Annotated in this window: 57 protein-coding genes and 1 riboswitch; of the genes, 11 read left to right on the forward strand and 46 right to left on the reverse strand. The window is 73.0% G+C overall.

Annotated features, from left to right (window positions below):
- Positions 1-324: 324 nt before the first annotated feature.
- The 9 genes from ACERMF_RS09455 to polX all read right to left on the reverse strand — a co-directional run bounded on the left by ACERMF_RS09455 (position 325) and on the right by polX (position 10,191).
- Positions 325-786: a hypothetical protein gene (locus ACERMF_RS09455; protein ID WP_373668830.1), complete on the reverse strand. Its 462-nt coding sequence runs from the start codon at positions 784-786 to the stop codon at positions 325-327.
- A gap of 29 nt (positions 787-815) precedes the next feature.
- Positions 816-1,595 carry an ABC transporter ATP-binding protein gene (locus tag ACERMF_RS09460; RefSeq protein WP_373668831.1) on the reverse strand — a complete coding sequence of 260 codons (780 nt, stop codon included), beginning with the start codon at positions 1,593-1,595 and terminating at the stop codon, positions 816-818.
- Positions 1,596-1,606: 11 nt separating this feature from the next.
- Complete coding sequence (locus ACERMF_RS09465) at positions 1,607-2,383, reverse strand: ABC transporter ATP-binding protein (RefSeq protein ID WP_373668832.1); 777 nt, start codon at positions 2,381-2,383, stop codon at positions 1,607-1,609.
- The gene (locus ACERMF_RS09470) at positions 2,370-3,488 is read right to left on the reverse strand and encodes a branched-chain amino acid ABC transporter permease (RefSeq protein ID WP_373668833.1); all 1,119 of its coding nucleotides are present in this window, start codon (positions 3,486-3,488) and stop codon (positions 2,370-2,372) included. The genes ACERMF_RS09465 and ACERMF_RS09470 overlap by 14 nt, the downstream gene beginning before the upstream one ends.
- 2 nt (positions 3,489-3,490) lie before the next feature.
- Positions 3,491-4,582 carry a branched-chain amino acid ABC transporter permease gene (locus ACERMF_RS09475; protein WP_373668834.1) on the reverse strand — a complete coding sequence of 364 codons (1,092 nt, stop codon included), beginning with the start codon at positions 4,580-4,582 and terminating at the stop codon, positions 3,491-3,493.
- A 2-nt stretch (positions 4,583-4,584) separates the two neighbouring features.
- Complete coding sequence (locus tag ACERMF_RS09480) at positions 4,585-6,123, reverse strand: ABC transporter substrate-binding protein (protein WP_373668835.1); 1,539 nt, start codon at positions 6,121-6,123, stop codon at positions 4,585-4,587.
- A 50-nt stretch (positions 6,124-6,173) separates the two neighbouring features.
- Positions 6,174-7,640: a hypothetical protein gene (locus ACERMF_RS09485; RefSeq protein ID WP_373668836.1), complete on the reverse strand. Its 1,467-nt coding sequence runs from the start codon at positions 7,638-7,640 to the stop codon at positions 6,174-6,176.
- Positions 7,641-7,738: 98 nt separating this feature from the next.
- Positions 7,739-8,386, reverse strand: a complete 648-nt coding sequence (locus ACERMF_RS09490; protein ID WP_373668837.1) for a DNA-3-methyladenine glycosylase — start codon at positions 8,384-8,386, stop codon at positions 7,739-7,741.
- Complete coding sequence (polX, locus tag ACERMF_RS09495; protein WP_373668838.1) at positions 8,383-10,191, reverse strand: DNA polymerase/3'-5' exonuclease PolX; 1,809 nt, start codon at positions 10,189-10,191, stop codon at positions 8,383-8,385. The genes ACERMF_RS09490 and polX overlap by 4 nt, the downstream gene beginning before the upstream one ends.
- 151 nt (positions 10,192-10,342) lie before the next feature.
- On the opposite strand from polX, the gene ACERMF_RS09500 reads away from it, so the two are divergent.
- Together ACERMF_RS09500 and ACERMF_RS09505 are read left to right on the forward strand one after the other, a co-directional pair.
- Positions 10,343-10,954, forward strand: a complete 612-nt coding sequence (locus tag ACERMF_RS09500) for a hypothetical protein (protein ID WP_373668839.1) — start codon at positions 10,343-10,345, stop codon at positions 10,952-10,954.
- 54 nt (positions 10,955-11,008) lie between these two features.
- Positions 11,009-11,650 carry a hypothetical protein gene (locus ACERMF_RS09505; protein WP_373668840.1) on the forward strand — a complete coding sequence of 214 codons (642 nt, stop codon included), beginning with the start codon at positions 11,009-11,011 and terminating at the stop codon, positions 11,648-11,650.
- 64 nt (positions 11,651-11,714) lie between these two features.
- Here ACERMF_RS09505 and ACERMF_RS09510 read toward each other — a convergent pair whose 3' ends face one another.
- The 12 genes from ACERMF_RS09510 to arfB all read right to left on the reverse strand — a co-directional run bounded on the left by ACERMF_RS09510 (position 11,715) and on the right by arfB (position 22,502).
- Positions 11,715-11,849 (reverse strand): hypothetical protein, encoded by a 135-nt coding sequence (locus tag ACERMF_RS09510; RefSeq protein WP_373668841.1) that lies wholly within the window; start codon positions 11,847-11,849, stop codon positions 11,715-11,717.
- Complete coding sequence (argH, locus tag ACERMF_RS09515; RefSeq protein WP_373668842.1) at positions 11,846-13,345, reverse strand: argininosuccinate lyase; 1,500 nt, start codon at positions 13,343-13,345, stop codon at positions 11,846-11,848. Before argH ends, ACERMF_RS09510 begins: the two co-directional genes overlap by 4 nt.
- Positions 13,338-13,946 (reverse strand): hypothetical protein, encoded by a 609-nt coding sequence (locus ACERMF_RS09520; protein WP_373668843.1) that lies wholly within the window; start codon positions 13,944-13,946, stop codon positions 13,338-13,340. The genes argH and ACERMF_RS09520 overlap by 8 nt, the downstream gene beginning before the upstream one ends.
- Positions 13,943-14,563, reverse strand: coding sequence for a hypothetical protein (locus ACERMF_RS09525; RefSeq protein ID WP_373668844.1), 621 nt, complete (start codon positions 14,561-14,563; stop codon positions 13,943-13,945). The genes ACERMF_RS09520 and ACERMF_RS09525 overlap by 4 nt, the downstream gene beginning before the upstream one ends.
- Positions 14,564-14,827: 264 nt before the next feature.
- Entirely contained in the window at positions 14,828-16,084 is a 1,257-nt protein-coding gene (locus tag ACERMF_RS09530; RefSeq protein ID WP_373668845.1) for an argininosuccinate synthase, read from the reverse strand.
- Positions 16,085-16,104: 20 nt separating this feature from the next.
- On the reverse strand, positions 16,105-16,593 hold the full coding sequence (locus tag ACERMF_RS09535) for an arginine repressor (RefSeq protein WP_373668846.1): 489 nt from the start codon (positions 16,591-16,593) through the stop codon (positions 16,105-16,107).
- A 20-nt stretch (positions 16,594-16,613) separates the two neighbouring features.
- Complete coding sequence (gene argF / locus ACERMF_RS09540) at positions 16,614-17,558, reverse strand: ornithine carbamoyltransferase (RefSeq protein WP_373668847.1); 945 nt, start codon at positions 17,556-17,558, stop codon at positions 16,614-16,616.
- Positions 17,559-17,569: 11 nt separating this feature from the next.
- On the reverse strand, positions 17,570-18,781 hold the full coding sequence (locus ACERMF_RS09545; RefSeq protein WP_373669244.1) for an acetylornithine transaminase: 1,212 nt from the start codon (positions 18,779-18,781) through the stop codon (positions 17,570-17,572).
- A gap of 2 nt (positions 18,782-18,783) precedes the next feature.
- Entirely contained in the window at positions 18,784-19,728 is a 945-nt protein-coding gene (argB, locus tag ACERMF_RS09550; RefSeq protein WP_373668848.1) for an acetylglutamate kinase, read from the reverse strand.
- A 17-nt stretch (positions 19,729-19,745) separates the two neighbouring features.
- A complete protein-coding gene (argJ, locus tag ACERMF_RS09555; RefSeq protein WP_373668849.1) occupies positions 19,746-20,963 on the reverse strand; it encodes a bifunctional glutamate N-acetyltransferase/amino-acid acetyltransferase ArgJ in 1,218 nt (405 codons plus the stop codon).
- The gene (gene argC / locus ACERMF_RS09560) at positions 20,960-21,982 is read right to left on the reverse strand and encodes an N-acetyl-gamma-glutamyl-phosphate reductase (RefSeq protein WP_373668850.1); all 1,023 of its coding nucleotides are present in this window, start codon (positions 21,980-21,982) and stop codon (positions 20,960-20,962) included. Before argC ends, argJ begins: the two co-directional genes overlap by 4 nt.
- A 97-nt stretch (positions 21,983-22,079) precedes the next feature.
- A complete protein-coding gene (gene arfB, locus ACERMF_RS09565; protein ID WP_373668851.1) occupies positions 22,080-22,502 on the reverse strand; it encodes an alternative ribosome rescue aminoacyl-tRNA hydrolase ArfB in 423 nt (140 codons plus the stop codon).
- 85 nt (positions 22,503-22,587) lie between these two features.
- Between arfB and ACERMF_RS09570 the strand changes: the two genes are divergently transcribed.
- Positions 22,588-24,648 (forward strand): alpha/beta fold hydrolase, encoded by a 2,061-nt coding sequence (locus ACERMF_RS09570; protein ID WP_373668852.1) that lies wholly within the window; start codon positions 22,588-22,590, stop codon positions 24,646-24,648.
- 48 nt (positions 24,649-24,696) lie between these two features.
- Here the strand turns inward: ACERMF_RS09570 and ACERMF_RS09575 are convergent, their stop codons facing one another.
- The 9 genes from ACERMF_RS09575 to ACERMF_RS09615 form a co-directional block, all read right to left on the reverse strand.
- Positions 24,697-26,235 (reverse strand): LVIVD repeat-containing protein, encoded by a 1,539-nt coding sequence (locus ACERMF_RS09575; RefSeq protein ID WP_373668853.1) that lies wholly within the window; start codon positions 26,233-26,235, stop codon positions 24,697-24,699.
- A gap of 120 nt (positions 26,236-26,355) precedes the next feature.
- Complete coding sequence (gene pheT / locus ACERMF_RS09580; RefSeq protein WP_373668854.1) at positions 26,356-28,851, reverse strand: phenylalanine--tRNA ligase subunit beta; 2,496 nt, start codon at positions 28,849-28,851, stop codon at positions 26,356-26,358.
- A 54-nt stretch (positions 28,852-28,905) separates the two neighbouring features.
- Positions 28,906-29,949 carry a phenylalanine--tRNA ligase subunit alpha gene (pheS, locus tag ACERMF_RS09585; RefSeq protein ID WP_373668855.1) on the reverse strand — a complete coding sequence of 348 codons (1,044 nt, stop codon included), beginning with the start codon at positions 29,947-29,949 and terminating at the stop codon, positions 28,906-28,908.
- A 79-nt stretch (positions 29,950-30,028) separates the two neighbouring features.
- On the reverse strand, positions 30,029-31,039 hold the full coding sequence (locus ACERMF_RS09590; RefSeq protein ID WP_373668856.1) for an ATP-binding protein: 1,011 nt from the start codon (positions 31,037-31,039) through the stop codon (positions 30,029-30,031).
- Between the two features lie 24 nt (positions 31,040-31,063).
- The gene (locus tag ACERMF_RS09595) at positions 31,064-31,867 is read right to left on the reverse strand and encodes a TrmH family RNA methyltransferase (protein WP_373668857.1); all 804 of its coding nucleotides are present in this window, start codon (positions 31,865-31,867) and stop codon (positions 31,064-31,066) included.
- A gap of 102 nt (positions 31,868-31,969) precedes the next feature.
- On the reverse strand, positions 31,970-32,338 hold the full coding sequence (rplT, locus tag ACERMF_RS09600; RefSeq protein ID WP_373668858.1) for a 50S ribosomal protein L20: 369 nt from the start codon (positions 32,336-32,338) through the stop codon (positions 31,970-31,972).
- Between the two features lie 103 nt (positions 32,339-32,441).
- Positions 32,442-32,636, reverse strand: a complete 195-nt coding sequence (rpmI, locus tag ACERMF_RS09605) for a 50S ribosomal protein L35 (RefSeq protein WP_373668859.1) — start codon at positions 32,634-32,636, stop codon at positions 32,442-32,444.
- A 94-nt stretch (positions 32,637-32,730) separates the two neighbouring features.
- Positions 32,731-33,423 (reverse strand): translation initiation factor IF-3, encoded by a 693-nt coding sequence (gene infC / locus ACERMF_RS09610; protein ID WP_373668860.1) that lies wholly within the window; start codon positions 33,421-33,423, stop codon positions 32,731-32,733.
- 273 nt (positions 33,424-33,696) lie between these two features.
- The gene (locus ACERMF_RS09615; protein WP_373668861.1) at positions 33,697-34,134 is read right to left on the reverse strand and encodes a hypothetical protein; all 438 of its coding nucleotides are present in this window, start codon (positions 34,132-34,134) and stop codon (positions 33,697-33,699) included.
- 127 nt (positions 34,135-34,261) lie between these two features.
- Here ACERMF_RS09615 and ACERMF_RS09620 point away from each other — a divergent pair, with 127 nt between their 5' ends.
- The 3 genes from ACERMF_RS09620 to ACERMF_RS09630 are packed head-to-tail and all read left to right on the forward strand — an operon-like array spanning position 34,262 to position 35,920.
- Complete coding sequence (locus tag ACERMF_RS09620) at positions 34,262-34,525, forward strand: phosphoribosyl-ATP diphosphatase (protein WP_373668862.1); 264 nt, start codon at positions 34,262-34,264, stop codon at positions 34,523-34,525.
- A gap of 34 nt (positions 34,526-34,559) precedes the next feature.
- Positions 34,560-35,408 carry an ATP phosphoribosyltransferase gene (hisG, locus tag ACERMF_RS09625; RefSeq protein ID WP_373668863.1) on the forward strand — a complete coding sequence of 283 codons (849 nt, stop codon included), beginning with the start codon at positions 34,560-34,562 and terminating at the stop codon, positions 35,406-35,408.
- A gap of 2 nt (positions 35,409-35,410) precedes the next feature.
- Positions 35,411-35,920, forward strand: coding sequence for an NUDIX domain-containing protein (locus tag ACERMF_RS09630; protein ID WP_373668864.1), 510 nt, complete (start codon positions 35,411-35,413; stop codon positions 35,918-35,920).
- A gap of 15 nt (positions 35,921-35,935) precedes the next feature.
- On the opposite strand, the gene ACERMF_RS09635 is transcribed toward ACERMF_RS09630, so the two are convergent.
- From ACERMF_RS09635 to rpoZ, 14 genes are all read right to left on the reverse strand, one after another.
- The gene (locus tag ACERMF_RS09635) at positions 35,936-38,188 is read right to left on the reverse strand and encodes a UvrD-helicase domain-containing protein (protein WP_373668865.1); all 2,253 of its coding nucleotides are present in this window, start codon (positions 38,186-38,188) and stop codon (positions 35,936-35,938) included.
- The gene (gene ribH / locus ACERMF_RS09640; protein ID WP_373668866.1) at positions 38,185-38,670 is read right to left on the reverse strand and encodes a 6,7-dimethyl-8-ribityllumazine synthase; all 486 of its coding nucleotides are present in this window, start codon (positions 38,668-38,670) and stop codon (positions 38,185-38,187) included. Before ribH ends, ACERMF_RS09635 begins: the two co-directional genes overlap by 4 nt.
- Positions 38,667-40,010: a bifunctional 3,4-dihydroxy-2-butanone-4-phosphate synthase/GTP cyclohydrolase II gene (locus ACERMF_RS09645; RefSeq protein WP_373668867.1), complete on the reverse strand. Its 1,344-nt coding sequence runs from the start codon at positions 40,008-40,010 to the stop codon at positions 38,667-38,669. Before ACERMF_RS09645 ends, ribH begins: the two co-directional genes overlap by 4 nt.
- A complete protein-coding gene (locus tag ACERMF_RS09650; protein ID WP_373668868.1) occupies positions 40,007-40,660 on the reverse strand; it encodes a riboflavin synthase in 654 nt (217 codons plus the stop codon). Before ACERMF_RS09650 ends, ACERMF_RS09645 begins: the two co-directional genes overlap by 4 nt.
- Positions 40,660-41,754, reverse strand: coding sequence for a bifunctional diaminohydroxyphosphoribosylaminopyrimidine deaminase/5-amino-6-(5-phosphoribosylamino)uracil reductase RibD (ribD, locus tag ACERMF_RS09655; RefSeq protein WP_373668869.1), 1,095 nt, complete (start codon positions 41,752-41,754; stop codon positions 40,660-40,662). The genes ACERMF_RS09650 and ribD overlap by 1 nt, the downstream gene beginning before the upstream one ends.
- Positions 41,755-41,895: 141 nt before the next feature.
- Positions 41,896-42,029: riboswitch (FMN riboswitch) on the reverse strand.
- Between the two features lie 169 nt (positions 42,030-42,198).
- On the reverse strand, positions 42,199-43,167 hold the full coding sequence (locus ACERMF_RS09660; protein WP_373668870.1) for a response regulator: 969 nt from the start codon (positions 43,165-43,167) through the stop codon (positions 42,199-42,201).
- Positions 43,164-43,853: a ribulose-phosphate 3-epimerase gene (gene rpe, locus ACERMF_RS09665; protein WP_373668871.1), complete on the reverse strand. Its 690-nt coding sequence runs from the start codon at positions 43,851-43,853 to the stop codon at positions 43,164-43,166. Before rpe ends, ACERMF_RS09660 begins: the two co-directional genes overlap by 4 nt.
- Positions 43,854-43,935: 82 nt before the next feature.
- Positions 43,936-45,237, reverse strand: a complete 1,302-nt coding sequence (rsmB, locus tag ACERMF_RS09670; RefSeq protein WP_373668872.1) for a 16S rRNA (cytosine(967)-C(5))-methyltransferase RsmB — start codon at positions 45,235-45,237, stop codon at positions 43,936-43,938.
- Positions 45,234-46,169, reverse strand: coding sequence for a methionyl-tRNA formyltransferase (gene fmt, locus ACERMF_RS09675; protein ID WP_373668873.1), 936 nt, complete (start codon positions 46,167-46,169; stop codon positions 45,234-45,236). Before fmt ends, rsmB begins: the two co-directional genes overlap by 4 nt.
- A gap of 57 nt (positions 46,170-46,226) precedes the next feature.
- On the reverse strand, positions 46,227-46,799 hold the full coding sequence (gene def / locus ACERMF_RS09680; RefSeq protein WP_373668874.1) for a peptide deformylase: 573 nt from the start codon (positions 46,797-46,799) through the stop codon (positions 46,227-46,229).
- A gap of 55 nt (positions 46,800-46,854) precedes the next feature.
- A complete protein-coding gene (locus ACERMF_RS09685) occupies positions 46,855-48,777 on the reverse strand; it encodes a hypothetical protein (RefSeq protein ID WP_373669245.1) in 1,923 nt (640 codons plus the stop codon).
- Between the two features lie 50 nt (positions 48,778-48,827).
- The gene (metK, locus tag ACERMF_RS09690; protein WP_373668875.1) at positions 48,828-50,018 is read right to left on the reverse strand and encodes a methionine adenosyltransferase; all 1,191 of its coding nucleotides are present in this window, start codon (positions 50,016-50,018) and stop codon (positions 48,828-48,830) included.
- Positions 50,019-50,085: 67 nt separating this feature from the next.
- On the reverse strand, positions 50,086-51,309 hold the full coding sequence (gene coaBC, locus ACERMF_RS09695; protein ID WP_373668877.1) for a bifunctional phosphopantothenoylcysteine decarboxylase/phosphopantothenate--cysteine ligase CoaBC: 1,224 nt from the start codon (positions 51,307-51,309) through the stop codon (positions 50,086-50,088).
- A gap of 38 nt (positions 51,310-51,347) precedes the next feature.
- Complete coding sequence (gene rpoZ, locus ACERMF_RS09700; RefSeq protein ID WP_373669246.1) at positions 51,348-51,668, reverse strand: DNA-directed RNA polymerase subunit omega; 321 nt, start codon at positions 51,666-51,668, stop codon at positions 51,348-51,350.
- 166 nt (positions 51,669-51,834) lie between these two features.
- Between rpoZ and ACERMF_RS09705 the strand changes: the two genes are divergently transcribed.
- Both ACERMF_RS09705 and ACERMF_RS09710 read left to right on the forward strand, forming a co-directional pair.
- Positions 51,835-52,593 (forward strand): hypothetical protein, encoded by a 759-nt coding sequence (locus ACERMF_RS09705; RefSeq protein ID WP_373668878.1) that lies wholly within the window; start codon positions 51,835-51,837, stop codon positions 52,591-52,593.
- 8 nt (positions 52,594-52,601) lie between these two features.
- On the forward strand, positions 52,602-53,171 hold the full coding sequence (locus ACERMF_RS09710) for a LemA family protein (protein ID WP_373668879.1): 570 nt from the start codon (positions 52,602-52,604) through the stop codon (positions 53,169-53,171).
- Between the two features lie 58 nt (positions 53,172-53,229).
- Here ACERMF_RS09710 and gmk read toward each other — a convergent pair whose 3' ends face one another.
- A complete protein-coding gene (gmk, locus tag ACERMF_RS09715; RefSeq protein WP_373668880.1) occupies positions 53,230-53,799 on the reverse strand; it encodes a guanylate kinase in 570 nt (189 codons plus the stop codon).
- Positions 53,796-54,116, reverse strand: a complete 321-nt coding sequence (gene mihF, locus ACERMF_RS09720; RefSeq protein ID WP_373668881.1) for an integration host factor, actinobacterial type — start codon at positions 54,114-54,116, stop codon at positions 53,796-53,798. The genes gmk and mihF overlap by 4 nt, the downstream gene beginning before the upstream one ends.
- 142 nt (positions 54,117-54,258) lie before the next feature.
- Here mihF and ACERMF_RS09725 point away from each other — a divergent pair, with 142 nt between their 5' ends.
- Genes ACERMF_RS09725 through pyrE form a run of 3 tightly spaced genes read left to right on the forward strand, consistent with a single transcriptional unit; the run spans position 54,259 to position 56,836 of the window.
- On the forward strand, positions 54,259-54,876 hold the full coding sequence (locus ACERMF_RS09725; protein WP_373668882.1) for a hypothetical protein: 618 nt from the start codon (positions 54,259-54,261) through the stop codon (positions 54,874-54,876).
- Complete coding sequence (gene lhgO / locus ACERMF_RS09730; protein WP_373668883.1) at positions 54,873-56,108, forward strand: L-2-hydroxyglutarate oxidase; 1,236 nt, start codon at positions 54,873-54,875, stop codon at positions 56,106-56,108. The genes ACERMF_RS09725 and lhgO overlap by 4 nt, the downstream gene beginning before the upstream one ends.
- 50 nt (positions 56,109-56,158) lie before the next feature.
- A complete protein-coding gene (pyrE, locus tag ACERMF_RS09735; protein WP_373668884.1) occupies positions 56,159-56,836 on the forward strand; it encodes an orotate phosphoribosyltransferase in 678 nt (225 codons plus the stop codon).
- The last annotated feature ends 5 nt before the right edge of the window (positions 56,837-56,841 follow it).

The raw sequence follows: 56,841 nt of genomic DNA on the forward strand, positions 1-56,841 counted from the left end.
CGCTCCTCCGACGCGGTCGGTGCCTGATCGGCACCGGGGTCGGTGATCCTCGTAGCTCCCGGGCGGTCGCGGTCGATGCCCGCGGCGCGTCGGTGACGGCTCGAGGTGGAAGGAGCGTGGGCCCGTTTCGGGCCGGTCGTCTACGGTACCGGGCTCGCGCCCGGGTGTCCAACCGCGCCCTGGTGGGCTGCGGTGGCCGTTCCCGCTGACGGGTGGAACAGTATCCGGACGGCGCGGGGGCGCAAACCAGGCGTTGGTACCGCGCTGTGATCGCGCAGAAATCGGCCTCGAGTTGCGTTCCGCAGCACAGGCCCGCCGGTGGGCTCAGCCCACCAGGTTCGTCAGCGGCCGGCAGACGCGGCAGGCGACCAGACCGCGCTGCTGGGCGTCTGGCGTGCTCATGGCCTGCAGACCAGGTCGTGCCTCGACGAGGCGGCAGTGCGGGGCGTGGAACACCGCCCGCCCGGCGACGACCGCGGTGCCATCGGTGGGGACGGCGGTCGGCCCACCGATGTCGACCCCGCGCTCGGCGGCGACGAGTTCGGTGAGCATGTCGAGGCGCGCGCTGGTCTCGGCGTTGGTACGGCGCATCTCCTGGACGATGGCGAGCATCAGTCCGAGCCCGATGAGGCCCAGTCCGGCGATCCCACCCGAGATCAGGAACGGCACCTGTCCCTGCACGTAGTCGAGGCTGGCGGCCCCGTTCCAGCCGAGTGCGATCAGGAGGAAGCCGACCGCGGTGAAGCCGACGGCGATCTGCATCGTCGTGCGGGTCCGGTCCTGCATCGTCGGTCCTTTCGTGTCGTGACGGATGTTCATCCCATCAGGGCTTCGCTGACCGCGGTGCGGTCGCGCAGCTCGTCGCCGGTGAGGGCCCGCACGACGCGCCCGCGCTCCATGACGAGTCCGACGTCGGCCACCTCGAGGGCGCCGACGTTCTGCTCGATCAGCAAGACCGTGACCCCGTCGGCGTTGATGCGTCGCACGATGTCGAAGACGTCCTTGACGATGACCGGCGCGAGACCCATGGAGGCCTCGTCGATGATCAACAGCCGGGGCCGCGCCATCAGGCCGCGCGCTATGGCGAGCATCTGCTGCTCGCCGCCCGACAGCGTCCCGGCCAGCTGCCCCAGGCGCTCCCGCAGCCGTGGGAAGTAGTCCAGGACCTGTTCGAGCTGCTCGTCGACCCAGGCACGGTCGCGCCGTTGCGACCACGCGCCGACCTGCAGGTTCTTGGCCACGTTCAGCTCGGGGAACACGCGCCGGCCCTCGGGCACCATCACGATGCCGGCATCCACGCACCGCTTCGTGCTCCAGTGGGTGGTGTCCTGCCCGTCGAAGGCGATGGTCCCCGACCAGGTCCGAAGCGAGCCGCAGATGTTCTGCGCCGTCGTGGTCTTGCCCGCACCGTTGAGTCCGAGCAGAACGGCGGTCTGGCCGCGCCGGATCGCGAGGTCGACCCCGTGCAACACCGGCAGGTTGCCGTAGCCGGAGCGGACGCTGCGCACCTCCAGCAGGGCGTCGTCGTCGGAAGCGCCGGCCGGGACCGCCGGCAGCGCGTCCGTGGTCTCGTCGGCCTCCTCGAGCAGCGACATGGTGCGCTCCTTCATGCCAGCGCCACCGCGCCCTTGCCGAGGTAGGCCTCGGCGACGTCGCGGTTGCTGCGGATCTCGTCGGGTCGTCCCTGTGCCAGCAGCTGCCCGAAGTTGAGGACGTAGACGTAGTCACAGATGCGCAGCATGAACGGCACGTGGTGCTCGATGACCACGAGGGTCAGCCCGAGATCACGACGCATGGCGAGCAGACGCTCGGCGAAGGCGTCCGCTTCCTCGGGCCCGAGGCCGGCCAGGGGTTCGTCGAGCATCAGCACGTCGGGATCGGTGGCCAGGACGGCGGCCACCTCGACCTGCTTGAGCATGCCGTAGGACAACCCGCCCAACGGTTCGTCGGCGAGATGGCGGAGGCCGAGCTCGTCGAGCAGCGTCAGGGCGCGTCGGCGCAGCAGCCGCTCCTCGGCACGGGCTCGGGGCAGACCGAGCAGTCCGCCGGCGACCCGGTACCCGACGTTACGGTGCTGGGCGACCAGCAGGTTCTCGAGCACGGAGAACGACCGCACCAGTCCGACGTGCTGGAAGGTCCGGCCGACGCCCCGAACGGTGCGCTGGTCCGGGCGCAGGTCGGTGACCCGCTCGCCGCGGACGTAGACGTCGCCCTCGGTCGGGGCGTAGAAGCCGGTGACGCAGTTGAAGAAGGTCGTCTTGCCGGCGCCGTTCGGTCCGATCAGTCCGACGATCTCGTGCTCGTTGACCTCGAAGCTGACGTCCTGCAGGGCCTGCAGGCCCCCGAAACGGATGGAGACGTTGCGCGCACTAAGGACGGACATCGCCACCCCCGGTGTCCGCGCCGCCGACACGGCTGCCTGCGGCGGATCGGAACGGCTTGAACGTGCACCAGCGGACGAACGGTGCCAGCAGGCCCGCGATGCCGCCGGGGAACCACACGAGGACGGCCAGCAGCAGCGCGGCGCCCAGTACCTGTGCCGCGGAGCCGTCCAGCGGGAAGGCGGCGTACCGCTCCCCCAGCGCGTCGAGCACGTTCGGCAGGGCGGTGAACAGCGCCGCCCCGACCACGACGCCGAGGCGTGAGCCGAGTCCGCCGACCACCACCATCATCAGGAACGTCAGTGAGAGCATGAAGCTGAACGTCAGGGGCGAGACGATCTCGGTGATCGACGCGAACAGCGCGCCGGCGAGGCCGGCGATCGCCCCCGAGATCACGAACGCCAGCAGCTTGTAGCGCGTGACGTCGATGCCCCACGAGGCGGCGACGCGCTCGGAGTCGCGCAGGGCGCGGATCGCCCGGCCGGCCTTCGAGGCGGTCAACCGCCAGTCGAGCAGCCACACCAGCGCCAGACCGGCGTAGCAGACGTAGGCGTAGGCGAGGTCGCCGGCCGCCCAGGACGGCCGGTCCGCCGTCTGGCCCGCACCACCGCCGGTCAGGGGCTCGATGCCGAACAGCACCCGCTCGGCGAACAGCCCCAGCGCCAGCGTGACCAGGGCGAGGTAGAGACCGCGCACGCGCAGCGCGACCACGCCCAGGAGCAGCGCGATCGTGGCGCCGAGTACGACCCCGGCAGCCGCGGCCACCTCCCAGGGCATCGAGAGTTCGGTCAGCACGAACCCGGCCGCGAACGCGCCGATGCCGAGGAAGGCGGAGTGGCCCAGCGACACCTGGCCCGTGTAGCCGACGAGGACGTTGAGGCTCAGGGCGACCATGCCGTAGACCGCGATGGTCGCCACGACGTTGCGGGTCAGCGGCGTCACCACCAGCGGGAGCACGGCAACGGTGCCGAGGATGGCGGTGACCACGAGCAGGCGGGCGACGGCCCCTCCCGCCGTCGGGCGCCAGGGCGCCTGCTCCTGGACCCTGCCGGGGACCGCACCCATGCCCGTGGGTGCGGCGCTGGGTCGCACGGTGGTGGCGGACATCCTCAGGCCTCCTTGCCGAGCAGGCCCAGCGGACGGAAGACGAGCACCAGCAGCAGCACGGCGAAGGCCGCCAACGTGGGTGCGTTCGGCACGGAGATGCCGAGCCCGACGGTGAGCGTGTTCGCGGTCGCGGCGACCTGGCCGAGCAGCAGCCCGCCCACGACGGCGCCGGCCGGGGACGCGATACCGCCGAGCACGGCCGCCGTGAAGGCCGGGATCAGGAACGTGCTGGTCATCAGCCCGGGGGTGATGCCCTCGAAGACGCCGGCGCCGAGCACCCCACCGAGGGCGGCGAGACCCCCGGCGATCCCCCAGGCCAACGAGGACATGGCGCGGGCCGAGACCCCGTGGAGTTCGGCCGCGAAGGGGTCCTGCGCACTGGCCAGCAGGGCAACCCCCAACTGCGTGCGGAACAGCGCGATCAGCACCACCGACGCGGCCGCCAGGACGCAGGCGACGACCAGGGTGTGCGCCGGGAACCGCAGGCCGAGTACCCGCACGCTGCCACTGAAGAACTGCGGGAAGGTGCGCGACTGCAGGTCGAAGACGACCACCTGCACCCCGATGAGCAGCAGGGCGACCCCGGCGGTCGCCACCAGGCTCGTCACGGGGCTGCGATCGGCCAGCTTCTGGATCACGAACAGGTTGACCGCCACGGCCAGCGCGGCGCCCACGACGACGGCGACCCCGGTGAGCGCCAAGAGGCGCCCGAACGAGACCTGGCTCGGATCCACGAACGCCTCGAGGTCCCCGCCGAGCAGGATGAGCACGACCACGAACGCGGGCATGGTCCCGAGCTCGCCCTGCGCGAAGTTGAGCACCCGGGTGGCGCGGTAGACGAGGGCGATGCCGAGGGCGACGAGGGCGTAGACGGCTCCCGAGCCGAGCCCGTTGACGATCGTGGCCCCGACGTTCATCCCTGCGGCCGCCATGGCCCCGGCGGCGACGAGCACCCCCACGCTCCACGTCACGCCGACGTGGTGGCGGGCGAGCCCGTCGCCGAGACGGTCCGACCAGGAACGACGCGGCGCGACCTCGACCTCGTCGACCGAGATCTCGGCCTCGAGGGGTGGCGGAGGCGTCGAGGTCCGCATCGTCAGAATCCCGACTTGAAGGTGCCGCCGTCCTTGTACGTCCGCGAGCCGCAATCGGCCCGCAGGACGTGGACGCCGGTACCACCGAAGTGGTTGTCCGGTCGGTAGTTCACGTCCGGGTAGACCCCCGTCGACAGCTTGCCGGCCGACTCGACGAGCGCCCGGAAGTCCTCACGGGTCAGATCGTTTCCGAAGGTCTGCTCGTAGCGCTTGAAGGCCGCGTGCTGGAGCTTGCTGGCGCCCCAGATGGCCCAGGCGATGTCGTCGGCGGCCACCCCGAACTTGCTGGCTGCCTGCTGGAACTCCGGATCGAACTTGCCGGCGGTCTCGAGCGCCGGGAAGGGCGAGAGGAACGTCCCCTTCCCGACGTGCGGGCAGCCGGAACGCAAGACGTCGTTGAGCCCCTTGCTGACCCCGACGCCGACGAACTGAAAGTCCTTCTCCGCCGTCTGCGCGAAGCGGATGTAGTCGAGGGGGCTGGTGAGGATGAAGACCACCTCGGCGCCCTTCTTCTCCAGATCCGCCGACAGCGTCGAGTACCAGGTCGTGTCGCCCTTCGGGTGGCGGTGCGTGGTCGTGTAGGGCAGTCCGTGCCGCTTGACCGCCGCTTCCCAGCCGGCGACCGCGTCGTTGAAGTTCGGCGTCTGGGTGACGATGGCGCCGACCTTCTTGCCCGGGTAGTTCTTCTTGACGTACTGCGCCAGCAGTTCGGTCTGCTGCTTGTAGGTCATCGAGGCCGCGAAGTACCACGGGTTGCCCTCGAGTCCGGTCTCGGTGACCCCGGCGGAGAAGTACGGCACCCGTTCCTGTCCCATCCGGCGACCGCAGGCCTGGATCTGGTCGGTACCGCCACCTCCCATCAGCAGGAACGCGCGTGCCGCCAGGTTGCGGCAGACCTGGATCGCCGAGTTCGGGTCGTAGCGGTCGTCGGCGAAGATCACCTCGACCTTGTCGCGTCCGAGGACCTTCTCACCCTTGCCCTCGGTGACCCACCGCCAGTAGAGGTCGCGCGACTTCTCGAACGACGTGGAGGGCAGGGGGGCCGCTCCGGTCACGGGCGCATGGATGGCCAGGGTGATCGCGGCATCCGTCACGCCGGTGCGGTCGCTGCCCTGTGGCTGCCGGGCGCCGCCACCGCCGCCGTCGCCACCGCCACCGCCACCGCTGCCGCCGCCGGCAGCACCGCCGCCGCCCTCCGCGCCGCCGCCAGTCGTTCCGCCACCGTCGCCCGCGGAGCCGGAACCGTCGGTGGCACCGCCCTCGCCCGGGTCGCCCGCGGCGACCTCGCCGCCGCCCTCGACGTCGACGTCCTCGCCCTCGACCACCTCGAGATCGACGGCGTCGCCCTCGACCGGTTGCTCGCCGAGCCCGTCGTCGAAGGCCATGCCGTCGTCACCGGCGACGGTGCCGGGTGCACCCGGGGTGCCGCCCTGCGCCAGCGGTCCGGTCTCGACGTGGACGCCGGGCTTCTGCCCGCAGGCCAGCAGCACCATGGCCAGGGCGACCGGCGCCGCCAGTCCTCGCATCGTGGTGGTTCGCATCCTCGTCGCCGCCTCCGTACGTCGCGCGTGCACGCGTTGCGGGTCGTTGGTCACACCGGGGCCGTGGTGCCTCGCCTGGCCATCAGCCGGCTGAGGGCGCCACCTCCCCCGGCGGCCGCACCACCGGCGGCCGCCCCACCCCCACCGAGCGCGGCAGCGGCACCGGTTGCGGTGAGCGCCTGCGTCGTCAAGTAGGCGCCACCGGCGAAGACGGGCACGAGCAGCCACGTCCACCACGGCTGCCCGGGCTCGGCGTCGCTGGCCGTCAGCGCCGACGCCTGGGGGCCGTCACCGCCACCACCGGGCCCCGCCACGTCAGCTCCGGGGGCCGCCTCGTCGTCGGCCAGGTCGGCCTCGTCGAACTCCGGACCGTCGGCGAACCCGTCGTCGCCCCCGAGATCCTCGAATCCGCCGCCGTCGTCGAAGCCACCGCCGTCGTCGAAGCCGCCACCGGCGTCGAATCCGCCGGAGTCGGCGACCACGGCGTCGTCGAAGCCACCGCCTCCGTCCATGCCCGGCAGCGTGTCGAGCGGCGGGGCCGGCTCCGCGGTCTGCATGGCGGCACGCACCTCGGTCAGGTCCAGAGCCACCTGCGCGGTCGTCGAGGTGTCGGGATCACCGAAGGCGAGGTTGGGCGCGCCGATGGGGCGGAGCAGCACGCCGTGGTTGGCCAACTCGCCGCTGGCCCAGGCCTCGGCCGCGAAGGTCAGGTCGAAGCTCCAGCGGTCTCCGTCGACCCTCACCCCGTTGCTGCCGAAGATGCAGTCGACGTCCACGACCTTCTCGTCGCCCTCCTCGCGCTGGGGCAGGTCGTCGTCGGACGAGGCCTGCGGGGCCCCGCCGGGCTCGAACGGGCTCAGCAGCGGGCAGGCCTCGATCCCGATCAGTTCGGGGTCGATCTCGACCGGGTCCTCCTGCAGCGCCGCAGCCAGTCCCTCGCCGAGCACGGCCGGGTCCTGCGGACCGATCGTCTCGAAGACGGCCAGGACGGCGCGCCGGAACGCGGGCGAGCCGACCTCGTAGCTCGGCTGGGCCTGCGGCAGGGTGACGGTGAACTGCACGACCTCCTGGCCGGCCGGCACCGGGGGCAGTTCGAACTGGATGGCGGTCTGGTAGCGGGTCTGGCCGCCGAAGAACGAGACGGCGGCCGTGTCGGCGGGAACCGGTTGGACCGGGCTGGCCGGCTCGTTGGCGTTGACCTCGCGGATCGCCGTGACCACGCCCTCGCGGACGGGTTCGGTGGACTCGGGACACAGCTCGGGCCGCACGACGCAGACCGCGGCGGGCGGGAACTGCTTCCGCAGCGTCGGCGGCACGGCGTCGCTGGTGCGCGAGACGTACAGCGTGGAGGCCTCGATCTCCAGTGGTGTACCGCCAGCGGCGTCACCGCCCTCGGCCTCCTGCGCCCCCACGGGGGCGACACCGGCGGTGCCGACCAGCAGTGCCGCCGCCATCGTCAGGCTGCCGAGCAACCGTCGCCGCCGGTGCAGGTTCGCAGCGTGTGAGGGCATGGTCATCGTCGCCTCCCGTGGCCGTCCCGCTGGCCATCTGCCGCACCCAACGACCGAGCGGCGCGGAGGTCACGCGCCGACGGAAGATTCCGCCGGCAGCGGGATCACCCCGGGAGGGGTGCGCGGGGGTGTCGGCGGTACGCGCTGACCTCCGCGGCCTCGGCAACGGCGAAGCGCCACGGGACGTCGGCGGCGAGTCGCACGCCGACGCGGGGCCCGGCGACCACCGCCCGGGGCCGGAACCCGTCGTCGAGCAGTTGGACCTCGGCCGCCGGCGACAGCAGGTCGATGCCGTCGTGGTCGGGTGCGGAGATGGCCAGCGCCTGGCACAGCCGGCCGGGCCCGCGCAGCAGGTCGCGGTCGGTGCGCGCGGCCGGCCGTCGGGCGCGCAGGCGCTCGTGGCCGGCGAGCACGACCGCGGCGCGGACCAGGGCCGCCGCTCCGACGCCGACCGGTTCGGCGGTGACGTTGAGGCACCAGTGCATCCCGTAAGAGCGGTAGACGTAGGCGGTACCTGGCTGCTCGAACATCGGGGCGGTCCTGGCGGTGCGCCCCGCCGCGCTGTGGCTGGCGGGGTCGTCCTCGCGGTAGGCCTCGGTCTCGACCACGCGCACGGCACTCCACGTGCCGTCGGCCTCCCGCCGGCGAACCACCGCACCGAGCAGCGCCACGGCGGCCTCGGGTGCGGAGTCGGCGAGCCGCTCGCGCGCGAACGGTGCGAGTCGGCCCGCCTGGCGCAGGCCCGGGGTCACGTGCCGCGAACCTGGTCGATCCAGGCGCTGAAGCGCTCCAGCGGCCAGCTGTTGGCGACCTGCTGGCGGTCCAGCCCGCCGCGACGCGCGTTGGCCACCCCGTGCCGCAGGTTGTCGAGCTCGGGAACGCTGTGGGCGTCGGTCGAGATCACGAAGGTGACCCCGCGCGCCGCGCCCTCGCGGATCACCTCCGCCGAGGCGTCCAGGCGCCGCAGGTTGCAGTTGATCTCGATCGCCGTGCCCGTTTCGGCGGCCGCGTCCAGGGCCTGCTCGAGGTCGAGCTCGATCCCGGGTCGCTTGCCGATCATGCGCCCGTGCAGGTGTCCGATGGCGGTCACCGACGGGTGCCGGATGGCGGCGACCACGCGTGCGGTCTGCTCGGCGACGGGACGGCTGAAGTGCGAATGGACGCTGGCGACCAGCCAGTCGTAGCCGGCGAGGAAGTCCGCGTCGTAGTCGAGGCTGCCGTCGACGCCGATGTTGAGCTCGGCGCCGTGGAACAGCCGGATGTCGCCGCGCCGCTGCTCGAGCTCACGCACGAGCCGGCGCTGCTGCAGCATGCCTTCGCGCGAGATGCCGTTGATGCGCAGGTCCTCGGCGTGGTCGGTGAGGCCGAGGTAGACGTGCCCGCGCTCGACGGCTCCCGCCACCATGTCCTCGAGCGAGGCGCGGCCGTCGCCCGACCAGTCGGTGTGGTCGTGCAGGTCGCCGCGGATGTCCTCGCGTGTGACCAGGGTCGGAGCGGTGTCGGCCTCGGCGGCCTCGATCTCACCCGCGTCCTCGCGCTGTTCGGCCGCGATCCACGGCAGGTCGAGCGCCGCGTAGATGTCGGCCTCGGTGCGCTGCGCGACGACCTCGAGTTGCGCGGTGTCCGGCACGGCCGGTTCGTCCCCGGCGGCGGCGGCGGTCTCCTCGGCATCCGCGTCGTCGGGCAGACGCGCGAGCGCGTACTCGTTGAGGGTCAGGCCGCGCTTCAGTGCCCGCTGGCGCAACCGGATGTTGTGGGCCTTGGAGCCGGTGAAGTACAGCAGCGCCGCTCCGAAGCTCTCGGGCGGCACCACCCGGAGGTCGACCTGGACCCCTTCACGCGTCAGGATCGAGGTCTTCGTCTCGCCCGAACCGATGGTCTGCGCCACGTCGTCGAAGCCCAGGAACGCCTCGGTGACGGCCGCCGGGTCGGTCGTCGCGACCAGGACGTCGAGGTCGCCGATGGTCTCGCGGAAGCGGCGGACCGACCCCGCGTAGGCCGCCTGCTCGACGTCCGGAAGACGCGACAGCCTGGCGACGAGGCGTTCGGCGAGCGGCACCGCGACATACAGCGGGACGCGGGTCTGCTTCGACGACAACCCGAGCTGGTCGATCGCGCGTTGGAGGTTCTCGGCCGTCTTCTCCCCGAGGCCTGGCAGCGCGGCGATGCGACCGTCGTCGATGGCCGCCCGGAGTCCTTCGAGGTCGCGAACGCCCAACAGTTCGTCGAGCAGGCCGATCGTCTTCGGTCCCAGGCCCGGGACCTTCAACAACTCCTGCTTGCCGACGGGATGCTTTGCCCGCAACACCTCGAGTTTGGCCATCGTCCCGGTCTCGACGTACTCACGGATCTTCGCCGCCGTGCTCTTCCCGATGCCCTTCAACTCGGCGAGCTGGGACACGCTCAGGTCGGCGACGTCGCGGGTGAGGGTCTCGATCGCGCGCTGCGCGTTCTGGTAGGCGCGGACGCGGAACGCCTGTGGGCTCCCCTCGTCGATCTCGGTGAGCGTCGCGAGCTCGCCGAGCGCCCGTGCCACCTCGTCGTTGGTCCTGGCCACCGCGTCGCTCTTCCTCGCCGGTCGTGTGCCGCCGTCACGGCCCGCGGACGAGACTACTTCCGGATGCGGACCGATTCGGCGGCCGCCCCGTTCCTGGCGACACCCGATCACGTCGGCTAGTTGTGTCCGCCCCCGACCAGGAGTGCACACGGTGAAGCTGTACGCCGATGTGGCGAGCGTGCGCGCCCGCCAGGTCCTGGGCGATGTCCTGGTGCTCGTCGTCACCTGGCTGGTGGTCCGCCAGGCCGCCCGCGTGCGCCGGCAGTTGCTCGACTTCCGGTCGGCGGCGGAGCGGGTCGAGTCGGCCGGACGCAACGTCGTCCGGGGCGCCGACGCGGCCGGCAGCGCCCTGCAGGACGTGCCGGTGGTCGGCGGCGCACTGTCGGCCCCCTTCGGCGCGGTCGCCGACGCCGGACGCGACCTCAGCGCGGCAGGCACCGACGCCGGCGCGGCGATCGAGGGCCTCGGCCTGTTCGTGCCGCTGCTGCTCGTGGGACTGGTGCTCGGGTACGTGCTGTTCCGGTACCTGCCCGGGCGACTGGCGTGGATGCGGGAGACCGCCGAGGTGGCCCGCGTCCTGGGGACCGCCGACGGCGAGCGGTTGCTGGCCCACCGGGCCGTCGCCGGCCGACCGCTGCGGCTGCTGCGCCAGTCCGTCGTCGATCCCGGGGCGGCACTCGCGCACGGGGACTGGGCCCCACTCGCGGCCGTGGAACTGCAGGAGCTCGGCCTTCGCCGATCGCCTCCCGACGGCCACGCGTAGCGCGTATCGTGTGCCCGCCGCGCAGCGGGGCGCTGACGCGACACCGGGGGAACCGTGCACGGGCAGAGGCGGGCGGCGGGACTGGCCTTCTGGGGCCTGCTGCTGGTCGCCTTCGACCTCGACGTCGGCGGGTTCGACCTGCTCAGCGACCCCGTCGGGGCCTTCCTGTGCGTGGCCGCACTCGGGCACCTGCGCGCCGCGTCGCCCCACGGCGACGACGCGAACGTGTCCGCCGCCCGCCGCTGGTGGGTCGTCGCCGTCGTCGTCACGGGCCTGTCCGAGCTCGCCGTCCTGAGCGGCGTCGCCGCCCCGGACGCGCCGATCCAGGTCGTGGACACGATGCTGGGCGACGTACGCCCCGCGGCCGCTGTCTCGCTGCTCGAACTGGTACTGCTCCCGGCGCAGCTGGCGCTGATCGCGGCCTTCGCCGCCGTCGTCCGCTCTCCTCGGATGGTCCAGAGCTGGGCGACCTCGCGCCGCCTGCTCCTGCTGGTCGGCGTGCCGGTCGCCGTGGCCTCCGCCGCCGGCGACCTCTACCTGCTCGCCACCGGGCGCTGGTTCAGCATCACGCTCGGCTCGGGTGCCGCTTCCCTGGCGCTGCTGGGTGCCCTCGCTGCACTCGCCGCGGCCGCGCACGTCCTGGTCTCGCTGCACCGCACACGCACGGCGCCCGAGCACGAGCCGCTCCCGGTCTGACCCCGACCCGGCCGTCGCTCGCGACCGTCCGGGGTCGCCCGCCGGCCGCCGGGGTGACGGCTGCTCAGCCGCCGGCGCCGACGTCGGTCTGCGGGCCGGCGTCGTTCGCGACCTCTGCCGACCAGCGGGTCACGACGAACACCGCCGCGAACACCACCAGCACGACGACCACGCCGAGAACGGCTCGGCGCATGGTCATGACGTCCGCCGATCGGCAGCGACGTTGGCGGACGCGGCCGCGCGGGCGCGGCGGAGCTGGTCGCGGACGGCGCTGGACGCGGTCCCCAGGCTGCTGTCGCGCCGGTCCACGGCCTGGCGCGGATCGAGCAGGTCCGCCACGCCGCGGTCGAGGACCGGATGTGCTGCGGCCAGTTCACCGGGGTCGAGGCCGTCGAGGTCGACGCCCTTCGACTCGGCCAGCCGCACCACCTCGCCGACCACCTCGTGGGCTTCGCGGAACGGCACCCCCCGACGCACGAGTTCCTCGGCCAGGTCGGTGGCGAGGGCGAACCCGCCGACCGATGCGGCCGCCAGGCGGTCGCGGTCGAAGGTCAGCGACGCCACGGTGCCCGCGATCGCGGGGAGCACCAGCCGGAGGGTGGCCACCGCATCGAAGACCGGCTCCTTGTCCTCCTGCAGGTCCCGGTCGTAGGTCATCGGCAGGCCCTTGACCGTCGTCAGGAGCGACACGAGGTCGCCGATGACCCGGCCGGCCTTGCCGCGCACGAGCTCGGCGATGTCGGGGTTGCGCTTCTGGGGCATGATCGACGACCCGGTCGAGAACGCGTCACCGACCCGGACGAAGCCGAACTCCGCGGTGGCCCACAGCACGATCTCCTCGCCGAGGCGCGAGACGTGGACCGCCAGGATCGCGCAGGCCGACAGCACCTCGAGCGCGAAGTCGCGGGAAGCCACCGCGTCCATCGAGTTCTCGGTCACCCGCGAGAAGCCGAGGTGGTCGGCGTAGGCGGCGGGGTCGAGGCCGAGCGTGGTTCCCGCCAGGGCCCCCGAACCCAGCACCGAGGCGTCCAGCCGATCACGCGCGTCACGTAGACGCCCGGCGTCACGGTCGAGCATCCACACGTAGGCGAGCAGGTGGTGGCTCAGGAGCACGGGCTGGCCACGCTGCAGGTGGGTGTAGCCCGGCGCCAACCAGTCGAGGTGGGCCTCGGCCTGGTCGGTCAGCGCCTGCTGCAACGCGCCGACCAGGGCGACCAGTTCGTCACAGGCGTCGCGGCACCACAGGCGCAGGTCGTTCGCGATCTGGTCGTTGCGTGAGCGGCCGGCCCGCAGCTTCCCGCCGAGGGGACCGAGCTCGTCGACCAGCCAGCGCTCGATGGCGCCGTGGACGTCTTCGTCGGTGGGCAGGAACGCGAACTCGTCGTGCGCGAACTGCCGGGCGCACCGGTCGAGGGCGGCCAGCATGTGTTGCAGTTCCTCGGCGTCGAGGACCCCGATGCGGTGCAGTTCACGGGCGTGCGCGCGGGAGCCGTCGAGGTCCTGGCGCCACAGTTGCCGGTCGACGTGGGTGGAGACCCCCAGCTGCCAGGCGGCCTCGTCCGGGCCGGCCGTGAACCGCCCACCCCACAGTCTGCCGGCGTCGGTCGCGGCGTCGCGTGCTTCGCTCACGTCGTGCCCTCGGTGTCGGTGCGGCGACGATAGCCGGGCCGCCTTCGGGGTCGGTGCGTCAGGCATGGGCGACGAGCAGGCCCAGGGCGATGGCCTGGGCCCACGAGGCGAGCGAACCCACGATGACGTAGTCGACCAGGGCGTCGCGGGGTGGCTGCGTCTCACCGTCGTCGGACGGTCCCAGCAGGCGGGGGCGATCCGCCCGCGCGTCCGCCAACACCTCGGCGTAGCGGAACAGCGCCTTGCCGCCGATCGGGATCACGGCCAGCGCGGGCTGTCCCCCGGCGATGCACAGCAGCAGCAACCAGCGCTCGAGCCGCCCGATCCAGCGGCCGGCGCGGAGGCCGGCCGACTCGGCGAGCTCGGGCGCGGGCAGTCGGGTCGCCCGCAACACGCCCCGGACAAGGACGTCGGCGGCCGGCCCGCACCACACCAGCGCGCCGACGAGCGCGGCACGTGCCGCCGGACCCACCCCGGCGAGCCCGAGCAGGTCGATCCGTTCGAGCGGGCGCGAGGCGTTGGCGATGGCCGCCGGAGCCACGGCGTCGACCACGATGCCGACCAGGACCAGGGCCGCGGCCGACCACAACGCCGCCACCCCACCGATGCGTCGCGCGAGCACCGGCACCAGGGCGGCGGCGACGAGCAGGGCGAACCCGAAGGTCACGGCAGCTCCTCCGTCAGGGTCTGCAGGGTTCGTACCCAGCCGTACACCCCGTGGCCGTGCAGACGCTCGGCGACCGACTGCGGGGTGATGCCGTGGTCGTCCGCGAGCTTGCGGGCGGTTTCTCCGGCCAGCAGACCACACGCCAGTGACACGTCGAGCGGGTCGAAGCGCTGGGTCAGGCTGTCCAGCGCCACGAGCAGGGCCCGGCCGGACGCGAGGTCGCCGACGCCGTCGAGCCACCACCCCAGCCGCGGCCAGGCGCGACGCGGGGCGGTGAGGAACTCCAGGGCGGCGCGCGCGTGCCACCAGCCCGGGTCCGCCTGACCGGGGGCGCCGGCATCGACGGGGGCGTCGCCGGGTGCGACGCCGATGCCGACCCGCAACTCGACGGGCCGGTCGGCGGGCGGATCGTCCAACAGGCGCAGACGCAGGCCGGCGAGCGATCGGATGGCGGCCGGAAGGTCGTCGTAGACCGCCTGGAACTCGTCGCCGGTGGTCGGCGCGGCCGAGCGCGCCTCCTCGAGCCCGCGCACCGCGTCGCCGAGGCCGGCGAGCAGCCGCCGCTGGTCGGTATGGCGCCGGCTGTCGACGACGTCCGCGATCACGTAGACCGGCACGGGCGCTCCTGTCAGGCAATGGAACTGTGTCAGCGTGCCGACAGGTGTATTGCCTGTCAAACGGCGAGGTCAGGCGATCCACCTGGCAGGATCCCGAGTGCGCATCGCCTCGCCATGTCACGCCACCACGTCAATGTCGCGCCGATCCCGCATCCGTGCGGGGCTGCCGCGACATCGAGGTGGAGACGCGACATGATGGAGCCGCGCCGCGCCGCGCCGCACCGCATCGCGCCGGTGACGGGGGCGACGCCGAGCGTCGACGCGTCAGAACTTCTCGCCGAGGCCCTTGACCCGTGCCGCCCAGGTCTTCAAGGGCAGGCCCCACAGCTTGACGAAGCCCTCGGCCAGCGACTGGTCGAACTGGTCCTGCGCGTCGTAGGTCGCCATCTCGTAGTCGTACAGGCCGGAGTCCTCGCTGCGGCGGCCGACGACCGTCGCGTGGCCCTTGAACAGCTCGACGCGCACCTCGCCGTTGACGTAGTGGTTGGCCTCGTCCATGAAGGCGTCCAGCGCCTTCTTCAGCGGCCCCCACCACAGCCCGTTGTAGATCAGCTGGGCATAGCGGCCCTCCTCGGCGCGCTTGTGCTCGGCGAGCTCCTGCTCGAGGCACAGGTCCTCGAGGTCGCGGTGGGCCGTCAGGAGGGTGATCGCACCCGGGCACTCGTAGATCTCGCGGCTCTTGATGCCGACCAGGCGGTCCTCGATCATGTCGATGCGCCCGACGCCGTGGGCACCGGCGCGGGTGTCGATCTCCGCGACGAGTTCCGCCAGAGGGAGCTCTTTGCCGTCCAGGCTGACGGGGACGCCTGCCTGGAATCCGATGACGACCTCCTCGGGCGTGTCGGGGGCATCCTTGACGCTGACCGTGCGCTCGAAGACGTCCTCCGGCGGCGCCTCCCACGGGTCCTCGAGGATCCCGCACTCGGCGGTGCGGCCCCAGGCGTTCTCGTCGATCGAGTACGGCGACGCCTTGGACTTGACCGGGATCGGGATGCCGCGCTCGTTGGCGTAGTCGATGGCGGCGTCGCGCGACAGGCCCCACTCCCGGATCGGGGCGATGGTGTCGAGGTCCGGTGCGAGGCACATCGTGCCGACCTCGAAGCGGACCTGGTCGTTGCCCTTGCCGGTGCAGCCGTGCGCAACGCCGGCCGCGCCGGTCTCGCGCGCGACCCGGACGAGGTGCTTGACGATCAGCGGTCGGGACAGGGCCGACACCAGCGGGTACTTGCCCATGTACATCGCGTTGGCCTTGAGGGCCGGGCGGATGAAGTCGGTGGCGTACTCGTCGCGCGCGTCGACGACCACCGACTCGACCGCACCGCAGTCGAGCGCCCGCTGGCGGATCTCCTCGAGGTCGTCGACACCCTGACCGACGTCGATGGCGCACGCGACGACGTCGACGTTCTTGTGCTCCTGCATCCACTGGATGGCGACGGAGGTGTCGAGGCCGCCGGAATAGGCGAGGACGATACGAGGGCGAGTTCCGGCGTTCGCCGGCTGCTCGACGCTGGGCTTGGACATGGAGGACTCCTGGGAGGTGCTCAGGCGGGAGGGGTCGGGATCGCGTCGGCGAGGCCGGCGCGGGATCGCAGGTCGGCGGCGAGGTCGCGGCCGGGGAGCGTCTCGGCGGCGACCACGAGGACCGTGTCGTCGCCGGAGACGGTGGCGAGCACCCCGTCGAGTTCGGCGAGGTCGATCGCCGAGGCGACGGGGTGGGCGCAGGCGGGCGGCGTGCGCAGGACCGTGAGATTGGCGCTGTGCGAGACGGAGACGACGAACTGGCGCAGTGTCTCGTCGAGGCGGCTGCGTGCCGACCCCGGACCGGGATCGACGGCGAGGCGGTACACCAGCGTGCCGTCCGCGCCACGGACCTTCACCGCGCCCAGTTCGTCGAGGTCGCGACTGACGGTCGCCTGGTGGGCGTCGACACCGCGTGCGGCCAGCGCGGCGCGGACCTCGCTCTGCGAGCCGAGGTCGTGGTCGCTGATCAGCTCGCGCAGCAACTGCTGGCGGCGACGCTTGTCTGCCATGGCGGCGGCTCCTCGGGCGCTCAGGCCATCAGCCCGGCCAGCAGCGCCTTCTGGGCGTGCAGCCGGTTCTCGGCCTGGTCGAACACGCGCGAGGCCGGACCGTCGATGACCTCGGCGGTCACCTCCTCGCCACGGTGCGCGGGCAGGCAGTGCAGGAAGACCGCGTCGGCGGCGGCGTGCCCCATCAGCTCGGGCGTCACGCGGTAGGGAACGAACCGGTCGGCACGCTCCCCCGCCTCGGACTCCTGTCCCATCGACGCCCACACGTCGGCGTAGACGGCGTCGGCGTCCAGCACCGCCTCGATGGGATCGGTCGTGAGCAGGATGCTGGCGCCGCGGTCGGCCGCCAGCTCCCGCGCCCGGGCGACGATGGCGGTGTCGGGGGCGTAGCCCTCGGGATGGCCGACGCGCACCGACAGGCCGACCTTGGCGCCCGCCAGCAGCAGGGAGTTCGCGACGTTGTTGCCGTCGCCGACGTAGGCGAGGCTGCGACCCTCGAACCCGCCATGGACCTCGCGGAAGGTCTGCAGGTCGGCGACCGCCTGGCAGGGGTGTTCGAGATCGGTCAACGCGTTGACGACCGGGATGTCGGCCGCGTCGGCGAGCTCCTGGAGCCGGTCCTGGCCGAAGGTGCGGACGACGATGGCATGGACGTAGCGCGAGAGCACGGCGCCCGTGTCGGCGACGGTCTCGCCACGGCCCAGTTGCAGTTCGGCGGACGACAGCGGTAGGGGCTGCCCGCCGAGCTCGGTCACCGCGACCTGGAACGACACGCGCGTGCGGGTCGACGGCTTCTCGAACACCAGCGCAACGGTGCGTCCGCGCAGCCCCCCGTGGGCGAGTTCGGACCCGGCGGCCAGTCGCTCCGCCCGGTCGGCCTTGAACGCGTCCGCGGCGTCGAGGACCCGCAGGAGCTGCTCGGTCGAGAGGTCGTCGATGGACAGGAAGTGCTCCGGGAACGGCATGCGGTTGCCTTTCAGGCCGACGGATCGGCGGCGACGGCCGCGAGGGACTCGTCGATGGCCGACAGTGCGACGTCGATCTCCTGGCGCGTCACCGTCAGCGGCGGCGCCAGGCGGAGGACGTCCGGCGCGACGGCGTTGACGACCAGGAACCGGTCACGGCAGGCGGTCTCCACCTCGGCGGCGATCGGGGCGTCGAGTTCGAGTCCCAGCAGCAGTCCCTTGCCACGCACGCCGATCGCCGACGGCGAGGTCGCCACCAGCGTCTCGAGCCCCTCGCGCAGCCGCTTCGCACGGGTCGCAGCCGCGGCGAGGATTCCCTCGGAGGCGATGGTGTCGATCACCGCGTTGGCGGCCGCGCACGTCACCGGGTTGCCACCGAAGGTGGTGCCGTGGTCGCCGACACCGAAGCCGTCGGCAGCGGGGCCGCGTGCGATGCAGGCGCCGATCGGCAGGCCGTTGGCGAGCGCCTTCGCGACCGTGACGACGTCGGGGACGACCGGGGTGTCCTGGAACGCGAACCACGGGCCGGTGCGGCCGAAGCCGGTCTGGACCTCGTCCACGACCAGCAACGCGCCGTTGGCGTCGCACGCCTCGCGGGCGGCCACCAGCATCGCGTCGCTCAGCGGCCGTACGCCACCCTCGCCCTGGACCACCTCGAGCAGTACGGCGCAGGTGGTCTCGTTCACAGCCGCCCGCAGCGCGTCGGGATCGTCGTGGGCGACATGGTCGACGAACCCGGCCAGTGGAGCGAACGGCGCGTGCTTGGCCGACTGTCCGGTCGCCTCCAGCGTCGCGAGCGTCCGGCCGTGGAACGAGCCCTCGAGCGCGACCACGCGCGTCTTGTCGGCGCGCTGGTGCTTGCCGTGTCGGCGTGCCAGCTTGATCGCGGCCTCGTTGGCGGTGGCGCCGCACTGCGCGAAGAAGACCTTGGCGTCCTCCCACGCCAGGATCCGCGCCAGCCGCTCCGCGAGGGCGACCGCCGGCTCGGAGACGAACAGGTTCGAGGTGTGCACCAGCGTGCCGACCTGGTGCGTGACCGCGGCGGTGACGGCGGGATGCGCGTGCCCGAGGTTGGTGACGCCGAGTCCGCAGAGGAAGTCGAGGTACACGTTGCCGTCCGCATCGAACAGCGCGGTGCCCTTGCCCCGCACGAACGCGGCCTTCGGCGTCGGGTAGGTCGGCATGACGTGCTGGGCGGCCCGGCCGGCCAGGTCCTGGGCGATGGTCACGATGCCACCACCGCGGGCCGCGCGGCCCCTGGGGTGATCATGGTGCCGACGCCCTCGTCGGTGAAGATCTCGATCAGGACCGCGTGCAGCACCCGGCCGTCGAGGATGTGCGCCTGCGGGACGCCATCCGCCAACGCCTGGACGATGGAGCGCACCTTCGGCCGCATGCCCTCGTGCAACTCGCCTGCCTCGAGCATGGCCTGCAGGCCGCCGGCCGACACCTCGCTCATCAGGCTCTGGCGCTCGGGGTCACCGAAGTCCTGGTAGAGGCCCTCGACGTCGGTGAGGTAGACCAGCTTCGAGGCTCCCAATGCCGCGGCGATCGCGCCGGCCGCGAGGTCGGCGTTGACGTTGCGTTCGTTGCCGTCCGCGTCGCGACCGACCGTTGCGACGACGGGGAGGAAGTGGTCACCGAGCAGTTCGTCGATGTAGGAGGTGTCGACGTGGTCCACCTCGCCGACGAGGCCGAGGTCCTCGCCGCCGGGCCCGACCGCGGGACGCACCTGCAGCAGGCCGGCGTCGGTCCCGGCGATGCCGACCGCCGGCGCTCCGGCCGCCTGGACCAGGCCGACCAGTTCGGGGTTCACCTGTCCGAGCAGCGACATCCGCACCACGTCCATCATCGCCGCGTCGGTGACCCGCAGGCCCCCGACGAACGTCGACGCGACGCCGAGCTGGGTCGCCAGCGCGCTGATCTGCGGCCCTCCCCCGTGGACGATCACCGGGCGGAGGCCGACGAAGTGCAGCAGGGCGACATCGGCGGCGAACGAACGCTTGAGCTCGTCGTCGATCATGGCGTTGCCGCCGTACTTGATGACGACGGTCTGTCCGTGGAACCGGGTGATCCACGGCAGGGCCTCGCGCAGCACCGCGGCCTTGCCCTGGGCGGCGACGACGCGCTGGTGGCCGGCGTCCTGCCCGGCGTCCTCGGCGGTGGTCATGATGGGCCTCGTGTCACTCACGTCGTGTACTCGGCGTTGAACCGGACGTACTCGGGGGTCAGGTCGCAGGTCAGGACGGTGGCCGAGGCCGCGCCCGTGCCGAGGTCGACCTCGATGGTGACCTCGGGCTTGCGCATCGCGGCGGCGGCCTGACCCCGGTCGAAGCTGGCCGCGACCCCGAACCGGCAGACGGTGATGCCGCCGCAGCGGACCGTGACCCGCCGTGGGTCGAACTCGACCCCGGCGTTGCCCATCGCCATCAGGATCCGGCCCCAGTTGGGGTCGCCGCCGTGGATGGCCGCCCGGACGAGCAGCGACGTCGCGACGGCGCGGGCGATCCGTTCCGCGTCGGCCTCGATCGCCGCCTCGCGCACGGTCACGGCCGCGACACGCGTCGCACCCTCACCGTCGGCGACGACCGCGTGGGCGAGATCGGCGCAGACGGCGTGCACCGCACGGGCGAGGGTGTCCAGGCCCGGTGGCTGCGCCGCCGTCCCGCTGGCGAGCAACGCCACGGTGTCGCTGGTGGACCCGTCGCCGTCGACGCTGATGCGGTTGAAGGTGGTCGACACCGCGGCACGCAGCAGCTTGCGGGCGATCGGACCGCCCAGCGGTGCATCCGTGGTGATGGCCACCAGCAGCGTGGCCATCGTGGGCTCGATCATGCCGACGCCCTTGGCCATGCCGCCGACGACGCAGGTGCCGTGGTCGTCGGTGACCCGGAACGCGACCTGCTTGGTCCGGGTGTCGGTGGTCAGCATCGCGGTCGCGGCGGCGTCGCCGCCGTCCGCGGTCAGCGCGGCGACGGCGGTCGGCAGCGCCGCCTCGATCCGCTCGATGGGCAGGGGCACCCCGATGACCCCCGTCGACATGACGATGACGTCGCCCGCGGCGATGCCCAGGCGGTCTGCCGTGACGGCCGCCAGGCGTTGGGCGTGGGCCTCGCCCTGGGGCGTGCACACGTTGGCGTTGCCGGCGTTGACGACGATGGCCTGCGCCCGTCCGTCGGCGACGTGGCGGTCGGTGAGCGTGCAGGCGGGCGCCTTGACGAGGTTGGTGGTCGTGACGGCAGCGGCGCCGGCCGGTGCGTCGGCCACGAGCAGGGCGAGGTCCGGCCGCCCGGAGGGCTTCACGCCGCTGACGACACCCGAGGCACGAAACCCGGCCGCCGCGGTCGCGCCGCCCTCGACCGGTTCGAGCCCGCTGCGGTCGCCGGGGCCCCAGCCGCCGATCACGGGTACACCCCGACGGCGGTGAGCCCCGTCGCCTCCTCGAGCCCGAGCATGAGGTTGGCGTTCTGCAGCGCCTGTCCGGCGGCACCCTTGCCGAGGTTGTCGGTCACGCTGACGACGGTGACCCGGCCGGTGCGTGGGTCGACCACCGCCGAGAGCTGACAGCCGTTCGATCCCGTGACCGACTTCACCACCGGGAAGGTTCCGGCCGGCAGGACGTGCACGAAGGGTTCGTTGCGGTAGGCGTCGACGAGGGCGTCCTGCACGTCGGCAGCCGTCACGCCGTCGTCCAGGCTGGCGTAGCTGGTCGTCAGCAGGCCCCGCGCGATGGGCAGCAGGTGGGGGGTGAAGCTGATCGCACCGAGGTCCGCGCCGTACCGGGCCAGTGCGGTCTCGATCTCGCCGGTGTGGCGGTGACCCGGCGCGCCGTAGGCAGTGACGCTGCCAGCCACGTGGGTCGCGTGCAGCGCGTCCTTCGCGGCGCGGCCGGCGCCCGACGTTCCCGACTTGCCGTCGACGACGACCGTGCCCGGCTGGAGCAACCCGGCGATGGGGACCAACCCGAGCAGCGCGGTCGTGACGTAGCAGCCCGGGTTGGCGACCAGCGTCGCGTCGACGACCTGCTTCCGGTTGAACTCGGGCAGGCCGTAGACCGCCGGTGCCAGGTCGGGACGGGGATGCGGTTCGCCGTACCAGGTGGCGAAGTCCTCCGCGCTGGAGCGGAACGCACCCGAGAGGTCGACGGTGCGCACGCCGGCGTCGTGGAGCGCAGCGCCCAGTTCCAGCGAGGGACCGTGCGGCGTCGACAGGAACACCAGGTCGAGGGTGCGGAGTCGGTCGAGTTCGACCGCGTCGAAACGGCGATCCGCGGCGAGGTTGGGGAACGTCGCGGCGACGGGCGCACCCGCCTGCGAGTGCGCGGCCACGACCTCGGCATGCAGGGCGGGATGGCCGTCGAGCAGGCGCAGCAGCTCCGCGCCTCCATACCCGGAGGCGCCGACGATGCCGACCGTGGCGGTCATGCGGTTCCTGTCCGAACGCGAGGCGGCGAGTCTGCACGATCATGCATGTTTATGCAACCTCCGCAAGCGTCATCGGCACTCCACCCGCGTCATCCGCTCAGAGGTCGGGCCGTTGCCGGAGTCGCTTCGTCTCGCTGCGCTGCTTCTTGGCCTGCAGCCGGCGTTCCTTCGACGCGCGGGTGCGGCGCGTCGGACGCCGCACCTTCGGCGGTTCGAGCGCCTCGCCGACGACGGCCTGGAAGCGGGCGAGCGCCGCGGCGCGATTCTGGTGCTGGCTGCGGTGCTCGGAGGCCTGCAGGATCAGGATCCCGTCGTCGGTGATCCGGTTGCCCAGCCGCTCGAGCACGCGCTGCCGTTGCGCTTCGGTGAGCGAGGGCGTCGATCTGACGTCCCAGCGCAACTCCACCTTGCTGTCCGTGGTGTTGACGCCCTGACCACCGGGGCCCGACGAACGCGAGACACGCACGTCGAACTCCGCCTCCGGAACGGAGACGCCTCGGCGCAGACGGATATCGGCCATGCCGCGAGACTAAGGCCAGGCGGGCGGCGTCACGTGGGCGCGCCCCCGTCAGCCGTCCGCGGGCATTCGATTAGCCTCGGACGGCATGACGACTCCTTTCGAACTCCAGACCTTCCTCCGCCAGCCGCGTCTGTCCGGCCTGGTCCTCTCCCCCGACGGCGACCAGTTGGTCGTCGCGGTGGCGACCGAGGCGCCCGACGGCAAGCGCTACCGCAGCGCCCTGTGGGCGCTCGACCCGCACGGAAGCGCTGCGCCGCGCCAGCTGACCCGCTCCGCGCCCGGTGAGTCCAGTCCGACGTTCGCGCCGGACGGCACCCTGCTGTTCGCCTCGGCGCGCCCCGATCCCGACGTCGCCACCGACGGCGAGCCGACGACGGCCCTTTGGGCGCTGCCGCGCGACGGCGGCGAGGCACGGCTCGTGGTCTCCCCACCCGGCGGGGTCGGCGGCGTCGAGGTCGCCCGTGCCTCCGGCGACGTCGTCCTGCACGCCCCGATCCATCCCGGGGCCGCCACGTTCGCCGACGACCGAGAACGTGCGAAGGCCCGGGATGAGGCTGGCGTCAGCGCCCAGTTGTTCGACGACTATCCGATCCGGCACTGGGACGCCTACCTCGGCCCCCGCGAGCCCGGACGCTGGTTCGTCGCCGCTGATCGGTTGACGGCGCCTCAGGAACCGGCCTGGTCAACCGCGGAGGACGAGGAGGCGACGGGCACCGTCCCCGAGCCGACCATCCTCGCCCGGGGCAGCACGCTGCACAACGGCACGGGGGATCTCGCGCCCGACGGACACACGTATGCGACCACCTGGCGGCGCGCCGGGGAAACCCGTGCCCGGCGACAGCCGGACGACCTCGCGACCGATCTCGTGGTGATCGACGTCACCAGCGGGGAGCGCCGCCGACTGGTCGCCGACGGGCGCTTCTGGTCCTCGCCGAGGTTCTCCCCGGACGGCACGCGGTTGGTCTGCCTGGTCATGGACGTCGGCCGGCCGGACCGGGCCGCCAGCCACCACCTCGCCGTCGTCGACGTGGCCTCCGGCGAGGTCCGCGAGCTGGCCACGGGCCACGACGTCTGGCCGGAGCGGCCCCAGTGGCTGCCCTCCGGTGACGCCATCGTCTTCGAGGCCGACGAGCACGGCCATCGCCCGATCTTCCGGCTCGACCTCGCGGACGGACAGGTGACACGGCTGACGGCCGACGGCGCCCACACCGACACCTGCGTGGCGCCGGACGGTGCCAGCGTCTACGCACTGCGCGCCACGGTCGGTCAACCGCCGCGGCCGGTCCGCTACGCCACCGATCGCGCCGACCAGGCGGCGCACGTCGTGCCCTCGCCGGTCGGAAACGACCCGGCCGTCACCGTCGAGCGGATCATCACGACTGCCGAAGACGGTGTCGAGGTCGGCTCCTGGCTCGTCCTGCCCGAGACCCTGGACGGCCAGGTGCCGTTGGTGGTGTTCATCCACGGCGGCCCGCTGGGCTCCTGGAACAACTGGTCGTGGCGCTGGTGTCCGGCGGTGCTGGCCGCCCAGGGCTACGCGGTCCTGCTCCCCGACCCGGCCCTGTCCACCGGCTACGGCCAGGACTTCATCCAGCGCGGCTGGGGGCGCTGGGGCCAGGAGCCCTACACCGACCTGCTGGCCGCCGTCGACGCGGCCATCGCGCACGACGCCATCGACGCCGACCGTACCGCCGCGATGGGCGGCTCCTTCGGCGGCTACATGGCGAACTGGGTCGCCGGGCACACCGACCGGTTCCGCTGCATCGTGACCCACGCGTCGCTGTGGAACCTCGAGGGCTTCCACGGGACCACCGACCTCGGTCTGATCTGGGAGCGCGAGTTCGGCGACCCCTACGCCGACCGTTCGGTCTACACCGAGAACTCGCCGCACCGCTTCGTCGGCGAGATCCGGACCCCCATGCTGGTGATCCACGGCGAACTCGACTACCGGGTCCCGATCAGCGAGGGCCTGACGTTGTGGACCGATCTGTCGCGAAACGGCGTGGATGCGAAGTTCCTGTACTTCCCCGACGAGAACCACTGGGTGCTCAAGCCACAGAACGCCCGGCTGTGGTACGAGACGGTCCTGTCGTTCCTCGACGAACACCTGCACGGCAAGGCGTTCGCCCGTCCCGACCTGCTGTAGCCGCGGTCACGTCGCCCGGCGCGTCGGGCGACGTGACCCGCGGTTCGCTCAGGACGCGGTCGGCAGCTTGCAACGCAGCGCGATGTCCGCCAGCTCGGTGGGCGAGAGCGGCTCGCTCGGCAACTGCAGCAGGGCCTGCTCCGCGGACAACCACTGGTCGAGACCGGTGCCCGCGGTCGCCTTGGACAGGTCGACACGGTAGACGTCGAGGCCGCGGGCGATGTCGTTGCCGTAGACGTGGAAGGGCCGGTCGCGGGACACCGACGGTGCCTTCACGGCCCACGTGTCGCTGTCCTGGAAACGGAACGAGGCGACCTCGCGCATCCCGACGCCGAGTTCGCCGAGGGCGACCCCGACCAGGCCCGACAGATCGACCACGCGCACGCCACCGTTGTAGAACGCGATCGTCATCAGGGCCTCGTCCTCGTGGATCTCGAAGACGTGGGCGGTGCAGGTGCCGAGCCCGTCGGTGGTGAGGCCGACGTCACGGATGTTCCAGTAGCCGACCTTGCGTGGCGTCCGTTCGAGGTCGCCGGTGATGTCGTAGACGTGGACGCCGCCGTTGGGGCACTGCCCCGTCGGCGACGCGCCGGCCACCTCGTCCTCGACGACGAGGAACTCGCGGCGACCGAGGATCGGGTCGGTCAGCGTGACCGGGTTCGCCTGGTGCTCGACGTTGATCGCCGGATCGACGAAGGACGACACGACGGACGGATCGGCGGGGTCGGTGGTGTCGATGATGACGGTCTGGGACAGGGCGGCCGAGTAGGCACGCGTGCCGTCGGCGTTGAACGTGATGTCGTGCGACTCGGTGCCCAGTCCCGGCCGGATCGGCAGCGGGACGAATGCGACCTGGACCGGGGCGGCGAGGTCGCGGATGTCGACGACCTCGATGCCGACCTCGCCGACGACGGAGGTGATCAGCTCCGAGTTGGAGTTGTAGAGGTAGTCGCCGCTCGGGTGCACGGTCTGGTTGTGCGAGCCCTTCGGGAACGACACGAACGACGCCAGCGTCGGCGCGTGGGGATCGGTCACGTCGACGACGAAGGTGCCGGGACCGAGGGCGTCGCGCGCGCCGAACCCGAGCGCCTCGGCCTCACGGAAGCAGGCGGAGTCCGTGCGGGTCTGGCTCGCATACCCGAGGTCCCGGGTGTAGGTGACGTACCAGCGTGCGTCGCGTTCGAACACCTGCACGTCGCCCTGCGCGATGGCACAGTCGTAGACGGCCACCGGCCGTGGGCGGCCCGGGTCGGTGACGTCGAGGATCTGCAGGCCGTTGGTGTAGGTCCCGGCGAAGACGAAGGTGCGGTCCTCGACCTCGGTCCGGGTCCGGACCGCTCCCCCACCCCGCCCGAGGCCGACCCGCTCCTCGACGGTGCGCGCGACCGGGATGGTCGCGAACTCGAGGTCGGTTCCCTGGTTCGGCCCGGTGCCGTGGGCGTTCGCGTACGGGACGTTGGCGACGTGCTCCATCGGTCCGGCGCCCGTCCCGTCGAGCACGCCGCCGACCAGGTCGGGCGCGGGGACGAGCGCGAGCGAGCCGACGGCCACGACCGCCAGCAGGGACAGGGGGGTTCGGGCCGGCATCGGACGCTCCTCGGGGACGGCGTGATGCCGACGACAACGAGGTGGGGTCCGCGGCGATCCGACGGCGCGCGGCGGCCGCCCGGCACGTGCGTGCCGGGCGGGTCCGGGCGGGTCCGGGCGTCAGCGGCGCAGGGTCGCGCCGAGTGCCTCGGCACGTGCCGCGACCGCGTCGATGACGGCCTCGGCGTCGGCGTCGGTCAGTTGCCGCTCCGGCGACTGCAGGCGCAACCGGATCGCGATGCTGCGGCGACCGTCACCGACCTGTTCGCCGCGGTACTCGTCGAACCACCACAACCCGTCGAGCAACGGACCCGCCCCGTCGCGGACGGCGGCCTCGAGCGTCGCGTAGGGCACGTCCTCGTCGGCGACGAGCGCCACGTCGAGGCTCATGGCCGGGTGCCGGACCAGCGTGCGTGCCGCGACGGGCGGATGCCCCTCGGGTGGGACCGCGCGCAGCAACGGTTCCAGCAGCAACTCGGCGACCACGACCGGCTCGGGCAGGTCACGGCGGTCGGCCTCCTGCGGGTGGAGTTGCCCGGCGAAGCCGATCTCGACCGCATCGGCATCCGGCGTGGGGCGCAACAGCAGGGCGGCCGAGCGTCCCGGGTGGAAGCCGTCGCGTTCCGCGGGGCGTCGCTCCAGGGTCCACGTCACCGACGGCGGCGCCGCGCGTCGCACCATCTCGTCGAGGACGGCGAGCAGGTCGTACACGCTCCAGCGGTCCTCGGGGTCGAGGTGGTCGGGCCCCAGCCGGAGGCCCTGGGCCGCCAGGGCCACGGTGCGGGGTTGGATCGGCAGGGGCGTGCCGTCGGGCGCGGCCCAGCGCCAGCTGCCGCCGGCCGCGATCGGCTCGAAGGCGTCGAGGGCGTCGGCGAGGGCGTCGCCGTCGGGCCGGAACAGGCGCCCGAACTCGACCAGTGCGGTGCCGGGGCGTCCCTGCCCGGTGTTGCGGCGCAGCGCGACGAGCAGCCCCTCGACCAGCGACGGCCGCATCGAGGAGGCGTCCTTGGCCAACGGGTTGCTGAGTTCGACGCGACCCTCCGTCGGCACGACCCCGCCCAGCGCCTGCGCGCCGACGAACGGGCGGGTGATCGCCTCGGACAGGCCGGCGGCGAGCGCCACGGCGCGCAGCTCCGCCTCCAACCGCTGCGCCGGCGACCGTCCCCCCACCATCGTGACCTTCGGCAACGTGGCCGGGATGCGTTCGTAGCCGTGCAACCGCGCCACCTCCTCGGCGACGTCGGCCTCGCGCAGCAGGTCACCACGCCAGGTCGGCGCGGTCACCGCCAGCAGGTCGCCCTCGGGCTGGACGTAGCTGCCGCTGCGGGTGAGCAACTGGCTCTGCCGTTCCCGGTCGAGTTCGTCGACCGCGAGCAGGCGGCGGATCCGTTCGGGGTCGACCGTGATGGTCGCCCGGCCGCTCCAGGCCACGTCACGGCGGACGGCGTCGGTCCCGACCGGCCGGGCGCCTGCGAGCTGCGTCAGCAGCTGGACGGCCCGGGCGACCCCGCGGGCCGCGCCCTCGGGATCGACCCGCCGTTCGAAGCGTTGGCTGGCCTCGGACACCAGGTTCAGCCGCCGCGACGTGCGACGGATGCGGGCGGGGTCCCAGACGGCGCCCTCGAGCAGGACCCGGCTGGTGCCGGCGACGACCTCGGTGCTGGCGCCGCCCATGACCCCGGCGAGGCTGACCGGACCGTCCGCGTCGTCGATCACGACGTCGCCGGCGACCAGTTCGCGCTCCTGGTCGTCGAGGGTGACGAGCCGATCACCGTCGCGGGCGTCGCGCACCACGAGGCGCGGGCCGGCGATGCGCTCGAGGTCGAAGGCGTGCAGGGGCTGGCCGAGTTCGAGCATCACGTAGTTGGTGACGTCGACCACGACGTCGATGGAGCGGACGCCGCACTGACCCAGTCGTTGGCGCAGCCAGGGCGGTGACGGCTGGACCCGGACGTCCTCGAGCGCCCAGGTGACGAACCGCTCGCAGGCGTCGGTCTGCAACTCCACCGGGATCGTGAGGGTGTCCAGCGCGGCGGGGATGTCCTGGGGCTCGCGCCAGCTGGTGTCGAGGATGGCGGCGAGGTCACGTGCGACGCCGAGCACCGAGAGGTGGTCGCCGCGGTCGGGTTGGACCGCCACCTCGATGACCGGCTCGCCGAGCGGCAGCAGCTCGAGCAGGTCGGCACCGAGCGGGGTGTCCCCGGGGAGCCGGAGGATGCCCTCGTGCTCGTCGGACAGCTGCAGTTCACGCGCGGACGCCAGCATGCCGTTGGAGACCACGCCGCGGATCGAACGCGCCTCCATCGTCATCCCGGGAATGGACGCACCCGGAACGGCATGCGCGACCACGTCGCCGACGTCGAAGTTCGCGGCGCCACAGACCAGCTCGATCTCGCCGTCACCTCCTTCGCCGGTGACCCGGACCACCCGCAGCCGGTCGGCGTCGGGATGCGGCTGCCAGTGCAGGACACGGGCGGTCCGCACGCCGGCGGTGCCGGCACCGGGCGTCTCCACGGACTCGACCTCGAGCCCGTTGAGGCTCATCACGTCGACGAGTTCCTCGACCGACAGGTCGACGTCGACGAACGTGCGCAGCCACGAGAGCGGGAGTTTCACGGGATCTCCACGGGCGGGATCGGGAGCGGTGTCGCGGGGGGCGCGTCGGTGCGCTCAGAAGTGGGTCAGGAAGCGGGCGTCGGCGTCGTAGAAGTCGCGGATGTCGCGGACGCCGTGACGCAGCATCGCGACACGTTCGACGCCGATGCCGAACGCGAAGCCCGACACCTGCGACGGGTCGTAGCCGCAGGCGCTGAGCACGTTGGGGTCGACCATGCCCGCACCGAGGATCTCGATCCACCCGGTTCCCGAACACACGCGGCAGTCGGGGTCGCCGGCGCGCCCGTCGGCGGCACCGCAGAACCCGCAGGCGACGTCCACCTCGGCGCTCGGTTCCGTGAACGGGAAGAACGACGGCCGCAGGCGGATCTCGCGGTCCGCCCCGAAGAGCGCCCGGGAGAACGCGAGCAGGGTGCCGCGCAGGTCGGCCATGGAGACGTCCTCGGCGACGAGCAGCCCCTCGACCTGGGTGAACACCGGCGAGTGCGTCGCGTCGACGCTGTCGGCCCGGTAGACCCGGCCCGGGCACACCACCGCTACCGGCGGCGGCTGGGTGGTCATGGTGCGGGCCTGGACGGCGGAGGTCTGGGTACGCAGCACGACGTCGGCGGCGCCGGCGACGTAGATCGTGTCCTGCTCCTGCCGCGCCGGGTGGTCGGGCGGGGTGTTGAGCAGGTCGAAGTTGAAGGTGCCGGCCTCGACCTCGGGGCCCTCGGCGACCCGGTAGCCCAGGCCGACGAAGACGTCGACGATCTCGTTCTCGACCTGGGTCAGCAGGTGCGGCCGGCCGGGCGGCAGACGCCGCGGGGGCAGGCTGAGGTCGAGACGTTCGGCGTCGAGTCGCTCGCGCAACGCGCCTGCCGACAGCGCCTCGTGGCGGTCGTCGAACGCGGACTGGAACGCTTCGCGAAAGGCGTTGAGTTGCTGGCCGAGCTGCTTGCGGCCCTCGGGCGGCAGGTCGCGCATCTGCTGCTGGATGCCGACGAGGTCGGACTTCTTGCCGGTGAACCGCACGCGGGCGTCGTCGAGCGCGTCGAGGCTGTCGGCAGCCGCGATCGCGGCCAGCGCATCGCGTTGCAGGGTCTGCAGTTCGGTCACGTCTCTCTCACCTTCGAGCCCGGTCGGGGGCGAGCGTGCAGGGTAGACGCCGCGTGCCGGTGGCCCCGACGCGTCCGGGTCAGGCGCTGGCGGGCAGGACGACGTGGAAGCTGGCACCGTCGTGCCGCTCGGTGTCGAGCCAGACCCGCCCTCCGTGCGCCTCGACCAGCCCCCGGGTGATGTAGAGCCCGAGGCCGGTGCCGGCCCGCCGGTTGTCGCGGCCGCGGCCGAACTTGCGGAACACCGTGCGCACGTCGTCGGCGGCGATGCCTTCGCCGTCGTCCTCGACGCTGATCTGCACGCCGTCGGCGATCGGGACCACCCGCACCCGGACCTCGCTGTCGGGCGCATACGCGAGCGCGTTCTCGAGCAGGTTGACCAGGACCTGCTCGACCTTGTCCGGGTCGGCGAGCACCCGCGGGGGCGGAGCTTCGACCAGCAGGCGCAGGTCGCGTTCCGCCGCGAGGTCGCCGAGCGCGAGCTTGTCGACGACCCGCTGTGCCAGCACGGCGACGTCGACCGGCTGCCGCTGCAACTGCACCCGCCCGGCGTCGATGCGCGAGACGTCGAGCAGTTCGCGCAGCAGTCGGGTCACCCGGTCGGCGTCCGCGTCGACGGTCTCGAGCATCGCGCGCTTCTGCTCGTCGGAGAACCGGTCCCAGCGCGACAGCAGGGTGCGCGTGAATCCCTTGATGCTGGTCAGCGGGGAGCGGATCTCGTGCGAGACCGTCGCCACGACGTCGCCCCGGACGGCGTCGAGCGCCTCGCGACGGGCCGCGCTCCGCAGCGTCACGACCAGGACGTCGTCGTGCCACCGGCCCGCGACCGCCACCGGCCGGACCCGCCCTGCGGCGCGCAGGTGGAGCACCCGCTCGCTCAGCCGGTCCCCCAGCCGCGGCGGCCCGCCGTCGATGCCGAAGCGCACCCCGGCGTCGTCATGCAGCTCGAGCGCGTCGGCGAAGGGCTTCCCGACCGGGTCGGCCCCCCCGAGCAGCACGCGCGCACGGTCGTTGACGGCGACGACCACACCGTCCGCGTCCATGACGAGGACCGCCTCCGGAAGGAGGTCGAACGCCTCGTACCCGCGCATCACGGTGCCTTGTGCCTCGGCCGCTCACCCTACCGGCGGGCGACCCGGCATGGCAGGGACGTGGTGGGTGGCCCGGGCGGCCGCGTAGACCGCCACGGCCGCCGCGGCGGCGACGTTGAGGGATTCGGCGCGGCCCCACCGCGGGATGGCGACGACGTCGTCGAGAAGCGCCGCTCCGTCCGGCTCGAGGCCGTGCGCCTCGTTGCCGAGCACCAGCGCCAGCGGCGACGACATGCGTTCGAGGTCGAAGACCTCCCGTGAGCCCGCGGCGTCCAGGCCGAGCAGCGGCTGCCCGACCCCGCCGCAGGCGGCAGCCACCTCGGCGAGGGTCACGTCGACCACCAGCGGCAGGTGATAGGTCGACCCCACCGCTGCCCGCACCGTCTTCGGCGCGAAGGGATCCACGCTGCCCGCGGTCAGGACGACGCCGGTGGCGCCGGCGGCATCGGCCGTGCGGATGATCGTCCCCGCGTTGCCCGGGTCCGCCACCTCGTGCAGGACCACGAGCAGGCCACGACCGACCACCTCCGACAGCGACGCCGTCCGACTGACCGCGACCGCGACCACGCCCTGTGGCGTGGTGGCGTCGGCCAGGCGCTCGAGGACGTGCTCGGCCACGGGTTGGACACGGATCCCGACGGGGACCGTGATGCGGGCCAGCGCCTCGTCGGTGCCGAAGACCTCCTCGACCACGCCGGCGTCCAGCGCCTCGGTCACGGCGTTGGGCCCCTCGACGAGGTGGCGGCCCGTGGACCTGCGTTCGCGTCGCCGGGCGAGCGCGGCGAGCTCCCGCACGCGTGCGTTGCGGACCGACGTGATGGGTTCCATGCGATCCACCTCCCTGCCGGGGTCGAGCGCGGCGGACGGGACCCGACGCAGCGAGCGCCGGCCATCGGCCGGCGCTCGCGTCACGACGGTGCTACCTGCTGCTCAGGCCGCTTCGGACTCGAGCGCGGACTTGGCGGCGGTGACCAGCGCCCCGAACGCGGCCTGGTCGTGCACGGCCAGGTCGGCCAGGTTCTTGCGGTCGAGTTCGATGCCGGCCAGCTTGAGGCCGTGCATGAGCCGGCTGTAGCTGAGGCCCTCCTGGCGGGCGGCGGCGTTGATGCGGGCGATCCACAGCTTGCGGAAGTCGCCCTTGCGCGCACGGCGGTCGCGGTAGGCATAACGATCCGCGTGGTAGACGGCTTCCTTGGCCACCTTGAATCGGCGGCTGCGGGCACCGCGGAATCCCTTGGCGCGGTCCATGACCGCCTTGTGGCTCTTCTTGGCGTGAACGCCACCCTTGACGCGTGCCATGGGGGGTCCTCCTCCTCGCGCCCCGGACGTGGGGCGATCTCGTGGCTGTTTCGGTGCTCTTCGACGGGACGGGTGCAGCGCCTGCTGCGGTCGCGCGGGGCGACTAGGTGTTGAGGAGGCGCTTGATGTTCTTGGCCGGCTTGCCGGTGACCTCGGTCTCGCCGGCGAGACGCCGCTTGCGACGGGCGTCCTTCTTCTCGAGCAGGTGCTTACGGTTCTTCTGCGCGACCATGACCTTGCCGTTGCGGGTCACGCGGAACCGCTTCTTCGCACCGCTGTGCGTCTTCTGCTTCGGCATGAACTGCTGCCTTCGTCTCGGGCGCGCGTGACGCGCCGGGCGTGCGGGGGGGAGCCGGTCGGCGATGGGTGCCGATCGGCGACGTCTGGGACGGTCAGGCCTGTGGGTCGGGCTCGGCCGTCGCCTCCGGCGTCGCGGTGGCCTCGGGCTCGGAGTCGGACCCGGCCGGCGCCTTGGAGTTGTCGGCCTCGACCGGCGGTTCTCCGGCCACGTGGGCGGGCTTTTCGGCCTTGGGCTGCTTGGGCTTGACCGGAGCGAGCACCATGACCATGTTGCGGCCGTCGACCTTGGGGCTGGCTTCGACCGTGGCGAGCTCCTTCATGTCCTCGGCGAGGCGGTCCAGCAGACGCAGACCGAGCTCGGTGTGGCTCATCTCGCGGCCACGGAACATGATCGACGCACGGACCTTGGAGCCGTCGTTGAGGAACCGGCGCACGTGACCGGACTTGGTCCCGTAGTCGTTGTCGGAGATCTTGGGGCGCATCTTGATCTCCTTGACGGAGATCTGGTTCTGCCGCTTGCGCGCCTCCTTCTCCTTCTGTTCCTGCTCGTACTTGTTCTTGCCGTGGTCCATGATGCGGCACACCGGCGGGTCGGCCTGGGGTGCCACTTCGACGAGGTCGAGTTCCTGCTCCCGGGCGCGGCGCAGGGCCTGGGCCAGGGGCACGATGCCCACCTGCGTGCCGTCGGCGTCCACGAGACGGACGCGCGGAACCTTGATGTCGGCGTTCAGCCGCTGCTGCTGATCGTTGATGCTGCTGCCTCCTCGAGACGGCGCTCGCGCCACGCGGTGCGGCACGACGAAAGAACGGCGACCCGAGGGTCGCCGTCCAGGACACGTCGCCGCCGACGCCCGGCGCACGAGGTGCGCGGGACGCGAGCGAGCTCCGGACCCGGGGAGGTGCGACCTGCCGGGTGGGCACCGGCCCGGGCGTCGACGCCCGGCGTGCCGCTTGTCTTCAGTTGTGCGCGACCGTCACGGCGGTCGCGCGGGCCCACGGTACCAGCCGGCCCACGGCGCGTCGAGCGCACGCGGGGGGTGCCGACGGGTCCGGAGGCGTCAGGAGCCGGGCACCCACAGCCGCGAGGCGGCGGATGGCGTCTGCGGTGGCGTCTCGGGCGCGGCCGCCGGTGGGGCGGCGCCGTCGGCGTCGAGGTCGCCCTCCTCGGTGTGGCCCTGCGCGGTGGCCTGCTGCACCTCGCGCTCGGCCTCGACCTGGGCCAGGCGCAGCTGCGACAGCGCCTGGTCGAGCTGCGAGGTCAGTTCCTCGGGCAGGCGCGAGCGACCCTGCTCGGTCAGGCCCGCCACCATGTCCAACAGCAGACGGCCGTCCTGGCGCCCGAGCTTGACCTGGGCCGCGTTCAGCAGCGCGGACGCGACCTCGGCGACGACCTGCTCCACCGGAGCCGCGCGCAGCTGACCCAGGTACGCACGGACCTCCTCCTCGGAGGGTTCCTGCCCGGAGGCCTGGGACGGATCGAACGGCACGTCGCTCACGCGGCGCTCCTCGCTGGTCGAGTCGTGGTGGTGGCCAACGAGCCTAGCGACCCCGCGGGGGCACGGGTCCTGCCCGTCACTGCCGTAGGCTCGCCGCCGAACCGTGTCCAGACCGTAGGCCACCCACGTGAAGACCTTCGACGAACTCTTCGACGAGCTGTCCGACCGGGCCGCGCGCCGGCCGCCGGGCTCGGGCACGGTCGCGGCGCTCGACGCCGGCGTCCACGCGATCGGCAAGAAGATCGTCGAGGAGGCCGCCGAGGTCTGGATGGCTGCCGAGCACGAGAGCGCCGAGCGCACCGCCGAGGAGGCGTCGCAGCTGCTCTACCACCTGCAGGTGCTGCTCCTCGCCCGCGGCCTGACGCTGCAGGACGTCTACCGCCACCTGTGACCACCGCCCCCGCTCCCCCGCCCCGAGGCTGCTGATGCTGCGTGTTGCCGTTCCCAACAAGGGGTCGCTGTCCGAGCCGGCCATCGAGATGCTGCGCGAGGCCGGCTACCGCCAGCGTTCCGCCCGCCACGAACTCGTCCTGGTCGACGCCGACAACGACACCGAGTTCTTCTTCCTGCGTCCCCGCGACATCGCCACCTACGTCGGTGCGGGACAGCTCGACGTCGGTATCACCGGACGCGACCTGCTGCTCGACGGGCACAGCGACGCCGAGGAACTGCTGCCGCTGGGCTTCGCCCGCTCGACGTTCCGCTACGCCGCCGTTCCGGGGACGGCCGAGGACGTCGCCGGCTTCGCGGGCAAGCGGATCGCGACCAGCTACCCCGGCATCGTCCGCCGCGACCTCGAACGTCGGGGGATCGAGGCCGAGGTGATCCGGCTCGACGGCGCGGTCGAGACGGCGGTGCGGCTCGGCGTCGCCGACATCGTGGCCGACGTGGTCGAGACCGGCGCGACCCTGCGTCAGGCCGGCCTGGAGGTGCTCGGCGACCCGATCCTGCAGTCCGAGGCCGTGCTGGTGCGTGACGCACGGAACGGCGAACCGAGCCCGCAGGTCGAGCAGCTCGCGCGCCGGCTCAACGGCGTCATCATCGCGCGGCAGTACGTGATGATCGACTACGACGTGCGCGTCGAAGCGGTCGACGCGGCCTGTGAGCTGACGCCCGGCATCGAGTCGCCCACCGTGTCCCCGCTGCACGACAAGGGCTGGGTCGCCGTCCGCGCCATGGTCAAGCGGAAGGACACCAACCTGATCATGGACCAGCTGTGGGACCTCGGTGCGCGCGGCATCCTGGTCACCGACATCCTCGCCTGCCGCCTCTGATCATGGCGCGCTCTGGACACGTCGCCGAGATCCGGGCGCTGGTGGGCACCCACCGCTTGCTGCTGCCCTCGGTCGGAACGGCCGTCTTCGACCGCGACCGGCTGCTGCTGGTGCGCCACGCCGACGGCAGCCACGACTGGGGGCTGCCGGGTGGCGCGATCGAACCGGGCGAGCACCCGGCCGACGCCGCGGTCCGCGAGGTCCACGAGGAGACGGGGCTGCTCGTCGAGGTGACCGCGATCGCCGGGGTGCTCGGGGGTCCGGAGGCCGAGATCCGCTACGACAACGGCGACCGCACCTGTTACGTGACCACCGTGTTCACCGCGCGCCTGCGCTCCACCGCCGCCATCGACCTCGACCGTGGCGAGCTGGCCGAGGCCGGCTGGTTCGACGCCGAGGCACTCGCCGACGTCGAGCTCCCGGGGCATGCGCGCGCGGCCGTCGCGGCCGCCGTCGACGTCCACCATGGTGGGCCGCCCGCCTTCCGGCGCCCGACCTGGCAGCCGGGATAGCGCCGCCGCGGCCGGTCATGCCCGCGTGAGGTGCTCCTCGCCGGGTACGTGAGCGTCCGGGTCGGCGACGACCGCAAGCGACCGCGTCGCGCGGGTCACGGCGACGTAGAGCTGGTGCAGGCCGACCGCCGACGCCGCGGCGATCCGGTCGGGCGCGACCACGACGACGTCGTCGAACTCGAGGCCCTTGACGGTTCGGGCGTCGTGCACGCGCAGGCGATCCCTGACCTCCGCGCCGGCGACGAGGCGGTCGACCCGTGCCTCGAGGTCGGCCAGCATCTCGGGTGGCGCGATCAGCACGACCGTCCCGTCCGCACGTTCGGCCGCGTCGACCGCAGCACGCACCGCCGTGGTCGGCAGGTCCTGCGTGCGGTACAGCACGGGACGACGCCCGCTCTCGCGCACCGCCTGGGGCACCGCGTCGGGGTCGTAGCCGGCGGCCGCGAGGACGGCGCGCGCGACCTCGACGATCTCGACCGGGGTGCGGTAGTTGACCGTAAGCCCCTGGACCGCGACCTGCCGCCGGCCGATCAGCCGCGCCACGGCGTCCCAGTCGCGCGGTTCGGCGACCCGGCTGCGCTGGGCGAGATCGCCGACCACGGTCCACGAGGCGTACGGGCCGCGGCGCGCCACCATCCGCCACTGCATCGGCGTCAGGTCCTGGGCCTCGTCGACGACGACGTGAGCAAAGTCGCGGTAGTCGTCGTCCTCGACGTCGGCATAGAGCACCTCGGCGTCGGGCACGTCGCCCGTGACCCGCAGCCCCGGATCGGACTCGCGGGGCCGGTCGGACGTCGGCGCCGGCACGGTGCCGAGCACGGCGCGGACCTCGTCGAGGAGCGCGACGTCGTCGACGGTCCAGCCGTCGGCGGCGGCCCAGGCGTCGCGCAGCAGCCGGCGCTGCCCGGCGTCCAGCAGGCCGTCGGCGAGCCGGTCGAGGTCGACGCGCCCGGTGGCGACGGCCTCGAGCACCCCGGTCGCGTCCAGCACCGGCCAGAAGCAGCGTCGCAGCATCGTCACCTGGGCCGAGTCGTCCAGGGCCTGGTCGAAACCGGTGCCCGAACGCTCCTCGGGGGGGCGCCCCCCGGACGCACGGCGGGCGCTGCGCCATGCCTTCCACAGCGCGGCACGCAGCGCGTCGTCCGCCGCGCCCGCCCGGGCGTGGTAGGTGCTCTGCGCACGGTCGGCGGACGTACGCCCCAGCAGCCGCCGCCGGATCTGCGCCAGGCTGCGCGCATCCACCTGGGCCGTACTGCCGTCGAAGCTGACGCGCGTCGTCGGCGGCAGCGGCGGCACGGCGGCCGCCACGGCACGGCGGCACAACTCGGCCATGGCCAGGTCGCCCTTGACCGCCGCCACGTCGGGCTCGTCCCAGCCGGTGACCCGGAGCCCGCGCGGGGCGAAGCCGTCGAGCGAACGCTGCACCGCCCGGTCCTCCCCGAGCGAGGGCAGGACGCGGGCCGTGTACTCGGTGAAGGCGCGCGAGGGACCGACGACGAGGATGCCGCGGCCCTCGAACCGGTCGCGGTCGCCGTAGAGCAGGTAGGCGACCCGGTGCAGGGCGACCACGGTCTTGCCCGTCCCTGGCCCGCCCGTGACCACCAGCGTCCCGGTGGCGGGCGAGCGGATGATGCGGTCCTGGTCGGCCTGGATCGTGGCCACGATGTCGCGCATGTGGGCGGTACGGGTCCGCGAGAGCGCCGCGAGCAGCGCACCCTGCCCGGTCACCGACCCGAGCCCGAGCCGTTCGGCGGCGTCGGCGTCCAGCAGTTCGTCGTCGAGGTCGCGCAGGTCGCGCCCCCGCGTCACCAGCGTCCGGCGACGCACCACGTCCATGGGCGAGGCTGGAGTGGCCTGGTAGAAGGCCGCGGAGGCGGGGGCACGCCAGTCGACCAGCAGGACGTCGCCCCGGTCGTCGACGACCGAGACGCGGCCCACGTGCAGGTGGTCGCCGTCGACGAGGTCGAGGCGTCCGAACGCGAGCGACTCGACGTCGCCGAACGTGTAGCGCGCCGCCCTCGAGGCGTGGTGGTGCGCCGTCACGTCGCGCTCGAACCGGGCCTGGAACGTCGATCCGCTGTGGTCGGCCGCGGCCTGGGCCGCGCGCTCGTCGGCCCGGCGGCGCAGGTGTTCGACGCGGTCGTGGACGCGGTCGAGGTGGGCCTGCTCGGCCTCGATGGCGGCACGCTTCGCGCCGGCCTCGGGCTCGGTCGGGGCGACGTCGGCGCCCGTGGGGTCGCGACGGGAGTCGGGAGCGGGGGCCGTCACAGCTGGCGCAGCACCTGCGCCGTCTCCACGGCCGAGATCGCCGCTTCGGCGCCCTTGTTGCCCAGCTTGCCGCCGGCGCGCTCCACCGCCTGCTCCCAGGTGTCGGTGGTCAGCACCCCGAAGGCGACCGGCATGCCGTGTTCGCCGGCCACGGCGGCGACGCCGGTCGCCACGCCACCGGCGACGTAGTCGAAGTGCGGGGTCGAACCGCGGACCACGCAGCCGAGCGCGACCAGGGCGTCGTAGCCACCCTCGGCGGCCATGCGGCGCAGCACGACCGGCACCTCGAAGGCGCCGGGCACCCAGGCCACGGTGAGATCGGAGGCCGAGGCACCGTGCCGGACCAACGCCGCGACGGCGCCGTCGACGAGACGTTCCACGATCGCCTCGTTGAAGCGGGCGGCGACGATGCCGACCCGCAGGCCGGACGCGTCGAGGTTGCCGGCGACGACGTTGACGTCGAGATCGTTGGGGCTGGTCACGCGGAGTCCTTTCGGAGGTCGTCCTGCGGCGGCGGGGCCATGCCGACGCCGCGGGGGGAAGGCTTCTCGACCGCTGCCGGGGCGGTCGGACGCTGCTTGGCGATGTCGCCGACGCCGGTGGACACCACGACGTCCTGGCCGGTGTACTCGTGACCCATGCGGTCGGCCTTGGTCTGCAGGTACTGCTCGTTCGCGTCGTTGGGGCGGACCTCGACGGGCACGCGTTCGGCGATGGTGAGCCCGAAGCCGCCGAGGGCGGCGCGCTTGGCCGGGTTGTTGGTGAGCAGGCGGAGGCTGGACAGACCGAGGTCGGCGAGGATCAGGGCGCCGACGCCGTAGTCGCGGGCGTCCGCCGGCAGGCCGAGCTGCAGGTTGGCGTCCACGGTGTCCACCCCGGCGTCCTGCAACTCGTAGGCCTGCAGCTTGTGCAGCAGACCGATGCCGCGCCCCTCGTGGCCACGAAGGTAGACGATGACCCCCTCCCCCTCGTCGGCGATGCGGGCCATGGCGAGGTCCAGCTGCGGTCCGCAGTCGCAGCGCAGCGACCGGAACACGTCCCCGGTGAGGCACTCGGAGTGCATGCGGACCAGGACGTCGGGCTTGCCCTCCGGCGCACCGTGGATCAGCGCCATCGACTCGGTGGCCGAGGCCCCCGACCGGTAGCCGATCATGCGCCAGTCGCCGTACGGGGTCGGCAGCTTGGCGACCGCGACACGCTCGATGAAGTCCTCGCGGGCGCGGCGGTAGGCGACCAGGTCGGCGATGGTGACCATGAGCAGGTCGTGTTCGGCGGCGAAGACCTCCAGGTCCGGCACGCGCGCCATGGTGCCGTCGCGGTTGACGACCTCGGCGATGACGGCCGCCGGCCGGCGGCCGGCCAGGCGGGCGAGGTCGACGGATGCCTCGGTGTGACCCGGCCGGCGCAGGACCCCGCCCGGGTGGTAGCGCAGCGGGAACACGTGTCCTGGGCGGTTGACGTCGCCGTCCGAGGAATCCGGGTCGGCCAGCACGCGGATGGTGCGCGCACGGTCCGCCGCGGAGATGCCGGTCGAGGTCCCCTCCGCCGCGTCGACCGACACGGTGTAGGCGGTCCCCTTCGGATCCTGGTTGTCCACGACCATCAGGGGGATCCGCAGGCGGTCGAGGTCCTCGCCGAGCATGGGCACGCAGATCACGCCGCTGGTGTGGTTGACGAGGAAGGCGACCTGCTCGTCGGTCGCCGCGTCGGCGGCCAGGACGAGGTCGCCCTCGTTCTCGCGGTCCTCGTCGTCGACGACCACGACCATGCCACCGGCACGGATGACCTCGATGGCCGCTTCGATGGAAGCGAAGTTGCTCATGGGTGGCTGGTCTCCTGTGCGGTGACGGCGTAGGGCGAGACGGTGCCGCCCGAGAGCAGGCGCTCGACGTACTTGGCGATCACGTCGGCCTCGAGGTTCACGCGCCGTCCGGGCCGCAGCCGAACGCCGAAGGTGGTCGCCTCGAGGGTGTGCGGGATGAGCCCGACCCGGAAGCGGCCAGCGGCGACGTCCACGACGGTCAGGCTGACGCCCGCCACCGTGATCGACCCCTTGGGCACCAGGTAGCGGGCGATCCCGTCGGATGCCGCGACGGTCACGAAGACGGTTCCGGGCTGTTCGTCGCGGGCGACGACCTCGCCGACGCCGTCGACGTGCCCCTGCACCAGGTGCCCGCCGAAGCGGGCGTCAGCCCGCATGGCACGCTCGAGGTTGACACCGTCGCCCGCCTCGAGGTCGCCGAGGGCGGTGGCCCGCAGCGTCTCGGCCATCAGGTCGGCGCTGAACCCGCGGCGCTCGCCGTCGACGTCGAGGAACGACGTCACCGTCAGGCAGCAACCGTCCACGGCGATGGAGTCGCCCACCGCCGCGTCGCGGACGACCTCGGCGCAGCCGATCTCGAGCCGGGCATGGCCGGCGTGGCGCTCGACGGCCGCGACGCTGCCGACCTCCTCGACGATCCCGGTGAACATCAGCGACCTTCCTGGGCGGCGCACGGACGGAGTTGGAGGATGAGATCGGGGCCGGCACCACCGACACGTTCGGTGGCCCACCCGGGCCCGGACGGCGGGGTCAGCGCACGACGTGCCGGGCCGGTTCCCAGGTCCGCGACGTGCAGCACGAGGCGGTCCACGACGGCGGCGTCCAGCATGGCGCGCGCGAGCGTGGCGCCGGGCTCGGCCAACAGGTTACGGACGCCGTCCGCCGCGAGTGTCGCCATGGCCGCGGCCAGCCAGCCGCTCCCGTCGGCGGCGAGCCGACGGACGTCCGCGCCCGCGGTGCGCAACGCCTGCTCGGCTCCGGTCGGCGCGTCGGCAGCCGTGAGGACCAGGGCACCTCTGGCCACGACCTGCGCGTCCGGGGGGGTGCGCAACCGTCGGTCGAGCACGACGGCACGCGGCTGGACGCGGCTGGACACCAGGCGGACGTCGAGCCGTGGGTCGTCGGCCAGGACGGTGCCCGAACCGACCAGGACGGCGTCGACCTCGGCGCGCCAGCGATGGACCGCCGCGCGCGCGGCGGGTCCGGTGATCCAGCGGCGGTCGTCCGGCGGTCGCAGGTGGCCGTCGGCCGTCTGCGCCGCCTTGAGGGTGACGTGGGGTCGCTCGTGTGTCGCGACGGTCAGGAACCCCTCGAGCTGCGCCGCGACGGCGTGGTGGAACACTCCCCCGACCGTGTCCGGACCGACCACCTCGACGCCGCGGGCGCGCAGTTCGTCCGCCCCGCCCGATGCCAGCGCGTGCGGGTCGGCGTGCGCATAGACGACACGGCGGACACCGGCGTCGGCCAGAGCGGGCGCACACGGCGGCGTCCGGCCGTGGTGGGCGCAGGGCTCGAGCGTGACGCAGGCGGTCGCCCCCGCGGCGCGTGGCCCGGCCGCCGCCAGGGCGGCGGCCTCTGCGTGGTGACCACCGGGCGGGTGCGTGACGCCCTCGCCGACGACGTCGCCGTCGCGCAGGAGCACACAGCCGACGGCCGGATTCGGCGCGGTGGAGGGGCGGGCGCGCTCGGCCAGGGCGATGGCGCGCGCCAGGGCGCGCCGCTCGTCGACGGTCGGAGCACGCACGTCGGCCACTTCCCGCGTCGGACGACCGCGTCGGACGACGGGGCCGGCACTCGCGGAGGTGACGGAAGGCACGCGGACCGCCGGCCGCTGACCGGTGCGCCGGGCGGCCGGGGCGTCGGATGCCCGCAGGCACGACGCCGCCCGCGCTCCCTCTCATCCGGACTCTGACCGTCGGCCCCGGAGTTCCACCGGGTCAACCTTCACGCCCCGAAGGGCGATCCGGGTCGCGGGCTGTCACCGCCGGTAGGGAATTCCACCCCTCCCCGGGAACGCCCGGCCAGCATATCGCCGTCCCGTACGCCGTCCCGTACGCCGCCCCGTACGCCGTCCCGTACGCGCCTGGTCGCCGACCCGAGGTGATGCCGACCCGCGGCCGTGCGGTCGTGCGGAGGTGCACCTCGGCTTCGCCGCACCGCCGCGCCCTGGCATCACGGCGCGCGGCGGCTACGGGAGGTCGACCTCGAGGTCGACGGGGTCGCCGACGTGACGACGGTCGACGGCATAGCTCGAACCCGGCTTGCCATGCGACTTGGCGTAGCGCTTCATCTCGGTGGCGATCGCGACGAGCTCGCCGTGGTGGACGACCTCGCCGCTGATCGTCGCGGCCACGCCGACCGACACCGAGAGCAGGCCGAACTTCTGCGGCACCCCCCGCCGGTCGGCGACCTCGATGCCACCCGCACGCCGGTCGTCGGGGTCGTACAGCGACGGGGCCAGCGCGTCGAAGCGTGCACACAGCGTCTTGGCCAGCGGTTCGGCGAGCTCGGGCGCCACCACGACCACGAAGTCGTCGCCGCCGACGTGCCCGAGGAAGGTCTCCTCGTCCCCGGTGTCCCGCGCCACCTCGCGCAGGAGGCCCGCCAGCGCGCGAAGCGCCTCGTCCCCGCGCAGGAACCCGTAGTGGTCGTTGAAGGGCTTGAACTGGTCGAGGTCGACATAGAGCAGCGCGACCGGTTCCTCGAGCTGCAGCCGAGCGGCGAGCTCGGTGAGGATGCGTTCGTTGCCCGGCAGGCCGGTGAGCGGGTTGAGTGAGCGCTGCAGGTCCGCGCGACGCAGTGCCGCGCGGACGTGGGCGACCAGCACGTCGGCGGGGATCGGCTTCTCGAGCGTGTCGTCGGCACCCGCGTCGAGCCCCTCGACGGCGTCGCGGTGACGTCCGGCGGCGGTGGTCAGCAGTACCGGCAGATGGCTGGTGCGGGCGTCGCTGCGGAGCCTGCGCACCGTCTGCAGACCGTCGAGACGGGGCATCATCACGTCGAGGACGACCAGGTCGATGTCCTGGCTGCGCGCGACCATCAGGCCGGCGACACCGGTGGCGGCAGCGGTCACCTCGAAGCCGGCGAGGTCCAGCGTCTCGGCCAGGAAGTCGCGGTCACCGGCGTCGGCGTCGACGACCAGCACGTGGCGTGTCACGCCCGGGCCTGTGCACCGGCACCCAGTGCGGCGTGCGCAGCGTCGAGCACCGCCCGGGCCGCGGCGACCCGGTCAGGATGGTCGAAGACCGCCGACCCGGCAACGAAGGTGTCCGCCCCCGCCGCGGCGGTGCTGCCGACGGTGGCCACCGAGATGCCCCCGTCGACCTCGATCCGGAACCGTGCCCGGAGCGACGCCCTGGCTTCGACGGCCTCCGCGATCTTGGGGACCACGTCGGGCTGGAAAGCCTGCCCGCCGAACCCCGGCTGCACCGTCATGATCAGCAGCATGTCGATGTGCGGCAGCAGTTCCTCGACCAGCGACAGTGGCTGGTGGGGCCGTATGGCGACCCCGACCTGGCTGCCGGCGTCGCGCAGCAGTTCGACCAGGCCGAGGGGGTCGTCCTCGACCTCAGGGTGGAAGGTCACCGAGTCGGCGCCCGCGGCGACGATCTGTGGCGCGTAGGTGCGCGGGTCGCTGATCATCAGGTGGGCGTCGAGGAACAGCTCGGTGGCCGCCCGCAGGCTGCGGACCACGGGCGGGCCCAGGGTCAGGTTGGGGACGTAGTGCCCGTCCATGACGTCGACGTGGACCATGCGGACCGCTGGTGCGACGTCGGCGACCTCGTCGGCGAGCCGGGCGAAGTCGGCGGACAGGATGGACGGGGCAACCCGAAGGTCGTGCACGTTCGATGCTTTCTGGCCCGCGGCTCAGGGGGCATCACCCTAGCTGGGAGCCCGCGCCCGATCCGTCGGTTCGCGCGTCGGCTCAGGACCGTCGACGCCAGGTCGTCACGTACATCCCGTCGGTGTCGTCGGCGTCGGGCAGCAACTGCCGTCGCTCCTGCGCTTCGAAGCGGCTGCCGTGCGCGGCGTCGAACCAGCGTGCGACCTGTTCGGTCTCGCCGGTGGTCCAGGTGCACACCGAATACGTCAGCGTGCCGCCCGGTGCCACGCGTTCCGCGGCCGCTTCGAGCAGTTGGCGCTGCAGCCCGGCGAGGTCGGCGACGTCGGTGGCCTGTCGCCGCCAGCGCACCTCCGGCCGGCGCCGGCCCGTACCGAGCCCGGTGCAGGGGGCGTCGAGCAGGACGCGTTCGTAGCTGGCCTGTGGGGGCACCGGCGGCTTCGTGGCGTCACCGACGTGGACGGTGACGGCGACCCCGAGCCGTTCGGCCGTCTCGCGGATCAGCCGGGCGCGGTGGGGATGGAGTTCGACGGCGTCGATGTGGCCGTCCTCGCCGACCAGCGTCGCCAGGTGGGCGCTCTTGCCGCCGGGGCCGGCGCACAGGTCCAGGACCCGGTCCCCCGGGCGGGCGCCGGTCGCGTGGGCGACCGCCATGGACGCCTCGTCCTGGACCGCCGCCCGGCCCTCGCGCACGGCCGCGAGGCGGCGGGGATCGGCGCCGGGGACGCGAACGGCCTCGGGCAGCGCCCCCGGGCGTGCGTCCAGCCCCTCGGCGAGGAGTTCGGCGACCAGGGCGTCGCGGTCACCGGTGGCCCGCAGCGTGACCCCCGGCGGGGCGTCGTCGGCCTCGAGGATCGCACGGGTGCGGTCGCGGTCGTAGCGCGTCAACAGGTCGCGGACGACCCATTCGGGGTGGGCGGTCGTCAGCGCCAGGCTCGCGACCGGGTCGTCGTCGGGATCGGGCCAAGGCAGTGCGTCCCGCCGCCGGTCGAGATTGCGCAGGACGCCGTTGACGAAGCCACCGGCGCCCTGGGCACGACGGGCCGGGACGGCTTCACGCGCCAGCGTGACCGAGGTGGAGACCGAGGCGCGCGACGGAACGCCGCTGCGCAGCAGCTGCAGGGCGCCGAGGCGCAGCACCCGCCGCAGCGCGGGTTCGACGTCGGTCAGGGGCCGGCTGAGCACGTGCTGCAGGGCCCAGTCGAGCGTGCCCTGCCACCGCAGCGTGTCGTAGGCGAGGTGGGACGCGAACGCGCGGTCGCGGGCGTCCTCGAGGTGCTCGACCGCGGCCGGGACCGCGAGGTTGCCGTAGGCGTCGTCCTCGTCGACGGCGGCCAGCGCGGCGAGCGCCGCACGGCGGGCGGGCAGTCCGGTCGCCTCGCTCACGCCGCGGTGTCCGCACCCAGTCGTTCGCCCGGATCCGGTCGGTAGCCGTTGGCGAAGGCCGCTCCGTCCATCGCCTGCTTGCCCTCGGGCTGGACCCGGCGCAGCACGAGGGCATCCGCCGCGGTCGCGACCACGACGCCGTCGGCGGTGCGTTCGAGGACGGTGCCCGGGGACGCGGCGTCGGCCTCGACGACGTCGACCGCGCGCACCTTCAGCCGCTTGCCGCGGAAGGTGGTGTGGGCCCCGGGAGCAGGCTCGGCACTGCGTACGAGGTCCTTGATCTCACGCGCGGGGCGCGTCCAGTCGATGCGGACGTCGTCGGGTTCGATCTTCGGCGCCAGCGTCGCGCCCTCGGCCGGTTGCGGAACGGGCACCTCCCCTGCCACCAGGCGACGCAGCGAGTCGACGAGCACGGGTCCGCCGAGTTCGGCCAGCCGGGTCAGCAGCTCGCCCGCCGACTCGTCCGGCTGGATCGGGACCTCGACGCGGTCGAGCACCGGGCCGGTGTCCATCCCCTTGTCGAGCACGAAGGTGGTGATGCCGGTCACCGTGTCCCCCGCCCGCAGGGCGTGCTGGACCGGGGCGGCTCCTCGCCAGCGCGGCAGCAACGAGAAGTGCAGGTTGACGAAACCGGCGCCTCCGACGTCGAGGACCCGCTGGGGCAACAGGGCGCCGTAGGCCACGACGGCGCACGCGTCCAGCTCCAGCGCGGCCAGTTCGTCGAGCACCTCGGCCGGCTTGACGGGCTGCCACACCTCCAGGCCCAGCTCCTGCGCGGCCACCTTCACGGGAGGCGCGACCAGTGACCTGGAACGTCCCTTCGGCCGGTCGGGATTGGTGACGACGGCGGCCACCTCCAGGTCCGTGGCGGCCACGAGCGAACGGAGTGCGGGCACGGCCACGTCGGGCGTGCCGAGGAAGGCGACGCGCACGAGCGGTGATCCTTCGTCGGAGGGGGCCGGCCGTCGCGGGTCCGACGGCGGCTGCGTCTAGTGGGGACGACGTCCCAGGAGCAGACCGCCCGGCCGGGGCGGCGTCGGGTCGTCCATGCCCTGCTGGATGCGGTAGTCGCGGATGCGCTTGAGCGCTTCCTGCTTGTCGTGCTTGGCGAGGTGGTCCACGAACAGGATGCCGTTGAGGTGGTCCATCTCGTGGAGCCACACCCGCGCCAGGTAGCCCTCGAGCTGCACCGTGTGGTCCTCGCCCCCGAGGTCCTGGTAGGCGACCTCGACCCGCAGCGGACGTTGCAGGGGATAGAACAGGCCAGGGAAGGACAGGCAGCCCTCGTCGCCGTCCTGCAGTTCGTCCTCGGAGGCGTCGAGCAGGGTCGGGTTCACCACGGCGCCGCCGAGGTCGTCGCCGTCCTCCTGGGGGTATTCCCACGTGAACAGGCGCTTGAGCACGCCGACCTGGTTCGCCGCGAGTCCGACGCCCTCGGCGGCCCGCATCGTGTCGAACATGTCGCCCGCCAGCTTGGCGAGGCGACCGTCGAAGTCCTCGACCTCGTGGGCGCGCTGGCGCAGCACGGGGTCGCCGAAGATGCGGATCTCGAGCAGGCTCACGGCGCTGAGGGCTCCTGGAGTCGTCGTGGGACGCCCAGCGTACGTCAGCCGTGGCTCACCACGCGTCGACGGGATCGACGTCGAGGCGCACGTCGAGGTTGGCCGCGCTCCACTCCTCGCGCAGCGGTCGTAGCGCAGCGAGCGTTTCCGGCCGGTCGTCGACCTTCAACAGCAGCTGCCACCGCCCGTCGGAGGGAACGGGGCCGAGGACGGCGTCGCCGGCCGGCAGGGCCTGCGTGATCCCGCCGAGCAGCGGGGTGGGGTCGATGGCGAAGTCGAGCCGCACGGCGTGTGCGAGCGGCGGGAACCGCAACGGTGCACGCACCTGCACCTCGGCGCGCCAGAACGCGCCGGGGTCCCACGCCACCAGGGCGCCGATGGCGGGATGGTCGGGCTCGCGGGTCTGGGCGACCACCACGCCGGGAGTGGTGCGGCGACGGCCGTGGACCGTCCAGGCGGCGACGGCCATGGCCAGGCGCAGCGTGTCCTCGGCGGCGTCCAGGGACGGGCGCCGCAGCGATCCGTCGAGGTCGGGCAGCACCACCGCGCCGACCGGCCCCGGCGGCTGGTCGAGCACCGAGCCGCGCGTCATCACCAGCACGGCGGGCGGCGGTGGAGCCGGCTGGCCGTAGCCCTCGAGCACCGCGACCGGCACCTCGAAGGTCCGGGAGAGCTCGCTGCCGAGCCGGACGGCGCCGGCCGCCAGCGGCACGACCCGCCGGTCACCGCACGCGGCGCAGGCGGGCACCCGGGGTGCCTGCCAGCCGCAACCGACACACGCGACGGCGACGCCGTGCAACGCCAGCGAGGACGCACACCGCGGGCAGGCCGTGCGCTCGCCGCAGACGGCGCAGACCAGCGCACGTCCCTCACCCCGGCGGCTGGCGAGGACGACGCCGTAGGCATCCGCGCGCACGGCGTCGCGCAATGCCCGCAGCGAGGCTCGGGTGAGCCGGGCGCGCGGTTCGCCCTCGCCCGTGTCGACCTGCACGTCGGGTCGGGCGCGCCGTTCGGCGTCCCGCGACGGCGTCACCGCCGCCACACGCCGCTCGCGCAGCAGCCGCCACGCGACGGCGCTCGGAACGGTCCCGATAGCGAGGCCGACCGCGCCGGCCCGGCGTGCGCGTTCCAGCACCACGTCACGGGCGTGGTGGCGCGGGCTGCGGCGTTCCTTGTAGGCCGGGTTCGCCTCGTCGAACACGACGGCCAGCCCGAGCCGGTCGAGCGGCATCCAGGCCGCCCCACGCTCACCGACGACCACCCGCGCGACGCCGCAGCGTGCCTCGAGCCAGCGGCGGTAGGTCACCCGAGGCGAGGGGCCGCCGCGCAGGTCCACGGCCAGGTCACCGGCGGCGGCGACGACGGCGTCGGCGACCGGCGAGTCGGGGTCGGGCACCAGCAGCAGGACGTCGCGGTCGGTGGCGAGACAGTGCTGCGCCAACTCGGCGATGCGGGCGGCGACGTCCTCGCCGGGCAGGGGTCGCCAGACGAACGAGCCCTGACCGCCCCCGATCGCCGCGAGCAGGCGCTGCCCCTGCTCGCCGTACACGGACCAGGCCGCCGCGATCTCGTCCTGCGGCGGGGGCGGATCGGAGGTCGCACGCCGCGCGGCACCGGGCGGGTACCACCCGGCGTCGGCCGCGCGACGTTCGACGTCGACGGTCCGCGCCGGCAGGGCATGGCGCACCACGTCGGCGAGCGGGGCACCGAAGCGTTCGGCCGCCCAGCGCAGCAGTTCGAGCTCGTCGGGACGGACCCAGACGTGCGCACCCAGGGTCCGTTTCAGGGGACGAAGCCGGGCGGTCGGCACCTCGCTGGTGTCGGTGGTCTCGAGCACCAGCCCGCGCACCGACCGGCCGGCGAAGGCGACCTGCACGCGCTGGCCGGCGACCACCTCGACGTCGTCGGGGACGAGGTAGTCGAACGGGCGGTCGAGGTGGATCGGTTCGACCTCGACCGCGACGCGCGCGATGCGCAGTGGTCAGCCTCCGGTGCGGGTGCGCGACGCGGCTGCGGCCCGCACGCGGGTCACTGGGCCGCGCTGCGCAGCGCGTCGGCGCGGTCCGTGCGCTCCCACGTGAACCGGTCGCCCTCGCGGCCGAAGTGTCCGTAGGCGGCGGTCTCGCGGTAGCCCGGCGAGCGCAGGTTCAGGGCCTCGATGATCGCCGCCGGCCGCAGGTCGAAGACCTCACGCACCGCGGCAAGGATGGCGTCGGGGTCGACGGTCTCCGTGCCGAACGTCTCGAGGTTGAGCGACACCGGCGACGCGACCCCGATGGCGTAGGCGACCTGCAGCTCCGCCCGCTTCGCCAGCCCCGCGGCCACGATGTTCTTGGCCACCCATCGCACGGCGTAGGCCGCCGAGCGGTCCACCTTCGAGGGGTCCTTGCCCGAGAAGGCGCCACCGCCGTGGCGGGCCATGCCGCCGTAGGTGTCGACGATGATCTTGCGACCGGTCAGGCCGGCGTCCGCGACCGGGCCACCGAGCTCGAACCTCCCGGTGGGGTTGACGTAGATCTGCAACCCGTCGGTGTCGATGTCGTCTGGCAGCAACGGCCGGATGACGTGGTCCTCGATGTCGGGACGCAGCAGGGTCTCGAGGTCGATCTCGGCCCGGTGCTGCGTCGACACGACCGCCGCGGTGACCGCCTTCGGGACGCCGTCCTCGTAGTCGACGGTCACCTGCGTCTTGCCGTCGGGACGCAGGTAGGACACCTCGCCCGACTTGCGGACCGCCGACAGCCGCTGCGCCATCCGGTGCGCGAGGTGGATCGGCATCGGCATCAGCGACGGGGTCTCGTCCGTCGCGTACCCGAACATCATCCCCTGGTCACCGGCGCCCTGCAGCGAGTACGGGTCGGTGTCGGCGCCACTGCGGGACTCGTAGGCCGTGTCCACGCCCTGGGCGATGTCGGGCGACTGTTCGTCGATCGCGACCGAGACCCCGCAGGTGTTGCCGTCGAAGCCCACGTCGTGCGAGTCGTAGCCGATGGACAGGATCGTGTCGCGCACCACGCGGGGGATGTCGGCATAGGTCTTGGTGGAGATCTCGCCGGCGATCATCACCTGTCCCGTGGTGACCAGCGTCTCGCACGCCACCCGCGCATTCGGATCCTCGGTCAGGATCGCGTCGAGGATCGCGTCCGAGATCTGGTCGGCCACCTTGTCGGGATGACCCTCGGTCACCGACTCGGACGTGAACAGGCTTCGACGGGACAACGAATTCTCCTGGGCTGACGCTCGTCCACGCACGACCGGCGTGACGGCCGCTGCAGCCTAGCGAGGATCAACTGGCGGGCAGGCGGCCGACGACCTCGTCGAGGACCCGGTCGGCGACCGCCGACTTGGCGGCCAGCTCGACCTCGGTGCGGCTGCCGTCACGGCCCAGGATGACGACCCGGTTGGTGTCGACACCGAACCCGGCGTCGGTCGCGCCGACGTCGTTGACGACCAGCAGGTCGGCGTTCTTGCGGGTGAGCTTGGCCCGGGCGTTGTCCTCGACGTCGTCGGTCTCGGCGGCGAAACCGACCAGGAACGGACGCGGATGCCCCTCGGCGCGACGGGCACCGAGGTCGGCGAGGATGTCGGGGTTGGCGACCAACTCCAGCCGCGGCGCACCGTCGGACTTCTTGACCTTGGACGACGCCACGTCGGCCGGGCGGAAGTCGGCGACGGCGGCGGCCTTCACCACCACGTCGACCACGTCGACCAGGGCGAACACGGCGTCGTGCATCTGCCGGGCCGTGGTGACGTCGTGGCGCTCGACACCGGGCGGCGTCGGCAGCGCGCTCGGGGCCGCGACCAGGTCGACCTTCGCGCCTCGGGCGGCCGCGGCCGCGGCGATCGCGAACCCCATCTTGCCGCTGGAGCGGTTGCCGAGGAAGCGGACGGGATCGAGGGGCTCGTGCGTGCCGCCCGCCGTGACGAGCACGCGACGACCGGCGAGGTCGTCCGCGCGCGAGCGCGCGGCGCGGAGCTGCGCCACCAGGCGCTCGAACGCCTCGTCGGGCTCGACCAGCCGGCCCGCGCCGAGATCGCCGCCCATCAGTCGCCCGACCGCGGGGCCCACCACGTCGACGCCCCGGCGACACAGGACGGCGATGTTGTCGCGGGTGGCCGGGTGCTCCCACATCTCGGTGTGCATGGCGGGGGCGACCAGCAGCGGGCACGTGGCGGCCAGCAGCGTGGTCGTGAGGAGGTCGTCGGCGTGGCCGCCGGCCAGCTTCGCGATCACGTTGGCGGTGGCGGGGTAGACGATCGCGACGTCGGCCGCGCGGCCGAGGGCGACGTGGGTCTCGCCAGGGATGTCCTGCCACACCTCGTCGCGCACCGGACGGCCGGTGATGCCCTCGAAGGTCGCGGCACCGACGAAACGTCCCGCGCCACGGGTGAGCACCGGGTCGACCGTGGCGCCGGCACCGACGAGCAGGCGTGCGAGCAGCGCTGCCTTGTAGGCGGCGATGCCTCCGGTGACGCCGAGCAGGACGCGGCTGCCGTGCAGGTCGCTCACCGGCGGGCTCCCGGTCCGGTCGTCACCGCGGGGGGTGCTCAGGCCTGCTCGTCACCCTCGATGAAGGCGAGCGGGTCCTCGGTGGTGCCGGTGGACTCGACGCCCTCGATCTTCGCCTGCGAGATCTCCTCGAGCGCGATCGAGAGCGGCTTGTTCGACTCGGTCTGCACCAGCGGCGGGACGTACTGGCCGAGGCCCTCACCGAGCTGCGCGTAGTAGCCGTTGATCTCGCGGGCGCGCTTGGCCGCGAGGTGCACGAGGTGGAACTTCGAGTCCACCTTGTCCATCAGGTCGTCGATGCGGGCGATCGGAGTACCTCCGCGTACGTCGGGCGGGGAAGGTGCGGGTCGCGGCGGCAGGCACGCCGACGGCACGACCCGGCCACGGTCTGCCACAAGGCTACCGCCTCGACGGCCTCCCGCGCCGGCGCACCGTTTGCGAGGACGCCGCCGATCGCGGGTTCCGCCGCGATACGGTTGCGCCGGCGCACCGGGCACGGTGGCGCAGACACCGGGGCAGGTGCACGTGGACGCCGGAATCATCATGGTCGTCCTGGCCGTCGTCGCGGTGTTCGGGCTGGTCCTGTACGTCCAGCACGCCCACCGCAAGCGCATGGAGGACGGGCTGGCGCGCCTGCTGGCCCGTGAGCCGGGACTGATGCCCACGGCGACGCCGATCGGACTGAGCGCGGCGCAGTTCGCCGACACCTTCGTCGGCTGCCCGCGCGGCGACCGGCGCAACGGGGTTCGTTGGGGCGTCGAGGGGCCGCTCGCCACCGAGTTCGAGCAGCAGCCCGTCACGTTGCGCTGCGCCGCCTTCGAGTGGTGGTGGGAGGAGCGGCGTGAGCACCGCGACGCCAACGGCAGCACCACGACCACCTACGCGACCCGCCGGACCATGGTCACCGCCACGCAGTTGCCCCGCGTGGTTCCCGACCACGTCCGCATCGGGCCGGAGTCCGTCCTGGGCCGCCTCGGCCTGACGCGCGGCGACCACCAGCTCGAGTCCGACGCCTTCAACCGCCGGTTCCGGGTCGTCGCCCGGGACCGGATGCTGACCGTGCAGCTGCTCGACGCCGGGCTGCAGGAGTTGCTGCTGACCGCGTTCCAGGGCCGCACGATCGAGCTCAGCGGCGACCTGCTCGTCCTCGCCGGCGATCCCTCGGACCGCGACGACACCCTGCCGGGCTGCATCGGCCGGCTGCCGACCGTCCGCCAGGACACCGCGCGCCTGCTGCAGGGCGTGCCGGCCCAGTTCTGGCGCGCACTGGACCGACAGGCCTAGGAGTGGGGATGGATCCGTTGGTCGTCGTGGTGGTCGCCGTCCTGCTGGCGGTCCCGCTTGCGTTGATCTACTCGTACAACCGGTTCGTGTCGCAGCGCGCCTCGATGGACGCCGCCTGGGCCGGCATCGACGTCGAGTTGCAGCGCCGCCACGACCTCGTGCCCAACCTGGTCCGCAGCGTGCAGGGCTACGCCGCACACGAGCGTGAACTGCTCGAGCAGGTGGTCGAGGCCCGCAACCGTGCGGTCGCCTCCGTCGACGCGCAGGTCGCGCTCGGCGACCAGGCACGCGCCGAGGACGCCCTGACCGAGCGGTTGACCGGTCTGCTCGTGCTCGCCGAGGACTACCCGCAGCTGCGTGCCGACCGGGTCTTCCTCGACCTGCAGCGCCAACTCGTCGAGACCGAGGACCGCATCTCGGCCGCGCGGCGGCTGTACAACCTCGAGGTGGCCGCCTACGAACGGCGTCGCCAGGCCGTGCCGTCCAACGTGGTTGCGTCGATGTTCGGCTTCCAACGCCGCGAGCTGTTCGAGATCCTCGACGCCGCGGCCCGACACGCGCCACACGTCGCCACGTAGCGTCCCACCACCGGGCCGACCGTTCCGCCCGGCGGGTGTCGCCGGGTGCGCCAGTCGGTCAGGCGGCGGCGCGGGCCGCGGTGATCGTGTCGAGGACCTCGGCGACGCAGCGGTCGAGGTCGTCGTTGATCACCACCACGTCGAAGGCGTCACGTCGGGCCAGCTCAGCCCGCGCCACCTCCAGCCGAGCGGCGACGGTGGCGTCGTCCTCGGTCCCCCGCGTCCGGAGCCGGCGCTCCAGCTCGGCGAACGAGGGCGGGGCGAGGAAGACCAGCAGCGCGTCGGGCGCCTGCTCGCGCACCTGCAGGGCACCCTGCACCTCGATGTCGAGCACGACCACCTTGCCGTCCGCCACGGCCGCCTCGGCCTGGGCCCGCGGGGTGCCGTAGAGGTTGCCGGCGTACTCCGCCCACTCGAGCAACTCCCCCGCGGCGACCATGGCCTCGAACGCCGGACGGTCGACGAAGTGGTAGTGGACGCCGTCGACCTCGGTGGGTCGCGCGCGGCGTGTCGTCACCGAGATCGAGAGGGTCGCGTCGGGGAGCGAGGCGCGGACGCGGGCGTGGACGGTGCCCTTGCCGACGCCGCTGGGTCCGGCGATCACGACCAGGAGGCCGCGTGGGGTCACGGGCGCTTCTCGAACGTGGCGAGCAGCGCCTCGGTCTGCCGCGGTCCGAGGCCGCGCAGGCGTCGCGTCGAGGCGATGTCGAGCTCCTCCATGAGCCGCCTGGCCTTCACGGGGCCGTAGGCCGGCATGGCCTCGAGGACGTCGCAGACCTTCATCTTCGCCAGCGCATCGGCCGATTCCGCGCGCTCGATGACCTCGCGCAGGCTCACTTCGCCCGCCTTGAGCATCTGCTTCAGCTCGGCACGTATGCGGCGCGCCTCGGCCGCCTTGACGAGGGCGGCGCGGCGCTGCTCGGGATCGAGCTCGGGCAGCGGCATGCGTATCGCTCCAGTCGGCTCGTCGCCATCGGACACGTGACGGCGAGGCGGCTTCGAGGGGGTCGGGGGCACCCTAGTCCGCTCCCACGGCGTGTAGCTTCGCGACCACGCAACCCGGGGCCGCAACGGGCGAGGAGCGGGCGTGAGCAGCATCGATCAGTTCGTGTTGGGCGTCGACCTCGACGGGGTCTGCGCCGACTACGAGCAGGCGTTTCGCGCCTCGGTGGTCCGCCACCTCGGCCGTGCGCCGGAACAGCTGCCGCCCCAGACGGTGATGGACGCCTACTCGCAGTGGGGGCTGACGTTCGAGCAGTTCGAGCAGGCCCACCGCACCGCGGTCGTCGAGGACCGGATGTTCCGACACATGCAGCCCCTGCCCGGAGTCTCCGAGGCGCTGTGGCGGCTGTCGAACCGCGGTGTGTGGATCCGCATCATCACGCACCGGCTGCTGTTCAACTGGGCCCACGAGTCCAGCGCCGCCGACACCGCCTACTGGCTCGACGCGAACGAGATCCCCTACCGCGACCTGTGCTTCATCGGTGACAAGCCCAACGTGGGCGCCGATCTCTACGTCGACGACTCCCCCAGCAACATCGTCGCGTTGCGCGCGGCCGGGCGGGCCGCGATCGTCTTCGACCAGCCCTACAACCGCGACCTGCCCGGCCCCCGCGCCCACACCTGGGAGGACGTCGTCGCCCTCGTCGAGGCCGAGTTCGCGGCGCGGGAGCGACAGGTCCCGTTGCCGCTCGAACTCGAATGAGCGACCAGAGCGGGCAGCAGCTGCCGGGGTGGGTCGAGGACGCCGACGTGGTCGTGGTCGGCGGCGGGATCGTCGGTCTCGCCACGGCCCTCCGGCTGCTCGAGTCGCGTCCCGGTCTCGCGGTCGCGGTCCTCGAGCGCGAGGCCAGGGTCGGCACGGGACAGTCCTCGCGCAACTCCGGCGTGCTGCACGCCGGGCTGTACTACGCGCCGGGCTCGGCCAAGGCCCGCTTCTGTGTCGCCGGCAAGCGTGAGCTGGAACGGTTCTGCGACGAACACGGGGTCGCCGTTCGACGCACGGGCAAGGTCGTCGCCGCCGTCGACCGCTCCGAGCTGCCCGCCCTCGAGGCGCTGGCGGAGCGGGCGCGCACCAACGGCGTCGAGATCGAGCGGCTCGGCCCCGCGGGGGTGCGCGACCACGAGCCGCACGTCCAGGCGGTGGCCGGCCTGTGGTCGCCCAACACGGCGGTGACCGACTTCGGTGCCGTCTGCGAGGCCATGCGACGCGCCGTGGTCGATGCCGGTGGTCGCGTCGAACTGGGCACCGCGGTCACCGGCCTCGAACCGACCTCGAACGGCGTCCGCATCGTCACCTCCGGGGGGCGCTGGTGGGCCGGCGCGGTGGTCACCTGCACCGGGCTGCAGTCCGACCGCGTCGCCGCGATGACCGGCAGGAGGCGGGAACGACGGGTCGTGCCGTTCCGAGGCGCCTGGCTTCGCGTCCGGGACCAACGCGCTGATCTCGTCCGGGGCAACGTCTACCCGGTGCCGGTCGGCGCCGGTCTGCCCTTCCTCGGCGTCCACCTGACGCGCCGTATCGACGGCCAGCTGTGGGTCGGCCCGAACGCCGTCCTGGCGGCGGCACGCGAGGGACGCCGGCGATGGAGCGTCGACCCCGCCGACCTGCGTGACGCCCTCGGCTTCGCCGGCACCTGGCGACTGGCCGCCCGTTTCCCGAAGGTCGCCGCGGGCGAGCTGTGGCGGGACCTGGTCGTGCGGGCCGCGATGCGCGAGGTCCGCCGCTACGTGCCGGACCTGCGGAACGAGGACGTCAGCCGTGGGCCGTGGGGCGTTCGGGCCCAGGTGGTCGACCGCACCGGTCACCTCGTCGACGACTTCGACGTCCGCGAGGACGGGCGCGTCGTGCACCTCGTGAACGCGCCCTCGCCGGCGGCCACGGCCTCACTCGCGATCGGCGCCGATCTCGCCGCCCGCGTCCTCGCCCGGCGCTGACCGGCCATAGGCTCGCGGCGCCCCCACCTCGCCTGCCTCCGGAGCCCGCCGTGCACGAGCGCACCCGCGCCTTCGTCGACTTCATGGTCCGCTGCGACGTCCTGACCTTCGGCGACTTCGTCGCCAAGTCGGGTCGCAAGACGCCGTACTTCGTCAACGCGGGCCGCTACCGGACGGGTGCGCAGGTGGCGGAGCTCGGACGGTTCTATGCCGAGGTCATCGACGACGCGTTCGGGGACGGCGTCGACGTGCTGTTCGGGCCGGCCTACAAGGGCATCCCGCTGGCCGTGACGACCGCCATCGCCATGTCCGAGCGCCACGGCCGCGACGTCGGCTTCTGCTTCGACCGCAAGGAGGCCAAGGACCACGGGGAAGGCGGCCAGCTCGTCGGCCATCCGCTGCAGGACGGCGACCGGGTCGTGGTCGTCGAGGACGTCACGACGGCGGGGACCTCCATCCGCTCGACCCTGCCGCTGTTGCGGGCCGCGGCCGACGTCGAGGTCGTCGGGCTGGTCGTCGGCGTCGATCGACGCGAACGCGGCACACGCGGTGACGTGTCGGCGCTCGACGAGTTGGAGGAGGAGTTCGGCCTGCGGACGGTGTCGATCGCCAGCATCGACGACGTCGTCGAGCACCTGCGCGATCACGACGTCGACGGCCGCCGCGTCATCACCGACGACGACCTCGACCGCATCGCCGCCTACCGGGCCGAGTTCGGCGCCGCCTGACTCGC

Source organism: Egicoccus sp. AB-alg6-2, from assembly GCF_041821025.1.
GTDB lineage: Bacteria > Actinomycetota > Nitriliruptoria > Nitriliruptorales > Nitriliruptoraceae > Egicoccus.

Bases quoted from the DNA above. Each gene is read 5' to 3' on its own strand.
- ACERMF_RS09470 (WP_373668833.1), bottom strand. From the start codon at position 3,488: ATGTCCGCCACCACCGTGCGACCCAGCGCCGCACCCACGGGCATGGGT.
- ACERMF_RS09575 (WP_373668853.1), bottom strand. From the start codon at position 26,235: ATGCCGGCCCGAACCCCCCTGTCCCTGCTGGCGGTCGTGGCCGTCGGC.
- rpmI (WP_373668859.1), bottom strand. From the start codon at position 32,636: ATGCCGAAGCAGAAGACGCACAGCGGTGCGAAGAAGCGGTTCCGCGTG.
- arfB (WP_373668851.1), bottom strand. From the start codon at position 22,502: ATGGCCGATATCCGTCTGCGCCGAGGCGTCTCCGTTCCGGAGGCGGAG.
- ACERMF_RS09630 (WP_373668864.1), top strand. From the start codon at position 35,411: ATGGCGCGCTCTGGACACGTCGCCGAGATCCGGGCGCTGGTGGGCACC.
- argH (WP_373668842.1), bottom strand. From the start codon at position 13,345: ATGCCTGACGCACCGACCCCGAAGGCGGCCCGGCTATCGTCGCCGCAC.
- ACERMF_RS09485 (WP_373668836.1), bottom strand. From the start codon at position 7,640: ATGACCATGCCCTCACACGCTGCGAACCTGCACCGGCGGCGACGGTTG.
- ACERMF_RS09460 (WP_373668831.1), bottom strand. From the start codon at position 1,595: ATGTCGCTGCTCGAGGAGGCCGACGAGACCACGGACGCGCTGCCGGCG.
- rplT (WP_373668858.1), bottom strand. From the start codon at position 32,338: ATGGCACGCGTCAAGGGTGGCGTTCACGCCAAGAAGAGCCACAAGGCG.
- ACERMF_RS09510 (WP_373668841.1), bottom strand. From the start codon at position 11,849: ATGACCATGCGCCGAGCCGTTCTCGGCGTGGTCGTCGTGCTGGTGGTG.
- ACERMF_RS09480 (WP_373668835.1), bottom strand. From the start codon at position 6,123: ATGCGAACCACCACGATGCGAGGACTGGCGGCGCCGGTCGCCCTGGCC.
- ACERMF_RS09465 (WP_373668832.1), bottom strand. From the start codon at position 2,383: ATGTCCGTCCTTAGTGCGCGCAACGTCTCCATCCGTTTCGGGGGCCTG.
- argB (WP_373668848.1), bottom strand. From the start codon at position 19,728: ATGACCACCGCCGAGGACGCCGGGCAGGACGCCGGCCACCAGCGCGTC.
- ACERMF_RS09535 (WP_373668846.1), bottom strand. From the start codon at position 16,593: ATGGCAGACAAGCGTCGCCGCCAGCAGTTGCTGCGCGAGCTGATCAGC.
- argC (WP_373668850.1), bottom strand. From the start codon at position 21,982: ATGACCGCCACGGTCGGCATCGTCGGCGCCTCCGGGTATGGAGGCGCG.
- lhgO (WP_373668883.1), top strand. From the start codon at position 54,873: ATGAGCGACCAGAGCGGGCAGCAGCTGCCGGGGTGGGTCGAGGACGCC.
- ACERMF_RS09530 (WP_373668845.1), bottom strand. From the start codon at position 16,084: ATGTCCAAGCCCAGCGTCGAGCAGCCGGCGAACGCCGGAACTCGCCCT.
- ACERMF_RS09590 (WP_373668856.1), bottom strand. From the start codon at position 31,039: ATGCGCGGGTACGAGGCGTTCGACCTCCTTCCGGAGGCGGTCCTCGTC.
- ACERMF_RS09475 (WP_373668834.1), bottom strand. From the start codon at position 4,582: ATGCGGACCTCGACGCCTCCGCCACCCCTCGAGGCCGAGATCTCGGTC.
- ACERMF_RS09710 (WP_373668879.1), top strand. From the start codon at position 52,602: ATGGATCCGTTGGTCGTCGTGGTGGTCGCCGTCCTGCTGGCGGTCCCG.
- ACERMF_RS09645 (WP_373668867.1), bottom strand. From the start codon at position 40,010: ATGAGCAACTTCGCTTCCATCGAAGCGGCCATCGAGGTCATCCGTGCC.
- ACERMF_RS09570 (WP_373668852.1), top strand. From the start codon at position 22,588: ATGACGACTCCTTTCGAACTCCAGACCTTCCTCCGCCAGCCGCGTCTG.
- argF (WP_373668847.1), bottom strand. From the start codon at position 17,558: ATGCCGTTCCCGGAGCACTTCCTGTCCATCGACGACCTCTCGACCGAG.
- ACERMF_RS09650 (WP_373668868.1), bottom strand. From the start codon at position 40,660: ATGTTCACCGGGATCGTCGAGGAGGTCGGCAGCGTCGCGGCCGTCGAG.
- hisG (WP_373668863.1), top strand. From the start codon at position 34,560: ATGCTGCGTGTTGCCGTTCCCAACAAGGGGTCGCTGTCCGAGCCGGCC.
- mihF (WP_373668881.1), bottom strand. From the start codon at position 54,116: ATGCCGCTGCCCGAGCTCGATCCCGAGCAGCGCCGCGCCGCCCTCGTC.
- ACERMF_RS09595 (WP_373668857.1), bottom strand. From the start codon at position 31,867: ATGGAACCCATCACGTCGGTCCGCAACGCACGCGTGCGGGAGCTCGCC.
- ACERMF_RS09455 (WP_373668830.1), bottom strand. From the start codon at position 786: ATGCAGGACCGGACCCGCACGACGATGCAGATCGCCGTCGGCTTCACC.